The sequence below is a fragment of the Kitasatospora sp. NPDC088264 genome (genome assembly GCF_040685715.1).
Lineage (GTDB): Bacteria > Actinomycetota > Actinomycetes > Streptomycetales > Streptomycetaceae > Kitasatospora.
Genome location: NZ_JBFBIR010000059.1, coordinates 1 through 50,537 on the forward strand (window position 1 = coordinate 1; position 50,537 = coordinate 50,537).

The window sequence follows — 50,537 nt, forward strand, 5'->3', positions numbered from 1 at the left end:
GTCGAGGGCCACGACGCGGGTCTCCCCGTCCCCGTAGACCTTGTTGAGGCCGGTGGCGCGGGCGGCCGCCAGGCCGGTACGGACGGCGGTTGCGGGGGTCGTCACGGGGGTGCTCCTGAGGGCGGGAACGGACATTCGGGGTTCCGTTCCATCCTCCCAATCCGTTCGAGCGCGATGCGTATGTCCCGAGGAGGGGCGACCCCCGCCGTCTCGGCGGCTCGGCGGGGGTCTTCTCCTCCTCAGGTATGACACCGACCCCTGAGGACCATGGTCCCCGTGCTGCGGACGATGGTCCCGTGCTACTCCACCGCGACGCCGAACGCGCCCGCCAGCCCGAGCAGACCGTTCGTCACCGCGCGGCCCGACGGGCTGAACTGCCAACCGTCGCCCGCACGCTGGAACGAACCCATGAGCATCGCGCTGTCCGGCACGCCGCCGGTGCCGGCCGCCCACTCCACCGGACCGGCCGCGCCCGGGCCGTACGTCGCCGCCAGGGCGACACCGTGCACGTAGCCGAGCGGCAGGGCCCGCGGCTCCTCCTCCTCGGTGGAGACGGCGACCACCACCTCGTCCACCGTGGCCGCCAGCCGCTCCAGGTTCAGGGTCAGCCGGACCGCGCGGGCCGGCTCGCCCGGCACCGAGTGGGTGGGGTGCAGCCGCACGGCGCCGTCCGGGTCCTGCGGGTTGTTGAAGAACACGAAGTGCTCGTCGCTCAGCACCCGCCCGGCGGCGCACAGGAACGCGGTGACGTCCAGCTCCACCGCGTCGCCGCCGGCCGTCCGGCTCTGCCAGCTGACCGTCAGGCTGCTGTGACGATCCGTCGGCGCGGCCGCCGGCGCGGGCTTCTCCTGTTCCGCGGAGCCGCCGCCGAGCCGCCCCCGCAGCCCCTGCTCGGCCAGCAGCTCCACCAGTTCCGGCCCGCTGACCAGCGTCAGCGGCTTCCCCTCGATGTAGCTGTACGAGCCGCGGCCGAAGCCGGCGGTGGTCACCAGGATGCCCTTGTTCGCCCCGTGGTGCCGGACGGTCGACTCCAGGTCGCGCACGGCCGTCGGGGGCACCGTCTTGCGGTAGCGCTTGGCCTGGATCACGATCTTGCCGCCGGTCACCGGGTCCAGGTCCTCGGCGACCACGTCCACCCCGACGTCGCCGCTGCGGGCCGTGGTCATCACCCGGAAGCCGCGCAGCCGGAACAGCTCGGCGATCAGCTCCTCGAACTCGATCGGGTCCATCTCGAACAGGTCCGGGTCGCCGTCGCCGCCGTGTCCGGCCAGGCTTCCGCCGACCGTCTCCGGCAGCCGGTCCGGCCGCACCTCGTCCAGCCGCTCCGGGCGCGCCGACAGCTTGCCGCCCAGGCCCTGGAAGCAGTCCACCGGCGCCACCCGGTCCAGCGCCAGCCCGGCGAACTCGGCCCGGGAGGCGGTCAGGGTGGACAGGAAGCGCTCCGCCTCCCGGCCGGTCGCCGGGTCGATGCCCAGGACGAAGCCGTTCAGTACCACCGAGTCCAGCATCCCGTCCCGGTCCGCCCGGAACAGCTCCGCCGCCAGCCGCAGCGCCGACTGCGCCAGCACCTCCCGGTACAGCGCCTTGCGCTCCGTCGCCGGGCGGGCCACCTCCGCCTCGCGGTCGTCCGTCTTCACGTACCGCACCCGGCCGGCGGCCGGCACCACGTCCGGGCCGGGCAGCTCCCAGTTCACCACCAGCTGCCGGGTCGACGCCTCCCAGGCCGCCACCAGCCGGTGCGGGAAGCCCTCCGGCCAGGCCGCCGAGGCGTACAGACCGGCGGTGAAGTACTCCTGCACCGCCTCCGGCTCGCCCGCGCGCAGCCGCCGCAGCAACTCCTCGGTACGGGCGGCGCGGTCCTCGTCCTGGCGGCGGAACTGCGCCGCCCAGGCCAGGTACTCCTGGTGGTACACGGCCAGCCGGCGCTGCCGGTCGGCCTCCTGCGCCTGGGCGGCGTACCAGTCCTGCTCGAACCGGGCCCGGGCCTGCGCCAGGTACTGCTCGTACTGCCGCCGCACCCCCGGATTGCGCGCCTGCACCTGGTCCGGCGGCGGCACGTGGTACTTCGGGCCGCCCTGATCGGGCAGCTCCACCGGCCGGCCCAGCGGGCCCGGGTCGAACGGCGGCACCGGGCGCGGGGCCAGCAGTGCCTGCGGGCCGAACGCCGGCGCCGCCAGCCCGGCGGCCAGCAGCCCGCGCAACTCCTCGACCCGGGCGTCCAGTTCGGCCGTCAGCCGGGCCGCCTCCGCCTCCCGGGACTGCTGGTAGGCCCGCTGCGCCTCCCGCTCGTTGCGGGCGGTCGCCCGCTGCTCATCCCGCTGCTCGCGCTCCAGCCGGCGCTGCTGCGCCGCCTCGGCACGCCAGCGGGCCTCCTCCCGGCGCTGCTGCTGCCGCTGCGCCTCCGCCCAGATCGCCAGCACTCCGTCGTTCCGCCGCCCCGCCACCGTCCACCCCTTCATTGCACGCCGGACCGGTCGCGCCGCCCACCTCCCGGCCGCGCCGCCAACCGCGCCCGCAACAATAGAACGTGAACACCCCACCGGGCCAAGCCCCGGGAGCAGCGCGGCTGCACTGCACCGGTCAGTGCACCTGGGGGGCGTCCTCGGGCCGGGCGTGCCAGCGCCAGTCGGTGCGCAGCGGCCGGCCGGGCAGCGGGGTGCGGCCGGTGGCCCACAGGAGGGTCGGCCAGGGGGCGTCGGCGGAGGTGACGGGGACGTCGGGGAAGAGGCGGGCGAGGACGCGGCGGCAGAGGTCGGCCGGGGGGTCCCAGGGCAGGCCGAGGCCCTGGGCCACGTCGTGCAGGTGTACCAGCGTCTCGACCAGGCTCATCGCGACGAACCCGGCGGGGTCGGCGACACCCCACGGGTGGTAGGCGCGGACCTCGGGCGTCGCGGCGCGGGCGATCGCGACCATCAGCCCGCCGCTCGCCTCCAGCACCTCGATCAGCCCGTCGGGCCCGCTCGCGCGGTCGGCGCGGACGAAGTTGTTCGGCCCGCCGGGGAAGCGGCGCTCGGTGGCGAAGGGGACGTACCGCTCGCGCGGCGGGGCGGCCGGGCCGAGCTGGGCGGCGTAGGCGAGCAGGTCGTCGGCGAGGTGCTCGACGGTGGTCCAGCAGTCCCAGGTGACCGTTCCGGCGGGCTGGGACCAGTCGGCGTCCGCGGGTGCCGCGCGCAGGGTGGTGGCGGCGAGCCGGAGGACGAGCGCGAGGTCGTCGGCGGTGACGGGGGACTGGGCGGCGGTGTCGGCGGCGTCGGCGGGCTGGGCGGCGGTGTCGGGCGTCATGATCGCGGAGGCTAGCAGGGGGCACTGTCAGGGGGAGCACTGTCAGGGGTGGCGGGTACTCTGCACTGGTTCGAGAGGGAGGGATGCCCGTGACGATCGCACCGCAGCACCCGGACCGGCCCGCCGGCTGGGTCTCCACCGGGCTGAGCTGGCACGAGGGCCGCGCCCTGCTCGGCGCCGTGCGCGCAGGCCGGGCGCACGAGCGGGCCGTCACGCCCGGCGCGGAGGTCGGCTGGCTGCTGGGCGGGCCGCGCCGCTGCACCGGCGCCTGGCTGGCCGGGGCGGCGGAGCGCACCCCGTGCCCGCACCACGCGGTGATCGCGCCGGACGGCGCCGCGGTGCAGTGCCCGGCCTGCCAGAGCGTCGACCGCGGCCTGGCCCTCGCCCGGGACCAGATCCTCGACGACGGCCGGACGTACCTGCTCTACCTCGCCTGGTTCGGCGACGGCCTGCTGAAGGTCGGCCTGACCGCCGAGCAGCGCGGCGACAGCCGACTGCTCGAACAGGGCGCACTGGCCTACGCGTTCACCGCCCGGGGCGGGCTGCCGGCCATCCGGCGCGCCGAACTCACCGTCGCCGCCTCCGGGTTGGCGCGCGAGCGGTTCAAGGCCAGGCTGAAGACCGAGCACTGGTGGGCGCACGGCGACGAGCCGTACCGCCGGGCCGTGCTGGCCGAGGCCCGGGCGCAGGCGCACCGCCTGCTGGCCGGCCACGCGCTGGAACTGCTCGCCGAGCGCCCGGTGGTCGACCACGTGGCGCGGTTCGGGCTGTCCGACGGCGCCCCGGAGGCGTACCGGCAGGTCGGCGGCCTGGCCGACGGGGCGGTGATCGCGGGCACCCTGCGCCCGCCGGTGGGCCGCCACCTGTTCCTGGACCAGGCCGACGGCTCGGGGCCGCTGCTGCTGGACACCCGGCTGCTCACCGGCTGGACGCTCGCGCCCGTCTCCGGCCGTCCGACGTCCGGGGTGGCCCTGGAGGAGCGGGTCCGCCCGCCGGAGCCGGACACCCAGGAGGCGCTCTTCTAGAGCGGGCCAGGGACGCCGCCGGGCTGGGACGGTCCCTCGCGAGCGCGAGCGCGAGCGCGGGGGCATGGGGCTGAGGGCTCAGCCCAGCTTGCTGCGCACCCCGCCCGGGCCGGAGTGGGCCCGGCGGGACAGCGGCGGCCGGGACGGGCGGACGTCGGCGCGCGCGACGGGCTCGCCCTCGGCGGTGCGCCGGGCGAGTGCGGCCCGGGCGGCGGCCAGGGCCACGCGGGTGAGCAGCGGGTCATCCTGGACACCGGCGGACCGTTTGGCCGCCTGGCAGCGCGAGCACCAGATCGGGGAGGCGGGCCCGTCCGGGTACGCCATGCTCTCGGGCGGAAGGTAGTGTGCGCCGCACTCGACACACTCGAAGACCAGCCTCATCCGGCGATCACCGTCCCGGATCCGTGGCACCGACCGCAGGGCGACCAGAAGGTGTGGATCCTCGGCACCATGCTCCCTTCCTCGTCCCGTTCGACCGTGGCTTCGGTCTTCTGGGTCCCCCCGGACCCGCCGCAACCGGAACAGGACTGAACCTCGGGCATATGCCGTCCTTCCGTAGCGGAGCACCACGGTAGCGCGAATTCCCGGGTGCGGGCGCGGGACCTGACGATCCACCACCCCTCGGAGGAGCGTGCGAATGCCCCGTACGCCCCACTGCACGCCGTCGGCCCCGCGCCCGGGGGCACGGGGCCGGTCGGCGTGGCCCGTCAACCTCGCGCGGCCCGCAGGAATTCGCGGTTCATCGCGGCGATGCTGGGCAGCGGGATGCCCTTGGGGCAGGCGGTGGCGCACTCGCCGGTGTTGGTGCAGCCGCCGAAGCCCTCGGCGTCCATCGCCGTGACCATGTTCCGCACCCGGGAGGCGCGCTCCGGCGCGCCCTGGGGGAGCACGTTGAGGTGGACCACCTTGGCGGAGGTGAACAGCATCGCCGAGCCGTTCGGGCAGGCCGCCACGCAGGCGCCGCAGCCGATGCACTCGGCGTGTTCGAAGGCGGTGTCGGCGGCCTCCTTGGGGACGGGCGTGGCGTGCGCGTCGGGGGCGCTGCCGGTGGGGGCGGAGATGTAGCCGCCGGAGCCGATGATCCGGTCGAAGGCGGATCGGTCCACCACCAGGTCCTTGACCACCGGGAAGGCCGCCGCCCGCCACGGCTCGACGTCGATGGTGTCGCCGTCCCGGAAGTGCCGCATGTGCAGCTGGCAGGTGGTGGTCCGCTCGGGGCCGTGGGCCTGGCCGTTGATGACCATGCCGCAGGCGCCGCAGATGCCCTCGCGGCAGTCGTGGTCGAAGGCCACGGGCTGGTCCCCGCTGGTGATCAGCTCCTCGTTGAGGCTGTCGAGCATCTCCAGGAAGGACATGTCGGGGCTGATGCCGCCGACCTGGTAGGTCGTCATCGACCCGGGGGCGTCCGGGCCCGGCTGGCGCCAGATGCGCAGGGTGAGGTTCATGCGTAGCTCCGCTGGGTGGGGTGGACGTACGCGAAGTCGAGGGCCTCGCGGTGGAGGACGGGGGCGGTCCCGGTGCCGGTGAACTCCCAGGCGGCGGCGTAGCCGTACTCCTCGTCGCGCCGGGCGGCCTCGCCGTCGGGCGTCTGGCTCTCGGTGCGGAAGTGGCCGCCGCACGACTCGGCGCGGTGCAGGGCGTCCAGGCACATGAGTTCGGCGAGCTCGAAGTAGTCGACGAGCCGGTTGGCCTTCTCCAGTGACTGGTTGAGCTCCTGCCCGGTGCCGGGCACCTTGATCCGGCGCCAGAACTCCTCGCGCAGCTGCGGGATCCGCGCCAGGGCCCGACGCAGTCCGGCCTCGTCGCGGGCCATTCCGCACTCGTCCCAGAGGAGTTCGCCGAGTTCGCGGTGGAAGGAGTCAGGGGTGCGGTCGCCGTCCACCGCGAGGATGAGGTTCAGCCGGTCCTCGACCTCGGCCTCGGCCTCGGTGACCGCCGGGTGGTCGGCGGGGACGGCGGGCAGCGGGTTGCGGGCCAGGTAGTCGTTCAGGGTGGGCGGCAGGACGAAGTAGCCGTCGGCGAGGCCCTGCATGAGCGCGCTGGCGCCGAGCCGGTTGGCGCCGTGGTCGGAGAAGTTGGCCTCCCCGACGGCGAACAGGCCGGGGACGGTGGTCTGCAGGTCGTAGTCGACCCAGAGTCCGCCCATCGTGTAGTGGATCGCGGGGTAGATCCGCATCGGGACCCGGTACGGATCCTCGGCGGTGATCCGCTCGTACATGTCGAACAGGTTGCCGTACTTGGCGGCGACGGCGTCCCGGCCCAGCCGGCGGATGGCGTCGGCGAAGTCCAGGTAGACGCCCTGCCCGCCGGGGCCGACGCCGCGGCCCTCGTCGCAGACGTTCTTGGCGGCCCGGGAGGCGATGTCGCGCGGCACCAGGTTGCCGAAGGCCGGGTAGATCCGCTCCAGGTAGTAGTCCCGCTCGTCCTCGGGGATCTCGGCCGGCGGCCGGGTGTCGCCCTGGGCCCTGGGCACCCAGATCCGGCCGTCGTTGCGCAGCGACTCGCTCATCAGGGTGAGCTTGGACTGGTGGTCGCCGGAGCGCGGGATGCAGGTGGGGTGGATCTGGGTGAAGCACGGGTTGGCGAAGTGGGCGCCGCGCCGGTGGGCCCGCCAGATCGCGGTGGCGTTGGAGTTCTTGGCGTTGGTGGAGAGGTAGAAGACGTTGCCGTAGCCGCCGCTGGCGAGGACCACGGCGTCGGCGGTGTGGGTGCTGATCGCGCCGGTGACCAGGTCGCGGGCGACGACTCCGCGCGCCCGGCCGTCGACGACCAGCAGGTCGAGCATCTCGGTGCGCGGGTGGATCTCCACGTTCCCGGCGGCGATCTGCCGGGACAGCGCCTGGTAGGCGCCGAGCAGCAGTTGCTGGCCGGTCTGGCCGCGCGCGTAGAAGGTGCGGGAGACCTGCACGCCGCCGAAGGAGCGGGTGTCCAGCAGGCCGCCGTACTCGCGGGCGAACGGGACGCCCTGGGCGACGCACTGGTCGATGATCTCGACCGACACCTGGGCGAGTCGGTGCACGTTGGACTCGCGGGCGCGGAAGTCGCCGCCCTTGACGGTGTCGTAGAAGAGCCGGCGGATCGAGTCGCCGTCGTTGCGGTAGTTCTTGGCCGCGTTGATGCCGCCCTGGGCGGCGATCGAGTGAGCGCGCCTCGGGGAGTCCTGGAAGCAGAACTGGACGACGTGGTAGCCCTGTTCGGCCAGGGTGGCGCCGGCCGCGCCGCCGGCCAGGCCGGTGCCGACCACGATCACGGTGTGCTTGCGCCGGTTGGCCGGGTTGACCAGCTTGGCCTCGAACCGCCGCTGGTCCCAGCGCTGTTCGATCGGCCCGGCGGGGGCCTTGGTGTCGGCGACGGGCTCGCCGACGGTGTAGTCCAGGTAGCTCATTTGACGACTCCGAACATCACGGCCACGGGGACGGACAGGAAGCCGGCGGTCAGCACGAGCGCCAGGCCGTTGGCGGTCAGCTTGAGCGCCCGGTCCCGGCGGGCGTTGTTGGCACCGAGGGTCTGCGCGGCGCTCCAGAAGCCGTGCCGGATGTGCAGGCCGACGGCGAGCATCGCGACGATGTAGATCACGCAGCTGTACCACTGGCCGAAGGAGGCCACGATGTTCTGGTACGGGCGGCCGTGCTCGGCGGCGGGGTTCACGGTCAGCGTGGTCAGGTCGAGGATGTGCCAGACGATGAACAGCGCCAGGATCACCCCGCCCCAGCGCATGGTCCGGGTCGCGTAGCTCGCCCGGCGGCGCTTGTGGACGTACTTGCTCGGTCGGGCGGCGAGGTCGCGGCGGCTGAGCTGGTAGGCGGACACGCCGTGCAGCAGGACGGCGGCGAGCAGGCCGAAGCGGGCGATCCACAGGAACCACTCGTGGCCCAGGAACGGCTGGCCGATGGTGCGCAGCCAGGCCGCGTAGCCGTTGATGTCGTCCGGGCCGGCGAACACCTTGAGGTTGCCCAGCATGTGCGCGACCAGGTAGAGCAGCATGGCCAGTCCGGAGACGGCCATGACCGCCTTCTTGCCGACGGTCGACCGCCAGAGCGTCGCCAGGGTGGACGGATGCCGGGCCGTCCGAGTCGCGGTTGTCATGGCAGCAACGGTAGGGACGGTCGCCAGGGTGCGTCCAAGACATGCTGCGGCTCACGACGATAGTCAGGACCTATCGATGCGGCCTATCCTGGTGGGGTGCAGCTCCAGCAACTCCGCTACTTCCTGGCCGTCGCCGAGACCCGCCACTTCACCCGGGCGGCCGAGGCGGCGCACGTGGCGCAGCCGTCACTCTCGCAACAGATCCGTTCGCTGGAGCGGGAGTTGGGCGCCGAGCTGTTCCACCGCACTCGGGGCAACATCGCCCTGACCGACGCCGGGCAGGCGCTGCTGCCGCTGGCCCGGCGCATCCTCGCGGACACCGAGAGCGCCCGGCTGGCCGTCCAGGAGACGGTCCAGCTGCGCCGCGGCCGGGTCCGGCTGGGCGCGCCGCCGAGCCTGTGCACCAGCCTGGTGCCGGACGTGCTGCGGCTGTTCCGGGACCGCTACCCGGGGGTGGCGCTGGTGGTCCGCGAGGGCGGCTCGCGCGATCTGGTGCGCTGGCTGGCGGCGGGGGAGCTGGACCTCGCGCTGATCATCACCCCGCCGAGCGGCGAGGCGGCGCCGGCCCTCGCGGTCACCGAGCTGCTGCACGAGGAGCTGGTGCTGGTCTCCGCCGAGCGGCGGGCCCGGCGCAAGGTCCGGGTGGCGGAGCTCAAGGGGCGCCCGCTGGTGATGTTCCGGGAGGGCTACGACGTCCGGGAGGCGACCCTGGCAGCCTGCCGGGCGGCCGGCTTCGAGCCGGAGTTCGCGGTGGAGGGCGGCGAGATGGACGCGGTCCTCGGCTTCGTCCAGGCCGGACTCGGGCCCGCGGTCGTCCCCGGGATGGTCGCGGCCCGCTCGGGCCTCGCGGTCACCCCCTTCGCCGGGCCGGGCCTGGGCCGCACCATCGCCGTCGCGCACGGCCACGAAGTGCCGCTCACCCGCGCCGCAGGGGCCCTGCGCACGACCCTGCTGGCACATCTGCACCACGCCGCCGGATCCGGTGAACTCCCACCGGGGACCCGCCTGTTGCTGTGACGGGGAGGGCTACCACCTGCGGCCCTCCCCGTCGGCGAGTGGGGATCAGGCCGACCGGACGGCATATGAACGACTGCTTTTTTCGCCCTGGAGGAGTCCAGATGGACCAGAGCAGCCATGATGACGCGAGGAAACCACCTTGTCGTTTTAGGCAGTGACCACGTCACTCGGCCGCCTTACCGCCTACAAGTCAGAATGCCACCGAGGCACGTGATCTTGAATGAGCCTTCTGTCTTGATGGCGGCGGCAGCGATCTCTGCCGCCCGACTGACCGTCTCGCGGAAAGGGACGCCGCATTGGTCAGCCCACGCTTCATAGGAGGCGAGGTGGGAAACGATCGGCGCAGGATCGGTGATCTCGATGGCGCCAGGCAGTTCCCGCACTCGGATGTCCTTGAACGCTGTTCCGAGGTAGCCGGGGGCCTTTTCCAGGGAGAAGCGGGAGCTGAGGGAAACCCGCGCCGGCCCCTCGGGAATCCCGAGGGTGTCGCCTGCGGCCCGGGCCCAGAGCCGGTCCAACTCCTTTTTATCGATGGTGCTGTTGGTCGAGGCGATGAGCACACCGCCAGGCCGGAGGACGCGGGCCAGTTCCTCGATCGTGGCCTCGATATCGCTGACGTGGTACAGCATGTGCAGGGCCAACACGGCGTCGGCGCTGTCGTCGGCGAAGGGCAGGGCCTGGGCGTCGGCTACCAGGACCGGCTTCTCGACGTCGGCGAGGATGCCCGCCGAAATGTCCATCCCGACGACCTGAAGGTCCGGGCGATCCTTGTGCAGGCGGCTGACGAACTTGCCGTTGCCGCACCCGGCGTCCAGGACGATCCCGCTTGTGCCGGCCAGCTCTTCGAGGACGATCCCGGGCAGGTCGTACCGCGGCTGCTGCCACCGGTAGATGGACTGGCGGGCGGCCAGGTGGCGTCCGTCGGCGTAGGCGCTGTTCGCGAGGATCGCCTTGTCGGCGATAGCGGCGTCCTGCTGTGCGGTGTTGCTCGTCACTGGGGCAGCTCCGGAGGATTCGTGAGTGCGGGTCGAGAGCAGGCTTCTCTGACATTCTCGCGGAGACTCAGGACGATCGGGGAGCCTGCGTAGGCGGGCTCGGCGAGACGGGTGCTCAGGGCTCGAAGTCGGGCAGAGATGCTCGCTGTTCGCCGGTCCGGTGCGGCGTCCAGCACCACCGAGAGCTTCTCCTGCACGCCGTCGAGGTCGCCGTGGGCGAGGTGGGCGTTGGCGAGGTCGAGGCGGGCCGCCAACAGGTCACCGGAGGACTGTTCCTGCCGCGGTGCGGACTCGTACAGGGCAATGGCCCTGGAGGACGCCTCGATGGCACGGTTCACGTGAACCTGGCTGCCCAGGGCGAGGAGGGCGGTGCCGGCGTAGGTCCACTGCTTGGCCTCGGGAAACGTGAATACGCCGGGAAGATCCACTCCGGCTACGGCGCTCCGCGCCGCCGCGGCCGCTTCCACTGCCAGTAGCGCGCTCGCGCTGTCGCCGAGCGCGGCGGTGGCCCGTGCTTCAAGGCTGAGCAGGCGGGCTGCGATCGTCCCGCTGTCCGCATACGGCAGCCCGGCTCTGGCTAGTTTGGCGGCCTGGCGGTGGTCCTGCTGCCAGTAGGCGATCAGGGACTGGATGGATCGGATCCAGGCCCGGAGACCGTTGTGGCCGGCTGACTCCGCGCAACGCCAGGCGGTTCGCGAATGCGTAGCCGCAGCTGTGTACTGGCCGAGGTCGAGGGCGATGTGGGTGGCCAGGCCGCAGAGGCGTCCGGCCTGCAGGTAGAGATGGCCTGTCTGGTAGGGGCGTTGACGGCCTCGAAGTAAGTCGAACACTCCTCGCCGGAGGGTTCCGATGTCATGGAAGAGCTCGGACACCGGCTTGCTCACGTAGTCCCCTGCCAGCCTCGCAATGTCCGCGTCGATCTGTTCGAGCAGAGTGTCGTCCACGTTGGACGCGCTCGCGAAACGGAGGAACAGCGCGGACTCTGCCGAGTCGGCTGCCACGGCCACTACGAGATCGTTGTCGTGGTCCGTGCGCCGGGCATGCACAGGAGGCGACGCATCGCCGACGCTGCTGGACTGTGGCGCTGCTTCGACGGCTACGGGGGGTACTGCCAGCAGGGCGGTCAACTGGTCAGCCGAGAGTCCCAGGGCACGGGCGAGTTTCGGCCGCATCCAGGGCTGCGGGGTACCCCTACCGCTCTCCCACCGGCCCACAGTCGTACGGTCCACGTCGAGGGCCTCAGCCAGAGATTCCTGGGTGTGGCCGACCGCCTCCCTGCGCTGGATCAGCCGGGACCTCCTGGATGCCATCCCGCGTCCTCCAGAGGTACGTCAGTTCGTCTGTAGCCATAACAGGCCAGGTCATGCCCGGGTTTGCAGCACGGATGCCTCATTGCCGCTTCAATTCTGCTCTGGTTCACCGGCGTTGGAGGCGGTTCTGTAGATACCTGCCGGGTGAATCCCGGCGCGAATCGGCCCGCTGCCGACCTCGTCCCGGTGAAAGGTCCGCGCTCATGTCCGTCACCACCCGCCAGGCCACTGCCCCCGCCCCGTTCGGCTTTCGCGTGCTGCCCAGTGCCGAGGCCGTGCCGGACGCCCGGCGGCGGGTGATACGGGCCGTGCGCGGTTGGGGCTTGCCGCTGGCGGAGGACGCGCTCCGCGATGTCGAGTTGCTGTCCAGCGAGCTGATCACCAACGCCGTGTGCCACACGGACGCCCCGTGCGTCGTGTGCGTGTCCTGGAACGGTGAACGGCTGCGCGTCGAGGTGACGGACGTCGGCCACGAACTGCCGGTCGCTGGCGGGGTCGATCTCGACGCCACCGGCGGGCGAGGACTGTTCCTGGTGGCAGCGCTCGCGACGAACTGGGGCGCCGAGCCGGACCCCGCTGGCAAGCGGATCTGGTTCGAGGTCGGCACCACCGCCGCAGTCTCGGGCGACGAGCGACTCACCGAGCTGGTGAGGGCCCTGGCCCCGAAGGCACGGGACGTCGTCCCGACCAGTGCCTGACACGACTTCCTCCCGCCCCGACGCGGGCTTGGGGGGATGCAGGTGGCCGCGCTGGTCAACAGCCGCGCGGCACAAGCACCTGAGGTTCCTTGCCAGCGGCTTTGTCCTGGCAACGGATCCATCGCTGCACCAACGACGGGGCTGGGCAGCCGCCCGCCCCATGATCCCGAAGGAGTGCTTCATGCCCGAGAACCTGACGACCAGCACCGAGACGGAGGACGACGGCCTGCTGGTCGCCCGTGCGAAGGTCGCCGCGGCCCGCTCGCGTGGCGAGCAGCCATCGGACGGCGGCTCCACCGGTCGAACCGACACCAACGACTGACGGCTGCATCACGATGACCGCCGAGTACTTCTCGGTGGTTGAGCGTCTGGGCGGGGATGACTTCCTCGCCCAGACGCTCGGCCGCAGCTTCAAGGTCGCACGCGGTGAAGCCGCGTCACTCACCGGACTCATGAGCTGGGATGACCTCAACGCCATCCTGGCCCAGCATCGGTTCGAACCCCCTCGCTTCCGCCTCGCCGCCAACGGGGAGCAGGTGCCCGCGCACACGTACTCCCGACCGATCACCACCCGGCGGAACACCGTCTGGCACCAGCTCCAGCCCTCCGAGTTGCACAAGCGTCTCGCCGAGGGTGCCACGCTGGTCCTGGACGCCGTTGACGAGCTCCACCTCGGTATCGGTGCTTTGGCTGGCCAGCTGGAGCGCTGGCTGCGGACCGGCCTGCAGGTCAACCTGTATGCCTCCTGGACCGGCACCGAGGGCTTCGGCGTCCACTGGGATGATCACGACGTGGTCGTCGTCCAGCTCGACGGCGCGAAGCGCTGGCGCATCTACGGTCCCACCCGTACGGTGCCGATGCACCGCGACGTCGAGACGCCCGAGCAGCCGCCCGAAGAGCCCGTCGCCGATCTGGTTCTCACCGCCGGCGATGTGCTCTATCTGCCTCGGGGCTGGTGGCACGCCGTCGCCGCCTCCGAGGGCCGGCACTCGCTGCACGTCACGTGCGGGCTGCAGAGCACGACGGGTGCCGACTTGATCACCTGGCTGTCGGAGATGTTGCGTGCCCACGAGACCGTCCGGGCGGACATCCCGCGCTTCGGGGCCGCAGAGGAGCAGCGTGCCTTCCTCGACGCGATCGGCAAGCTCCTCGCGACCGAGCTGGAGAGCGACGACCTGATCGCCCGCTTCTCCTCCGCTCGCGACGCCACCGAGCGAGCCCGGCTCACGCCGTCGCTGCCCCACATCACGGCGGCCCCACCGGATGCCGACCTGCAGGTACGCCTGGTCACCACGCGGCCCGTTCTCACTGCCCTGCCCGACGGCACCGTCCGGCTGACCGCCGGCGGCGAGGAGTGGACGTTCGCCGCCAAGGCCGAGCCGATGCTCGCGCTCCTCGCCGATGGGGAACCTCACCGGCTGGCCGATCTCGCGCAGGCCGCGGGCGTCGCTCTCGGACAGGCGGCCGGTGTCGTGACGGAGCTGGTCGACGGCCAGGCCGCCGCGATCGGAGGCCTTCGATGACCGCCCGGCTGGGCCTCGGCACCTACCGTTGCCTCGATGTGGCCGAGGCGGCGTTGATGGCCGCCTCCCGAGGTGCCGACTGGGTGGACACGGCGCCCAACTACGCAGGCGGTCGGGCGGAGGCGTCGCTCGCAGTGGCTCTGGCTGCCTACCCGGATCTGTGCGTCTCCACGAAGGTGGGCTTCGTCCCGGCCGGCACCAGGCACATCGGGGTACGAGCCGGCGCCCTGTCCACGGCGGACGCCGAGCGCGGGCACTGCCTCACCCCGGACTACATCGCCTGGCAGCTCGCGCGTTCCAAGCTCATGCTCAGCCGGGTACCCGACCTGGTGTTCGTCCACAACCCCGAGCATGTCTGCCCGGACGGCGAGATCACCGGTCGGCTCTACAACGCCTTCCTGGCTCTGGAGGAGGCGTGTAGCCAACAGACCATCAGCGCCTCTGGAGTGGCGACCTGGCGCGGCTTCAGCAGTGGCCTCTTCGATGTACCCACGCTGATCGAACTCGCGACCAGGGCCGGCGGGCCTAATCATCACCTGTGGGCCGTCCAGCTCCCGGTCTCCCTCGTCCACCTCGCGCCCATCGCCCAGGCTCTCGACGGACACGGCCCGTTGGCCGATGCCCTGGATGCGGGACTGGAGGTGTTCGCCTCCGCCCCGCTCCACGGAGGTGAGGTCCCCGGCGTGGTGACCCCGGAACTGACCAAGCTGATCAATCCCGGTATGACCTCTGCCGAGACCGCCCTTGCCGTCGTGGCTTCAGCCCCAGGGGTGAGACGCGTGCTCCTGTCGACGGGGAACCCGGAACACTGGATGCAGGCCGCCGAAACCGTCGGCCGACCGCCGTTGTCTCCGGACGTACTCCGAAGGGTTGTTGATGTACTCGGAACCTGAGCCGGGCACCTCCAGGCGGATGCGTGGGATGCACGCCACGGCAGCAACCGCGCTCAAGGCCACGCCGATCGGCTCGCGCGAAGCGTGGGGCTGGCGCGGACGTACCCTGAGCCGCCCGGTCGCCACGGCGTCCGGCGAGGGCTGGCTCCGACTGGTGTCCGCCCCGTCCGACAAGGCCGGCGGAAAGCTCTGGGAGGGACCGCAGGAGGCAGAACAGCTCATGCCTCCTGCGGTACCCAGGCCGCGCCTGCGGGAGCGACGTACCTGGACCGAGGGCGAGCACGGCTATCTGGCGGAGCTGTACGAGAAGGTCATCGCCTCCACCATCACCACTCACGAGCCGATCCTCCGGAAAGCTCCTGATCTGGACGGCGCCTGGTGGGACGAACTCGGCACCGCCCTCGACGCCATCGCCGCCGTTCCCAGCGACCGGGTCGCGGTCCGGCAGGAGTACCTGGACCGCGCCATGCCCCAGTACCTGGGCATCCCGATGGACACCAGGGTGTCTGCCTGGACGACGGCCCACGGTGACCTGCACTGGGCCAACCTCACGGGCCCAACCCTGACGGTCCTCGACTGGGAAGGCTGGGGCGTCGCGCCTGCCGGGTACGACGCGGCAGTGTTGCACTCGTACAGCCTCCTCGTGCCGGACACCGCCGCCCAGGTCCGTCACCGACTCGCCCATATCCTCGGCACGCCAGCCGGGCAGTTCGCCGAGCTTGTCGTCATCACTGAACTGCTGCAGACCACTACTCGAGGCGACAACCTCGACCTGGAGGAGCCCCTGCGAAGGCGGCTCTCCGCGATCACCAGATGACTGGCCACCGACCCTCGGCCGGGGCGGCGCGTTGGGTAGCCCTTGGGATATCCAACGCGCCAATGTGATCGCCCCATGGGGCGAGGACCGGGGTAAGGATGACTTCCCCCACGACTTGCTCCGCCTGCGGCATCAGTTCGGTCACACCTGCTGTGCGCGCTCGGCTTCGACGTCCTCGGCCTGCACCGCATCTGGGCCGCCCGCTCTCCGCTCAACGAAGCATCCGCGCGAACACTTCTCCGTGCCGGGATGACCGAGGACGGGCGGATCCGTGATCACGTCTTCGTCCACGGCGCCTGGCGCGACTCGATCACCTACTCGATCCTGGAGCACGAGTGGACACCGATCGACGGCTGGGATCCGCAGCGCCGTCCAGTCTGAGGGTGGGAGCAGCGCGAGTTGGTGAGGCACGGGCGCTGGGCGGCCGAGCCTGCGAAGTGGCTGCTGCCGCACCGGCATCAGCAGCTCGGTCTTCTCCACGGTCCGCTCGACGAACCCCCAGACGAACGGACATGGGTAGTGCGCAGTTCTACTGGCTCAGTTCAGTCGAGGCCGACTCGGCAATCGAGAGGGGCTGCTCGACGGCTCGGGGGAACGACGGACCGGCCCCGGGCGGGTGCCCGGGGCCGGTCCGTCGGCGGGTGGGTGGGGGTCAGGCCGGGAGGACGGCCTCGATCGCCGCGATCAGCTCGGCCGACTCCGGCTCGACCCGCGGCCGCAGCCGGGCGGCCACGGTGCCGTCGGGGGAGATCAGGAACTTCTCGAAGTTCCAGCTGACGTCCCCGGTCTCGCCCTCGGCGTCGGCGACCTGGGTCAGCTGCCGGTACAGCGGGTGCCGGTCGTCGCCGTTGACGTCGATCTTCTCGAACAGCGGGAAGGTGACGCCGTAGGTGGTGGAGCAGAAGGTCTGGATCTCCTCGGCGCTGCCCGGCTCCTGCCCGGCGAACTGGTTGCAGGGGAAGCCCAGCACGGTGAACCCGCGTGCGGCGTACCGCTGCTGGAGGTTCTCCAGGCCGGTGTACTGCGGGGTCAGGCCGCACTTGGAGGCGACGTTGACGATCAGCAGCGCCTTGCCCTTGTACTCGGCCAGCGAGGTGGGCTCGCCGGTGAGGGTGCGGAGCGGGATGTCGTACAGGCTCACGGTGGTGGTCCTTTCGAAAGGAGTGCGGAACAGGTGGTCGCCTGGCCACCGTAGTGGCCGCGACCACCTGGACCGAGCCCGACCTACCGGTCTTGCGACAGGTCGGCCCCGAAGGATGAGAAGTCGGCGCTCGACCAGCGCTCGGGCCGCATCCGGAAGGTGATGTCGGCGGCCAACTGTTCCCGGGCGGAGGCCAGGTAGTCGCGCGCGGCCTCGGGTGACAGGTAGCGGTTCGCGAGGGCGGCCCACTCGTCGCGGTCGAGCCGGTCCTCGACCGCCACCACCGGGCCCTCGACGCTCACGTACGCGGCCGGGCCCTGCTCGCGCTGGGCGCAGAGGGTGAACCGCCCGGCGGCGCGGATCCGCCGGGCCTTGACGGAGTCGCGGCCGGTGACGACGGTGAGCAGGCCGCCGGGGACGTAGGTGTACCAGACCGGTACGGCCAGCGGGCCCCGGTCCGCTCCGGCGCCGGAGTCGACGGCCAGCACACCGACGTGCGGTGCGGCGAGGAACCGCTCGCGCTCGGCCTTGCTCATGCTGAAGGGCATGGTGTCCGCTCCAGGGGGCTCCGGGCCCGCGCACGGAGGTCGGGCGCGAGCGTCTTCCGGTTTGTACCCGGTGCGCGTCCGGGCCACTCGGGGCGGGGCGCAGTGGTGGATCCGGTCCGGATCCCGCCCCGAGCGGCCCGCGGCGGGCTCAGGGCGCCAGCGGCTTGACGGCGGTCGGCGCGTGCTCGGGGAGGGTGGCGATCTCCTCCCACTCGTTGACCTTGTCGATGTCGGCGGCGGCCATCGAGATGTTGGTGACCCGCTCCAGGATCGCCTCGACGACGACCGGGACGCGGAACTCGGCGGCCAGCTTCTTGGCCTCCTCGAAGGCTGGCAGCAGGCCCTCGGGCTCGGTGACCCGGATCGCCTTGCAGCCCAGGCCCTCGGCGACCCGGACGTGGTCCACGCCGTAGACGCCCAGCTCCGGCGCGTTGATGTTCTCGAACTCCAGCTTGACCTGGAAGTCGATGTCGAAGTTGCGCTGCGCCTGGCGGATCAGGCCCAGGTACGCGTTGTTCACCAGCACGTGGACGTACGGGATGCGGTGCTGGGCGCCGACGGCCAGCTCCTCGACCATGAACTGGAAGTCGTAGTCGCCGGAGAGCGCGACGACCTGGCCCTCGGGGTCGGCGGTGGCGACGCCGAGCGCGGCCGGGATGGTCCAGCCGAGCGGGCCGGCCTGGCCGCAGTTGATCCAGTGCCGCGGCCGGTAGACGTGCAGCAACTGCGCGCCGGCGATCTGGGAGAGGCCGATGGTGGTGACGTAGCGGGTGTCCGGGCCGAACGCCTTGTTCATCTCCTCGTAGACGCGCTGCGGCTTGATCGGCACGTCGTCGAAGTGGGTGCGGCGCTGGAGCCGGGCCTTGCGGTCCTGGGTGGCGGCGGCCCACTCGCTGCGGTCCTTGAGCCGCCCGGCGGCCTTGAGCTCCTGGGCGACCTGGAGGAAGAGCTCCAGCGCGGCCTTGGCGTCGGAGGCGATGCCGAGGTCGGGGGCGAAGATCCTGCCGATCTGGGTGGGCTCGACGTCGACGTGGACGAACGTGCGGCCCGCGGTGTAGACGTCCAGGCCGCCGGTGTGGCGGTTGGCCCAGCGGTTGCCGATGCCCAGGACGAAGTCGGAGGCGAGGAAGTTCTCGTTCCCGTAGCGGTGCGAGGTCTGGAGGCCGACCATGCCGGCGTTCAGCTCGTGGTCGTCGGGGACGATGCCCCAGCCCATCAGGGTCGGGACCACCGGGACGCCGGTCAGCTCGGCGAACTCCCGCAGCAGTTCGGCGGCGTCGGCGTTGATGACGCCGCCGCCGGCGACGATCAGCGGGCGCTCGGACGCCTGGAGCAGCGCGAGCGCCTTCTCGATCTGGATCCGGTTGGCGGCGGGCTTGTAGACGGGGAGCGGCTGGTAGGCCTCGGGGTCGAAGTCGATCTCGGTCAGCTGGACGTCGATCGGCAGGTCGATCAGGACCGGGCCCGGACGGCCGGAGCGCATCAGGTGGAAGGCCTGCTGGAACACACCGGGGACCTGTGCGGCCTCCAGCACGGTGGTGGCGGCCTTGGTGACGGGCTTGGCGATCGAGGCGATGTCGACGGCCTGGAAGTCCTCCTTGTGCAGGCGGGCGACGGGGGCCTGGCCGGTGATGCACAGGATCGGGACGGAGTCGGCGATCGCCGAGTACAGACCGGTGATCATGTCGGTGCCGGCCGGGCCCGAGGTGCCGATGCAGACGCCGATGTTGCCGGCCTTGGCGCGGGTGTAGCCCTCGGCCATGTGGGAGGCGCCCTCGACGTGCCGGGCCAGCGTGTGCCTGATCCCGCCGGAGGCCTTGAGCGCGGCGTAGAACGGGTTGATGGCCGCGCCCGGCACGCCGAACGCGACCTCAACGCCTTCGAGCTTGAGGATCTCCACGGCCGCGCGGGCGGCTGTCATACGAGGCATCGGGTATCTCCTGCGTCGGCCCGCAGTGGGTCGGAGGGCTCATCTCCAGAATTCCACCATACGGAAGAACGGTTTCTGTATGTGGAAATACGGTACGGCTGGCCTCGGCGGGGCGTCAAGGGGAGGTCCAACAGAATGTGGAAGCCGGCCCCGGGGGGTGAAACCGCAGGTCGCCGCGGGCGTCCGAGGGGCGGGGAGACGGGGCCGGGCTCGTACAGGTGGGCGCCGATCGCGCTGGTGTGCCCGGGGAGCCGGTCGTTCCGCGCCGGAAAGCGCGGCCGGTGTGCAGTGCGGGTGAAGGGACGGTGCCCGAGGTCGGCCCACCCCGCACCCCTGGGTACCGTCGGTGGCACGCCGGGCCCGTGATGTCCAACTGAGGCCGTGGCAGGGGGATTCGGGACGGTCCGGGAGTGGGGGAGCTCCGGCGGCCGGTCCCGTCCAGGACCAGCGTGCCCGGTCCGCCGCACCCGAGCGAGGGACGCACCCCCTGGCCGCACCGACCCGACACCCGCCGCCGCCGTCCGGTCCGCCCGGACCTGCGGCCGTACCGCTGTCGCCCCCTCCGCGCGGTCCACCTCCCTTCCCTCTCCTCACCCCCCTGCGACCCCCATCACCTCCCTGTGACGGCGTGCCCGCAGCGGCGGGCGCGCGAAAGGAACGCCGCCATGCGCTGTCTCCCTGCCCGCCCCCCGGTGGTGACCGGGTGAGCCGAACGCCCCGCCGCCGCAAGGCCCCGCCGGGCCACCCCGGCAAGGCCGCCCCGCTGGGCCGCCGCCGGCCCCCGCTCGCCGTGCTGCGCGCCGTCCCCTGGCGCTACGACCTGCCCGCCTCGCTGGTGGTGTTCCTGGTCGCCCTGCCGCTGTGCGTCGGGGTGGCGGTCGCCTCCGGCGTCCCCGCCGAACTGGGTCTGGTCACCGGCATCGTCGGCGGCCTGGTCGTCGGCCTCCTGCCCGGCAGCAGCCTCCAGGTCAGCGGCCCGGCCGCCGGGCTGACCGTCCTGGTCTACGACGCCGTCCAGCGCTTCGGCGTCACCGCCCTCGGCCTGCTCGTCCTCGGCACCGGGCTGCTCCAGATCGCGATGGGAGCGCTCCGGCTCGGCCGCTGGTTCCGGGCGATGTCCGCCTCGGTGGTGCACGGCATGCTGGCCGGCATCGGACTGACCCTGCTGTTCGGCCAGCTGTACGCGCTCGCCGACCGCCGCGCCCCGGCCACCGGGCCGGAGAAGATCGCCGGACTGCCCGACCTGCTGGCGGACGTGGTCACCGGCGTGGCCGACCCGAGCGCGGTCGCCCTGGGCCTGGCCACCCTGCTCGTGCTGGTCGGCTGGAAGTACCTGCCCGGGCGCGTCGCCCGCGGCGTCCCCGCGCCGTTGGCCGCGGTCGGGCTGGCCGCCGCCGTCACGGCCGCCGCCGACCTGCCGGTGGCGAGGGTCCGGGTGTCCGGCCTGCTCGACGTCGTCCACCTGCCCGACCGTGCCGCGCTCGGCGCGGTGGCGGGCACCGCCGGCCTCGGTACGGTCGTCGCCTTCACCCTGATCGCCTCCGCCGAGACGCTGTTCAGCGCCGCCGCCGTCGACCGGATGCACCACGGCCGGCGTACCGACTACGACCGCGAGCTGACCTCCCAGGGCATCGGCAACACCGTCTGCGGGCTGCTCGGCGCCCTTCCGATGACCGCGGTGATCGTCCGCAGCGCGGCCAACGTCCAGGCGGGGGCGCGGACCAAGGCCTCGCGCACCCTGCACGGGCTCTGGCTGCTGCTGTTCACCGCGCTGCTGCCCGGCGTGCTCGGGCTCGTCCCGCTCACCGCGCTGGCCGCCGTCCTGGTCCACGCCGGCGCCAAGCTCGTCCCGCTGCGGCGGATCGCCGCACTCTGCCGCGGCCACCGGGGCGAGGCGCTGGTGCTCGCGGTGACCGCGAGCGCCATCATCGCCACCGACCTGTTCGAGGGGGTGCTGATCGGCATCGGCCTGGCCGTGGCCAAGTCCGCCTGGCAGACCTCGCACCTCCAGATCGGCCTGGAGGAACTGGTCCTGCCGTCCGGCGAGGCCCTGCAGCGCGTCCGGCTCACCGGCAACGCGACCTTCCTGCGGCTGCCCCGGCTGCTGGACGCCCTGGAACGGCTGCCGGCCGACCGGCCGGTGGAACTCGACTGGTCCGGGCTGCGCCACCTGGACCACGCCTGCACGGTGGCCCTCACCGCGTGGGCCGCCCAGCACCGGGCCCGCGCCACTGCTCCGCTCGCGGTCGAACCGCCGCTGCCGACCGTGGTGTGAGCGCCGGCAAGGCTGGTTAGCCTGGTCGCGGCCCGGACCGGAACCTGGTCCCGGCCACGACCAGTGCCGCCGGTGAGTGCCGTCGGCGGAAGGAGCGCAGAGCCGTGATCGCAGCCTTTTCGGTGACCCCGCTGGGGATCGGCGAGGACGTGGGAGAGGCGGTGGCAGCAGCCGTCCGGGTGGTCCGGGCGAGCGGACTGCCCAACCGGACCGACGCGATGTTCACCAGCATCGAGGGGGAGTGGGACGAGGTGATGCCGGTGATCCGGGCGGCGATCGAGGCGGTGAAGGACTACAGCGGCCGGGTGAGCACGGTCATCAAGATCGACGACCGGGCCGGGGTCACCGACGGGCTCACCGCCAAGGTCGCCTCGGTGGAACGGCACTTGGCCGAGGACTGACCCCGCACAGTCAGTCCGTCGAGCCGCTCGTCGGGCCCTGGGCCGGGCCGGGTGCTCAGCCGGTCTGGCCCTGGTGTGCCCCGGCCGGGGCGGGCTGGGCGGCCGGCTCGGCCGTGGTGCGCCGGGCCAGCAGCCGGTCCAGGGCGTAGGGGCCGGAGCCGAGCACCGCGATGGCGAGGAAGGCCCAGCAGAACATGACGGAGGGTTCGCCACCGTTCTGCAGCGGCAGCAGGGAGTGCTCCTGGTGCACGGTGAAGTAGGCGTACGCCATCGAGCCGGAGCAGAGCAGGGCGGCGGTCCGGGTACCGACGCCGAGCAGCACCAGGGCGCCGCCGACCAGTTGGATCAGCGCGGCCCACCAGCCGGGCCACTGACCGAGCGGGACGGTGCCGCCGCCCTTGGTGCCACCGAGGACGCCGAAGAGCGAGGCGGCGCCGTGGCAGGCGAAGAGCAGCCCGACGACGACCCGGAAGGCCGTCAGGACGAGCGGGCGGGCGGCCTCGGCCGCCTGCTGGGGAGAGGTGGGAAGGTTCGCGGGCATGGGGAAACGCCTCCTGTGGGGGGAGGAGGAGGTACGGGGCGGTAAGGGTAGCCTTGGTCTAGTCCACTTGGCAATGCTCCGTCAGATCCCACGTGTGCGACCTTCGGGGAGGATCTTGACCGACCGTTCTGGAAAGGGTTAGCGTTCACCCATGGCGCGAACGAAGGAATTCGACCCGGACGCCGTGCTCCAGTCGGCCCTTGAGCTGTTCTGGCGGCGCGGTTACGAGGCCACCTCGATGGCCGACCTGGTCGAGGAGCTCGGGATCGCCCGGGCGAGCATCTACGCCACCTTCGGCAGTAAGCACGAACTGTTCCTGCGGGCGCTGGAGCGGTACGGCGAGCAGGCCGACCCGGTGCTCCTGGCCGAGCTCTCCCAGCCCGGCCCGGTGCTGCCGGCCGTCCGCGCGCTGGTCCGCCGGTTCGCGGCGGAGTCCGCCGAGGACGGGCTGAAGCGCGGGTGCTTCATCACCAACACCGCCGTCGAGCTCGCCGCGCGCGACCCCTCGGCGGCCCGCCGGGTGGAGGCCGGGCTCGGCCACCTGGAGACGGTGCTGACCGCCGCCCTGGTCCGGGCCGAGGCGCAGGGCGAACTGCCCGCCGGGCGGGACCCGAGGGCGCTGGCCCGGATGCTGCTGGTGCTGTTGCAGGGCGTGCGGGTTCTGGGCCGGACCGCCGACGGCGCGTCCCGGGTGCGGGACGCCGCCGAGCAGGCGCTGGTGCTGCTCGACTGACGAGTCGACTGACGGATCGGCTGACGGATCGTGGGGCGATGGCGGGGCGACGGTGGAGGCCGCCTCTTGCTGTCCCAATACTGGACCGAACGGTCATTATGGAGAGGGGGGTTTCCATGAGTGTCGCCACGGCCGACCGGCCCGGTTTCGCCCTGCTCGGCGGCGTGCAGGCCACGCTGATCTTCACGATCATGATCCTGTCCGTGCCACTGCCCCTGGTGGCCCGGGAGTTCGGGCTCGGCCCGCCCGGTGTGCTGCTGCTGAGCGCCGCCTACGGACTCTCCTTCAGCGCCCTGCTGCTCCTCGGCGGGCGGCTGACCGACCGCCACGGCGGCCGCCGGCTGCTGCGGGTGGGCCTGGCCCTGCTCGGCACCGCCTCGATCGCCTGCGCCCTCGCGCCCGGCTACCCCGTCCTGCTGGCGAGCCGCTTCGCCCAGGGCGTCGGCGCGGCCCTGGCAGCCCCGGCGGCGGTCGCCGTGGTCCGGGTGCTGCGGCCCGAACCCGCCGAATACCGGCGGGCGATGGCCGCCTGGGGCGGCCTCTCGGTGCTCGGCGCCACGGCGGGCAACCTGCTCTCCGGCGCCGTCGCCGCCTGGGTCTCCTGGCGCTGGCTGTTCGCGGTGCCCGTGCTGGTCGCCCTCGTCGGCCTGGTCCGCTCCGGCTCGCTGCCGCCCGCCGAACCCGCCGGCCGACCGTCGGCCGTCGGCCGGCCGGGGCTGGACCTGCCCGGCGCCGCCCTGGCCGCCGCCGGTGTCTGCGCGGCCAGTTACGGGCTGGTGGCGTCCACCGACCACGGCTGGCGAAGCCCGGGGACGCTGCTGCCGCTGGCCGCCGGGCTCGCCCTGCTGTGCGCCTTCGCCGCCGTCGAACGGCACACCGCCGACCCGCTGCTGCCGCCCGGCTTCCTCGCCGACCGCCGCCGGGCCACCGCCCTCGCCGCCGTCATGGCGACCGCCGCCGGCACCGCGCTGACCTTCCTGCTGCTCGCGCTCTACCTCCAACAGGTCCGCGGCTGGGGCGTGCTGGCCACCTCCGCCGCCTTCCTGCCGTACGCGGCGGCACTGCTGACGGCCGGTCGCCTGGCCGGGCCGCTGACGGCCCGCTACGGCGCCGTCGCGGTCACCGCCGGAGGACTCGCCCTCGCGGCGGCCGGGCTCGGCCTGCTGGCGGGCCTCGCGCCCGGCAGCGACTACGCCACCGGGCTGCTGCCCGGGCTGCTCCTGCTGCCCACCGGGGCCGCTACCGCCTTCGCCGGCGCGGCCGTGCTCGCCACCGCGGGCGTGCCGCCCGAACGGACCGGCCTCGCCGCGGGCGTGCTCAACACCGCGATGGAACTCGGCCCCACCGCCGGGGTGGCCGCCCTGATGGCGCTCGCCGCCACCCGCCCGAGCGTGGTCGGCGGCTACGCCGCGGCCTTCGCGGCGGCGGGCACCGCCCTGGCGCTCACCGCCCTCGCCGTCGCCATGCCGGCGCGGGTGACTCCCGAGACCACCACAGAGACCGACACCGCACCAGAACGCACCATCCAGATCAAGGAGCACCTCTCATGACCACGCGTTTCATCGGCAAGTCCGTCCTGGTCACCGGCGGCGGCAGCGGTATCGGACGGGCCGTGGCGCTCGCCTTCGCCCGGGAGGGCGCCCGGGTCGCGGTCGCGGGCCGCAGCGCGGGCCCGCTCGCCGAGACGGTCGAGCTGATCGAGCAGGCGGGCGGCAAGGCCGTCGCGCTGACCGGCGACGTGGCGGACGGTCAGGACGCCGCCCGGCTGGTCCGGGAGACCGTCGAACTCCTCGGCGGCCTGGACGTCGCCGTCAACAACGCCGGGGTGTTCGGCGCCGTCGGCCCGGTCGCCGACATCGACGAGGACGAGTGGCACCGGGTGTTCGCGGTCAACCTGACCGGCACCTGGCTCGCCATGAAGCACCAGATCGGCCACATGCGGGCCCACGGCGGCGGCGCGATCGTCAACATCTCCTCCAACCTCGGCGTCCACATGCGTGTGCCCGGCCTCGGCGCCTACGCCGCCAGCAAGGCCGCCGTCACCGCGCTGACCCGCAGCGCCGCCCTCGACCACATCGCGGACGGAGTCCGGATCACCATGGTGAGCCCCGGCCCGGTGGACACCAGCATGTCCACCCGGCCCGGCGAGAACGCCGACGACAAGGCCGCGCGGATGAAGGACAGCCTCCCCGTCGGCCGGGCGGGTGCGGTCGAGGAGGTCGCCGCCGCGGTGCTGTACCTGGCCTCGTCCGAGGCGGGCTTCACCGTCGGCGCCGACCTGGTCCTGGACGGCGGCGCCACCGCCTGATCCACCCGTGGCCCAACGGCCGCGCGGCGCCCCGTCGTTGGGCCAACGCCTGATCCACCCGTGGCCCAACGACCGGTCGGCGCACCGTCGTTGGGCCGTCAGGTCACTGCTCGGCCAGTGCGCCCCGGGCCTCCTCGGTCCGGGCCCGGGCCACCACGAGGTCCTCGTCGAGCTCGACGACCAGCACGTCCGGCCCGGTGAACCAGCGGCAGCCACGGCCGAGCCGGGGCAGCTCCGCCAGCCCCTCCGGCACCTCCACTCCGGACTCGGCGAACACGCTCAACTCGTCGTCCTGCAACAGCTTCTCCACCATCACCATCGCCGTCGCGGCCGTCGAGAAGCGCTCCTCCCAGGGCTCCCAGCGCTCTTCCGACTTGTCCGCGAGGTCGAGCCGGCCCACCGTCGGCGGATCGTCCTGGTCGAGGTCGGCCAGCAGGACGCCCCAGTGCGCGCACGCCTGGTTCTCCTCCTGGTACACCAAAGCGCCGTCCAGGACGAACAGTTCCTCCGGCGACAGCAGCCGGTTGTGGTTGCCGGTGAGGTCCTCCCGGCGGCCGAACAGCAGGTACGCCTCGCGCAGCGCGGCCGGCAGCCGCAGGCCCAGGCGCCCTTCGGCGGCGTCGAGTTCGGCGTCCGTGAAGCCGTCGTCGGGCCGCAGCGGCTCGCCCCAGTAGGCGGCGAAGCCCTCGACCAGCGCCCGGGCGCCCGCGCGGCCCCGCAGGGATTCGGCCATCGCGGCCCGGATGTCGAATTCGGTGTCGTCCATCCGGGAACCGTACGACGCCCCACCGACAGTCCGGGAACCGTACGACGCCCCACCGACAGTCCGGTGCCACCGGAGGGCGTACCGGAACGGGCGGGGGCGCGCCGCACATCCTGCCCGCCCACGACCGGCCGGGGACGCGCCCCAACGCCCGTCCGCCCACGACCGGCCGAATCTGACGCGAACGCGTAATCCCACCGACACCCGTTGCTCACCGTGGGGTTTCCGACCCGTCGTGTGGGCAGGACACGGTTTCGGCCGGAACCGACGCAACGAAAGGCGGGACGCGCAAACCCATGCCGACCGCACCACACACCAAGCCCCACCCGGGCCGCCGAAGCCGCTGGGGTGAGCACGGCCTCGCCTGGGCCTTCCTGCTGCCCTCCCTGGTGGTCTTCGTCCTCTTCATCGGCTACCCGCTGGGACGGACCATCTACCTGAGCGGACACGCCAACGACCTGTTCGGCGCGCCCTCGCGCTACGTCGGGCTGAAGCACTACACCGAGCTGCTGACCTCGGCGGACTTCCGGCGCACGCTCGTCACCACCGCCCTGTTCACGGTGCTCACCGTGGTGCCCGGCGTGCTGGGCGCGCTGGTGCTGGTGCTGCTCCTGGAGAACCGGATCCGGGGCGTGCGGCTGCTGCGCTCCGCGTTCGCGCTGCCCTTCGCCTTCTCGGTGGCCAGCGCGTCCGTGGTCTTCGCGGTGTTCTTCAACCCCGCCAGCGGGGTGCTCAACGGCCTGCTCTCGCACGTCGGGCTGGGCCCGATCGGCTGGCTGACCGACTCCCGGTACGCGCTGGTCTCGGTGGCCGTCACCACGGTGTGGATGAGCCTCGGCTACAACGTGCTGGTGCTGTCCGCGGGCATCGGCTCGATCCCCGGCGAGATCCTGGAGGCCGCGCGGATCGACGGCGCCTCGGGGCTGCGGCTGGCCCGTTCGATCACCGTGCCGATGCTCGGTCCGAACCTGTTCTTCCTGACCGTGGTCTCCACCGTCCACTCGCTGCAGAGTTTCGGCCAGATCCACATCCTCACCAAGGGCGGCCCCGACGGCGCCACCCGGACCCTCGTCTACTCCGTCTACGAGAAGGCCTTCGCCTACGGCTCCAGCGACTTCGGCACCGCGAGTGCCCAGGCCGTGGTGCTGCTCGTGGTCGTCCTCGCCTGCACGGCCGTCCAGTTCGGCGTCCTGGAGCGGAAGGTGCACTACGCATGACCGTGACCGCCACCGAGGCCGGGCCCGGGGTCCAGGACGGGGCCGCCGCGCCGCGCCCGCGCCCCCGCGTGCTGGCCGGTCGTTCGCCGCGCGACCTGCTCGGCCGTGCCGCCGCCTACCTGCTGCTCGCCGTCGCCGTCGTCACCGTGGCCTTCCCGGTGTACTACGCGATCGCCGGCGCCTTCATGAGCCCGTCCGAACTCTCCTCCTACCCGCCGGCGCTGGTGCCCCACTCGGTCACCGGGCGGAACTTCGCCGGCGCCGTCGACACCGTCCCGCTGGCGAGGCAGTACGCCAACTCGGCGACCGTGGCGACCGTCATCACGCTCGCCCAGCTGTTCACCTCGGTCCTCGCCGCGTACGCCTTCGTGTTCCTGCCGCTCAAGGCGCGGGCCGTGGTGTTCGGGGTGTTCCTGGCGACGCTGATGGTCCCGTGGGAGGCCATCATCATCCCCAACTACCTGACACTGTCCGGCTGGGGGCTCGGGAACACCTACTTCGGCCTGGTGCTGCCCTTCCTCGCCTCCGGCTTCGGCACCTTCATGCTGCGGCAGGCCTTCCGGCAGCTGCCCGGCGAACTGCGCGACGCCGCGCGGATCGACGGCGCGGGCCACTGGCGGTTCCTGTGGCGGATCGTCGTCCCGCTCAACAAGCCGGCCCTGGCGGCGCTGTCGATCTACGTCTTCCTGTCCGCCTGGAACCAGTACTTCTGGCCGCTCATCATCACCCGCACGGCGAACATGCAGACCCTGCAGATCGGCCTCACCTCGCTGCGCGACTCCGAGATGTCCGATCCGGGCCTGATCCTGGCCGGCGTCGTGCTCTCCCTGCTGCCCACGCTCGCCCTGGTGGTCTTCGGCCAGCGCTTCATCGTCCGCGGTCTCACCGCGGGCGCCGTCCGCTGACCCGCTCCGCCGCTTCCTCCCGCTCCTTCGAGCACGTCCCTCCCGACAGAGAGAGAACCCTCCCGTGAAGAAGAGTGCCCGCGCGCTCGCGGCCCTGCTGGTGGCCGGCCTGTCCCTGACCGCCTGTAGCTCCGGCGACTCCACCTCCGGCTCCGGCGGCTCCTCCGACGCCGTCCCCGGTGCCCAGGCGCTCGACCAGGCCTCGGGCGTCACCGGCGTCGAGTTCTGGCACTCGATGACGGGGAAGAACGCCGAGGTCCTCACCGGGCTGGTCAGCCAGTTCAACGCCGCCCACCAGGGCAAGATCGAGGTCAAGGCGCAGTTCCAGGGCAAGTACGACGACCTGGTCGCCAAGTACAAGGCCGCGGTGCAGCAGAAGGGCACCCCCGCCCTGGTGCAGGTCTACGACATCGGCACCCGGTTCATGATCGACTCCAAGCAGACCGTCCCGGCCCAGGCCTTCGCCGACAAGGACGGCTTCGCCCTCGACGACCTCGACCCGAACATCCGCAACTACTACTCCGTCGGCGGCAAGCTCGTCTCGATGCCGTTCAACTCCTCCATGCCGCTGCTCTACCTCAACGCCGACGCCTTCAAGGAGGCCGGTCTCGACCCGGCCCAGCCGCCCAAGGACCTCGCCGACCTCGGCGAGCTGGCGAAGAAGCTGACGAAGAAGGACGCCGACGGCAAGACCGTCCGCTACGGCTTCGGCGCCGCCATCTACGGCTGGTTCGTCGAGCAGCTGCTCGCCGAGTCCGGCACCATGTACTGCGACCAGGACAACGGCCGCACCAACAAGGCCGGCAAGGCCGTCTTCGACTCCGCCCAGGGCGCGCAGATCGTCCAGTGGTGGGCCGACCTCGTCAAGGGCGGCTACGCGGCCAACACCGGCCGCAACACCGACGACGCCCAGGCCGCGTTCAAGGCCGGCACCGTCGCCATGCACCTGGAGTCCACCGGCGTGCTGCGCGGCTACACCGAGGCCGCCAAGTTCGCCGTCGGCACCGCGGCCTTCCCCAAGGTCGCCGCCGCCGACCAGGGCGGCCCGGTCATCGGCGGCGCCTCGCTGTGGATCAGCGGCCCCGGCCACTCCGACGCCGAGAAGCGCGCCGCCTGGGAGTTCGAGAAGTTCGTCACCGCCCCCGAGCAGCAGGCCGCCTGGCACACCGGCACCGGCTACTTCCCGGTCAACCGCAAGTCCCTGGACGACCCCAAGGACAAGGAGTGGGTGGCCAAGTACCCGCAGTTCCAGACGGCCATCGAGCAGCTCAAGGCCACCAAGCCCTCCCCGGCCACCGCCGGCTGCCTGCTCGGCGTGATGCCGCAGGCCCGCAAGGGCGTCGAGACGGCCATCGAGCAGACCATCGCCGGCTCCAAGACCGCCCAGCAGGCCCTGGCCGACGCGGCCAAGGAGCTCCAGCCCGCCATCGACAGCTACAACAGCTCCGTGAGCTGACCACCTCCCTGCCCCACGGTCACCGGCCCGACTCACGGCCACCGGCCCGCCCCCACGACGGCCCGCCCGGCGCAGCACGCGCCCGGCGGGCCGCCGCCGTTCGGGACCATCGTCGGGGACGGCCGGTCGGGGCTCAGCCGTCGGCGTCCGCCCCGGGGATCTCCGAGAAGAGGAAGATCCCGGCCAGGATGAGCGCGGCCCCCACGTACTGCCAGACGTCGATGCGCTCGCCCAGGAGCGCCACGGCGAAGGCGAGTCCGAACACCGGGATGATGTTGAGCAGGACGCCCGCCGTGGTGACCGGGGTCCGCGTCACGGCGTAGTTGTACATCAGGAACGCGCCGGCCAGCCCGCCGCCGCAGACGCCGGCCGCGACGATCCAGTGCAGCGGGCGGGCGCCGCCGGTGACCAGGCTGCCGCTGATGACCCACTGGCCCACGAACAGCGGCAGGGAGAACAGCAGGCCGAAGCCGAACTGGTAGGCCGTGGTGACCAGCGGATCGGTCTCCCTGACGACGCGTCCGGTGATGATGGTGGCCGCCGCGGCGGCGAACGTCCCGGCCAGCACCAGGAGATCCCCCACGCCGAGCCCCAGCAGGGCGTGGCTCCCGCCCAGCGCGGCGACGCCGACCGCACCCAGCACGACGCCGCCGACACCGCGCGGCGTGGGTGCCCGGCGGCTGATCACCGCGGCCAGCGCGACGACGAAGCACGCCTCGGAGCCGCGGAGGATCGACGCCTGGGTGGCGTCGATCCGCGCCATCCCCAGTCCGATGGCCCCGTACCCCACCATCGGCTCGAACAGCCCGAGGAGGGCGAGGCGCTTCAACTGGTCGCGCGACGGGCGCCGGTGGCCGCCCCGGTACAGGAGGACGGCCCACGGCAGGGCGGCGGCGGTGAACAGGGAGGCGGCGAGCACCGTCATGACGGGAAGTCCCCGGATGGAGTACTTCTCCGCGGTGGTCCACAGGCCCCAGATCGCCGAGGCCCCGATCAGCGTCAGCGTCCCTCCCGGGTGGCGGACGGCGTTGCCGAGCACGCCGGTGCCGGAGCCCCGGGGCGGGGGCGGCAGGGTGGGGTTCGGCCGGCGCGGGGTGGGTTCGGAGACCATGGGCCGGTGGTTCCCTTCGGCGGGGGCGGTCAGTCCTCGGTGGTCTTGGGCGGGTAGGTGTGCGTGATGCCCCACGGGTCGGTCACGGTCCCGTTCCCGTTCAGGTAGGTCGGGCCGATGGGCACCTTGCCGTGGCCGCCGGGGATGTCGAGCACGTAGGTGGGCTGGCACAGGCCCGAGACGCGGCCGCGCAGGCTGCGGGCGAGCGCCTGCCCCTCCTTGATGGTGGTGCGGAAGTGGCTGGTGCCCACGGCGAGGTCGCCGTGGTGGAGGTAGTAGGGCTTGACCCGGTTGACGATCAGGGTGCGGAACAGGTCCTCCAGCGCCTCGGGGTTGTCGTTGACCCCCTTGAGCAGCACCGTCTGGCTGACCAGCGGGATCCCGGAGCCGGCCAGCAGCCGCAGCGCGCGCCGCGCGCCGTCGCCGATCTCCTGGCTGTGGTTGGTGTGCACGACGACCCAGACCGGAGTGTCCATGGTGAGGGCTTCGACCAGGTCCTCGGTCACCCGGTCCGGGTCCACCACGGGCACGCGGGTGTGGAAGCGGATCACCTTGACGTGTTCGATCCCGTCGAGCGCCCTGAGGATCGGCCGCAGGCGGTCGGGCGACATGATGAACGGGTCGCCACCGGTGAAGATCACCTCCCAGATCTCCGGGTGGGAGCGGATGTAGTCCAGCGCGGCGGCGAGTTGGGACTCCTTCAGCATCGAGTCGCCGGGGCCGACCACCTCCCGGCGGAAGCAGAACCGGCAGTACACCGGGCACACCAGGACGGGCTTGAGCAGCACGCGGTCCGGGTAGCGGTGGGTGACGCCCTTCACCGGGGTGAAGGGATCGTCGCCGATGGGGTCCTCCCGCTCCTCCGGGAGGGAGGTCAACTCGTCTTCGGTGGGCACGAACTGACGGGCCACCGGGTCGTCCAGCTCGACGATGCGGCTTCGCATCGCCGGTGTGATGCTCAATGCGTACCGTTTGGCGACATCGGTGATCGCCGCGACCTGATCCTCCTGGATCAGGTGCTGTGCGAGCAGTTCCTTGGGAGTGCGGATCGGGCGCGAACCAGCCATGGGTTCAACTCCTGGAGAGAAACCGAATGGGGATCGTTCAGCGACCGGGCACGGAGGTGCCCGGGGAGAATCCGGGAACGCACGTCGGCGGACAGTGGAATTCCGGGGGCGATAGCGCCGCGAGGCTGCGAGGGTGCGGATCCGGAGGGCGATCCGGCGGCGAAACCCAGTCGGGACAGGTCCGTTTGTCCCTCGACTGAAGGCCGACAATCAAGGACGCTACCCTCGGTGGTCTGAACGCGTCAAGGATCGTCTGTGGCGGTGTCCGGAGCCTCGGGTCATCGAATGGTGATGATCGATTCCGGCCCCGGCAAAAGGCCGTTAAGCCGGTAAGGCGTTAAAGCGGTAAGGCGTTAAAGCGGTAAGGCGTTAAAGCGTTAAGGCGTCACGCCGAGAGGGCTTCGCCGTCCTCCGGGAGCGCGCACACGGCCGCCAGCTCGTCCAGCGACAGATCCAGCGCGAACGCCAGCGCGGCGATGGTGAAGAACGACGGCGTCGGCGCCCGTCCGGTCTCGATCTTGCGCAACGTCTCCGCCGAGACGCCGGCCACCGCCGCCACCTCGACCATGCTGCGCGCGCCGCGCGCCTCGCGCAGCAGCGCCCCGAAGCGCTCCCCGCGCTCGCGCTCCCACGGGGTCAGTGGAGTCCTCACCATGCCGTCGATACTAGGCCCTCCCTCCGGGGTCGCGTCGTGCGCCCCGCTCCGGTGCTCCCGTCCTGCCGCGCGGCCGCCACGCCTTCGACCGTGATACAAATACCGGTATAAGAATTGGATTGAGGGGAGACGACCCACCATGGTCGAAATCAAGTCGGACGCCGCCCTGGACGCGATGCGCGAAGCCGGGCGGGTGGTGGCGGACGCGCTGGCCGCCGTGCAGGACGCGGCGGCCGTGGGCGTCAGCCTGCTGGAGCTGGACGAGGTGGCGCACGGCGTGCTGAGGGCGGCCGGCGCCACCTCGCCGTTCCTCGGCTACCGGCCGTCCTTCGCGCCCGTGCCGTTCCCGGCCGTCATCTGCGCCTCGGTGAACGACGCCGTCGTGCACGGCATCCCGGGCGGCTACCGGCTGCGCGACGGCGACCTGGTGAGCATCGACTGCGGCGCCCTCCTGGACGGCTGGGCCGGGGACTCCGCCGTCAGCTTCACCGTCGGCGCCGCCCGGCCCGAGGACGCGGTACTGATCGACACCACCCGGCGCGCCCTGGAGGCCGGGATCGCCGCCGCCGTGGTCGGCAACCGGATCGGCGACATCGCGCACGCCATCGGCAAGGTCGCCCGCGCCGGACGCTACGGCCTGCTCGAAGGCTTCGGCGGGCACGGCATCGGGCGGAGCATGCACGAGGACCCGCACGTACCCAACGAGGGCCGCCCGGGCCGGGGTTACCCGCTGCGCCCCGGCCTGGTGCTGGCGCTGGAGCCGATGCTGACGGCGGGCGGCCGGGGCGACTACCACACCGATCCGGACGGCTGGACGCTGCGCACCACGGACGGCAGCCGTGCCGCGCACATCGAGCACACCGTCGCCATCACCGAGGACGGCCCGCGCGTCCTGACCCTCCGGTAGCCGGAGCGCGGTGGGCTGATGGTCGACGACGACCGGACCTGTGACGGCGGGGCGGCCGCCCTCGGCTGCGCCTTCCACCCGGTGGACCATCTGCCGGTCGAGCAGCGCCCGGCCGCCCTGACGCCGCTGCTCGACCTGCCGTCCTGACCGCCGCCGGCGGCTTCGCTACCGGCCGCGTGAGCCGCCGTGTGCGCCGGCCTCCGAGCCGGATCCGCGGGGGGATTTGACGCATCGTCAAGTGCGGTCGGGCTTGCGGGGGTTTACCCCACCACCGGTCGGCCCGCTGCCCGGATGGGCCCAAGTCCCCGTGCCCGGAAGACTTCCGGGCATGCCGAACCTCAACCGCACCCTCGCCGTGGTCACCGCGGCCGCCGCGCTCTCCGTCACCGCCCTCGCCGCCCACCCCGCCGCCGCGGCCGGCTCGGACCGCCTCACCTGGACGGCCTGCCCGGGCCAGGCCGATCCCCGCCAGCAGTGCGCCACCGTCACCGTGCCGCTCGACTACGCGCACCCGGACGGCGAGCGCATCACCATCGCCGTCTCCCGGATCACGGCCGCCAAGCCCGGTCTGCGCCGTGGTGTGCTGCTGACCGTCCCGGGCGGGCCGGGCGGCTCCGGTGTGGACGTCCCGAGCGGCGCGGTGAAGCGCCTGCCGCAGTCCGTCCTCGACCGCTACGACCTGGTCGGCTTCGATCCGCGCGGCGTGGGCCGCTCCACCCCGGTCAGCTGCGGTCTGGAGCACGCCGATCTCGCGATGGTGAAGCTGCGCCCGTGGCCGGCCGCGGACGGCTCGATCGACGACAACCTGGCCACCGCCCGCCGGATCGCCGAGACCTGCGCCCGCAACGGCGGCCCGGTGCTGCGCAGCATCTCCACCCGGAACGAGGCCCGGGACATCGACCGGATCCGCGAGGCCCTCGGCGAGCGCCGGCTCTCCGCCTGGGGCACCTCGTACGGCACGTACGCGGGGGCGGTGTACGCCACCATGTTCCCCGGGCGCACCGACCGGATCGTGCTGGACAGCAACGACGACCCGGACCCGTCGCGGGTGGGGCGCGGCTGGCTCGCCGCCTTCGGCCGGGGCGCCGAGGACCGCTTCCCGGACTTCGCCGCGTGGGCTTCGGCGCCGGGCAACCCGGACCGGGTCGCGGACACCCCGGACGAGGTCCGCCCGCTGTTCCTGGACCTCGCCGCCCGCCTCGACGCCGCGCCGCTGCCCTGGCCCGGCGCCAACCCTGCGGAACTGAGCGGCAACGTGCTGCGCGAGACGATGCTGGAGAGCCTGTACGCGGACGCCAAGTTCCCCGACCTGGCCCGGCTGATGTTGGTCGGCCTCGGCCGTCGGCCGCTGCCCGCCCCGGTGCTGCCGCCGGACGAAGCGGTGCAGAACACCATCGCCGTGTCGGTCGGCACCCTCTGCAACGACGTCGGCTGGCCCGCCGATCCGGCCGGTTACGTCCGGGACGTGGCCGCCGAGCGCGCCGCCCGTCCGCTCACCGCGGGCATGCCGGTGAACGTGATGCCGTGCGCCTTCGGGCCGTTCGCGCCGGGCGAGCCGCCGGTGCGGGTGACCGGCCGGGGCCCGGCGAACATCCTGCTGGCGCAGAACCTGCGGGATCCGGCCACCCCGTACGCGGGTGCGCTCAAGCTCCGTGCGGCGCTGGGTGATCGGGCCCGGATGGTGACGGTGGACTCCGGCGGCCACGACGTCTACCGGGCCAACGGGAACGCCTGCGGCGACGCGGCGGTGACGGACTTCCTGGTCACTGGCCGTCGCCCGGCCGGGGACGTGTCCTGCCCGGCAGGCTGAGCAGGGGCGGGCCGGCCGACCGGCGGACGGCGGGATCAACAGGCCGTAGACGAACGGTCCTTGTCCGAACCCGGGCGTCCGTCCGACCGGCTGGAATGAGCCGAATCTGTGGCGGATTTGTGACAAAGCTTCGCCAACACCCTGCCCTGGCACGGTATTCGCGGCCGTAGTGTTCCAGTTATGTCACCGAAGAGCCGCATACCTGCCCCGGACGCGGGCGACACCTGGGTGCCGCGCCCGCGGCGTCGTGAGACCCCGATCGGATTCCTGGGTCACACGGTCACGTTCCTCGGCTGCTGCACTCTCGGCGGTGTCCTGCTGGCCGGCCTCATCCTTCCCGCGGCGGGCGCCGTCGGGCTCGGGGCCAAGAGCAGCGCCGAGGGCTTCGAGAGCATCCCCGACGACTTCAAGGCGCCGGCGCTGACGCAGGCCACCCAGGTCTTCGACGCCAAGGGAGGCCTGATCGCCAAGGTCTACGAGCGGGACCGCACGGTGATACCCGCCGAGCAGATGTCACCGCTGATGCGCCAGGCGCAGGTGGACATCGAGGACGCCCGCTTCTACGAGCACGGCGCCGTCGACCTCAAGGGCATCCTGCGGGCGATCACCAAGAACGCGGAGAGCGGCGCCGCCGTCCAGGGCGCGTCGACGCTGACCCAGCAGTACGTGAAGAACGTCAACGTGGAGAAGGCCGGCGACGACCCGGTGGCCGTCCTGGAGGCGCAGCGCAAGACGCTCGGCCGCAAGATCCAGGAACTCCGGTACGCCATCAAGCTGGAGGAGGATCTGACGAAGGATCAGATCCTCACCAACTACCTGAACATCACCTTCTACGGCCATCAGGCGTACGGCATACAGGCGGCCGCCCAGCGCTACTTCAGCAAGGACGCGAAGGACCTCGCCCTCCCCGAGGCGGCCATGCTCGCCGGGCTGGTGCAGAACCCGTCCCAGTACGACCCGAAGCTGCACCCGGTGGCCGCGCAGAAGCGCCGGGACACCGTCATCGACAAGATGGTCGAGAACAAGCACATCACCGCGGACCAGGCCAAGGAGGCCAAGGCCGCGCCGCTGGGCCTGAAGTACCGGGACCCGCAGAACGGCTGCATCACCGCCCAGGCCGGCATGGGCTTCTTCTGCGACTACGTGCGCCACGTGGTCAAGCAGGACCCGGTGTTCGGCAAGAGCGCCGCCGAGCGCAAGAAGCTGTGGGACACCGGCGGCCTCAACATCTACACCACGCTGGACCCGGACAAGCAGGCCGCCGCACAGAACGCCGTCTCCGAGCAGGTGTACGTCACCGACCCGGTCTCGGCGGCGATGACGATGGTCGAGCCCGGCACCGGCAAGATCCTGGCGATGGCGCAGACCCGCCCCTACGGTCTGGCGAAGGAGAAGAACCAGACCGTCGTCAACTACAACGTGGACGCGGCGATGGGCGGCGGCATCGGCTTCCAGCCCGGCTCCAACTTCAAGCCGATCGTGGCCGCCGCCGCCCTGGAGGCCGGCCTGCCGCCCACCCAGCGGTACGACTCGCCCAACCGGATGGACTGGCCGACGACGAGGACCTGCGACGGCACCTGGAAGAACCCGAACAAGGGCAAGAAGGAGGGCAGCATCCCGAACGAGAGCCCGCGCGAGGTCGGCCCGTACGAGCTCAAGGAGGCGATGGCCCTCTCGGTGAACACCTACTTCGTGCAGATGGAGCAGGAGATCGGCCTCTGCGCGGTCAAGCAGATGGCCAACAAGCTGGGCGTCACCGGCAAGGCCGACGGCAAGCCGCTGGAAGAGGTCCCCGCCCTCGGCCTCGGCACCCAGGAGGTGAGCCCGTTGACGATGGCGAACGTGTACGCGAGCTTCGCCGCCCGCGGCACCTACTGCGTGCCGCTGGCGATCAACAAGATCTCCACGGTGGACGGCAAGGACGTCCCGGTGAGCCCGGCCAAGTGCACCGAGGCGATGTCCACGGACACCGCCGACGTGATCAACAGCGTGCTGCTCGGGGTGACGGAGAAGGGCACCGCCAAGGAGCTCAGGCTGGACGACCGCCGGCAGATCGCGGCCAAGACCGGGACGACGGACGAGAAGAAGTCGGCCTGGTTCACCGGCTACACCGGCAACCTGGCCGGCTCGGTCTGGCTGGGCAGCCCGGGCACCAAGGTGCCGATGAAGAACATCCGGATCGGCGGCCACTACCAGCAGGAGGTCTTCGGCGCGACCGGCCCGGGCCCGATCTGGGAGCAGGCGATGAGCGACGCCGTCCGGAACATGCCGGAGAAGGACTTCCCGACGGTCTACATCCCGGACCCGCCCAAGCGCGACCCGAACTGCGCCACCCCCAGCGGCTCGCCGACCGGCACCTGCGGGAGCGGCTCGGGCAAGCAGCGCCCGAGCAGCCCCGGCAACCCGAGCACCCCGGGCAATCCGGGCGGCACGGGCGGTCCGCTCAACCCGAACAGTCCGGTCGGCCGCTCCGCGCCGTCCGGGCAGCCCGGGCAGCCCGGGCAGTCCACCCCGTTGGCCCCCTCCGCGCCGGCCGACCCCGGCGACAACCAGGACCAGTGAGCCGCCCGGCCCCGCCTGAGTACCCGTACTCAGGCGGGGCCGCGGACCGGCGGCGGACGATGGGTGCCATGCCGCACAGCATCCTCGGTGTCCCCGCCGTGTTCTGGCCCTCGATCGGCTACCTGGCCGGGTACCTGGTGATCGGGCTCGCCGCCGCCCGCGAACTGGGCGCGGGCACCGGCGCGGCCAACGCGGTCCGGCAGTGGACCGCCGCCGTCTGGACGTTGCCCGGCTTCCTGCCGGCGATGGTCGTCAACCCGTTCCCGGACGGCAGTGCGGCCCGCTTCCTGTCCGCCACCGCCGTGGGCGCGGCGGGCAACGCGGTGCTGCTCGCCCTGCTCGCCCACGCGGTGGGGCTGCCGTAGCGCGGACGCTACCGTGCCTCGACCGGCTCGCCGGTGTCCTGGTCCAGGTTGAAGACCCGCCGGTAGGAGTCGGTGACCACGGTGATCTGGTCCCGGCCGGTCCAACTCGCCTCCACCAGCCGGGCGTCGTCCGGTGCCCGGCCGATCTGGGCCAGCGACCAGCGCCGCCCGGACCAGCCCGCGCCGACCTCCAGCAGCACCTGCCAGTCGTCGTTGTCCTTCGGCGCGGTGGCGTACGAGCGGTGCACCACGACCAGGGCCAGCTCCGGGCGGGCCGGGGCGGTCTCCCGGCTGCGCGTCTCGGCCGCCGAGACCTTGTGCGCGGCCAGCACGCCGAGCAGGAACACCACCCCGGCCGTCACCGTGACCGCCCGGGTGGCCGTCCGTACGGCGGTGCGCCGGTCGCCCAGCCAGGCGGCGGCGATCAGCGCGGCCAGCGCCGCGCCGAGCAGCAGCTCGGGCCGGTTGAGCAGGTCGGCGACCAGCATCAGCCCGCCCGAGCGGCTCTCCCACTGCCCCTCGGTGTAGAGCAGCACGGCGGCCGCCCCGCCCGCCAGCAGCAGCCGGACCAGGACGCGCCTGGCCTTCGGCATCCGGTTCCTCATCGTCCCCCCGTCCGATGCGTCACAGCTCTGCGAGCAGCTTGCGGCCCTCCGGCCAGTCGCCCAGCCCGGAGTCCGAGTTGAGGTGTCCGTACGCGCCCGGCTCGACGTACCGGGCGCCCCACGCGCTGGCGAACAGCCGGGCCCGCTCGGGGCTGACCCACGGGTCGTCGGTGCTGGCGACGACCACGGCCGGGAACGGGAACGGCGCCAGGGCCACCGGCCGGAAGCCGGTCAGCTGCGGGACTTCGGCGGTGTCGATGTCCGCGGGGGCGACCAGCAGCGCGCCGCGCACCGCGGCGGTCCGCCCGGCGGGTGCGGCGGCCACCCAGCGGGCCACCGTGACGCAGCCGAGGCTGTGGGCGACCAGCACCACCGGCCCTTCGGCGGCGGCCTCGGCCACCGCCGCGTCCACCCGGGCGATCCAGTCGCTCTGGTCGGGGTGGTCCCAGTCCGCCTGCTGGACCCGGCGGAAGGCGTCCGGTTCGGCGGCCTCCCAGCGGGTCTGCCAGTGCTCCGGGCCCGAGTTCTGGTAGCCGGGCAGGACGAGGTGGGTGGTGCGGTCCGGCATGGGCTCCTCCGGTGTGCGGTCGTGGCGGGCAGCAGGAGTCTAGGACGCGGGCAGCCGCGGCCCGCAGCCGGGCGGTGACCCGGCGCGCACGACCCTCGGCAGGCGCGCACACCCGGTGACGCGCCGCAGTACGCCCGGTGCGCCCTGTTGCCAACGGCACGGCCGGTGCGGGAGGTTGGTCCGGGCCCGCGGCCGGTGGCCACCGGCCGGGGCCCACGCCGTGTCGGACGCTCGACCATGTGGAGGGATGTCGGCGATGACATCGAAGATCCTGCTCGTCACCGGGGACGCCGCCGAGTCGCTGGAGGTGTTCTACCCGTACCAGCGGCTGCGCGAGGAGGGCTACCAGGTCGACATCGCCGCCCCGACCAGGAAGCGACTCCAGTTCGTCGTCCACGACTTCGTCGACGGCTACGACACCTACACCGAGAAGCCCGGCTACACCTGGCCCGCCGACCTCGCCTTCGCCGACGTCGACCCGGCCGACTACGTCGCGCTGGTCATCCCCGGCGGCCGCGCCCCCGAGTACCTTCGCAACGACCCGGACGTGCAGCGGATCGTCCAGCACTTCTTCGCCGGCGACAAGCCGGTCGCACAGATCTGCCACGGCCCGCTGATCACCGCCGCCGCCGGGGTGCTGTCCGGCCGCCGCAGCGCCGCCTACCCGGCGCTGGCGCCGGACGTGAAGGCGGCGGGCGCCGAATTCGTCGACGGCGAGGCGGTGGTGGACGGCGTGGTCGTCTCGGCCCGCGCCTGGCCCGACCACCCGGCGTGGCTGCGCGCGTTCATCGAGATCCTGCGCACCAAGGCGCCGGCTTCCTGACCCGCCCGCCCAGGCCCGTCGCGCCCCCGACCCGTCTCGGGGGCGCGACTCCGGGAACCCGTCAGGGTCACGCCCCTCCCCAGGTAGCAGGCGCGCCGCCCCGGAGGCTGACGACCGCCCCGCAGTCGCCCTGCCATGGTGTCAAAGACCATGGCAGCGGCGGAGGTTGACAGCCCTGCCGGCCGGAACAGGGAGGACGTCATGACCACCGACCCAGCCGCCACCACCCGGCGCCGCCGACGCGGGCCGGCCCTGCGCGCCGCCGTCGCGGCCCTCGCGGGCGCGGGCCTGATCGCCGCGCTCGCCCCGGCCGCCGCCGCCCAGGACGCGGCCCGCCCGGCGAGTGCCACCGACCGCAGCGCCGACTGGACGGCCCTCGACACCGCCCTCGCCGACCTGACCGCGAAGAACGTCGCCACCTCCTCCCTCGCCGCCGTGCGCGAGAACGGCCGGCTCGTCCACCGCGCCGCCGGCGGCGTCGCCCGGCTCGGCGCGGACACCCCCGCCGACCCCGCGGGCCGCTTCCGGATCGGCAGCACCACCAAGACCTTCGTGGCCACTGTGCTGCTCCAACTCGTCGGCGAGGGACGACTGGGACTGGACGACCGCCTGGAGAGCCTGCTGCCCGGCGCGGTGCCGAACAGCGCGGACATCACCGTCCGCGAACTCCTCAACCACACCAGCGGCGTCGCCGACTACACCCAGGACCCGGCCTTCAACTCCTACGACCAGAACTGGCTCGACACCGGCCGCTACACGTCCTACAGCCCGCAGGACCAGGTGGACATCGCCGACAAGTACCCGCCCGCCTTCCGCCCCGGCCAGGACTGGCAGTACTCCAACACCAACTACGCCCTGGTCGCGCTGATCATCGAACGCCTCACCGGCCACGGCTGGAACGAGGAGGTGGAACGCCGGATCATCCGCCCGCTCGGCCTGACGGGCACCTCGATGCCGCTCTACTCCCCGGTCATCCCCGGCTCGCACGCCCACGCCTACCTCAAGCTCGACAGCGGCCCGGCCGACGTCACCTCGCTCAACCCCTCCATGGCCGGCCCCTCCGGCGCGGGCATCTCCACCACCGCGGACCTGACGACGTTCATCCGCGCCCTGCTCGGCGGCCGGCTGCTGCGCCCCGCCGAACTCGCCGAGATGCAGAAGACCACCGCCCACGGCGGGGGCCAGGCCTACGGGCTCGGCCTCCAGCGGGTGGACACCCCGTGCGGTGCGTTCTGGGGCCACGCCGGCGGGATCCCCGGCTACAGCACGATGATGCTCGGCTCGCTCGACGGGAAGCGCCAGTTCGCCAACAGCACGACCTTCTACGACGCGCCGGATCCGGCCGCGGCCCTCGCCGCCTGGCAGCGGGCGGTGAACGCCGGCGTCTGCGGCGGGCAGGGGTAGGACGGGTGCTGCGGATCCGCCCCCTACGCTGTCCGGCGACAGGAACGGCCGACCGTCACCAGGAGGACGAGACATGGCAGAGCCGCTGATCGCCGCAGTCGGGGGCAAGGTGCCCACCGTCGACCCGGGCGCCTTCCTCGCACCGAACGCCGTCGTGGTCGGGGACGTGACGATCGGCCCCGGCGCGGGCGTCTGGTACGGGGCGGTGCTGCGCGGCGACGCCGAGTCCATCACCGTGGGCCGGGACAGCAACATCCAGGACAACTGCACCCTGCACGCCGACCCCGGCTTCCCGCTGGTGGTCGGCGAGCGGATCTCGGTCGGGCACAACGCGGTGCTGCATGGCTGCGTGGTCGAGGACGACGCCCTGGTCGGGATGAACGCCACCGTGCTCAACGGCGCCCGGATCGGCGCCGGTTCGCTGGTCGCGGCAGGCGCGGTGGTGCCGCAGGGCATGCGGGTGCCGCCCGGCTCGCTGGTCGCCGGGGTCCCGGCCAAGGTCCGCCGCGAGCTGACCGAGGACGAGAAGGCCGGCATCAAGGCCAACGGCGAGGGCTACCTGCTGCTGGCCGCCGCCCACCGCGAGCTCGAACCCCTGGCGCAGCCCCGGGCCCAGATCCAGCCCCAGCCCTAACGCTGGACGCCGGCCGGAGCCGCCGCGGCCGGAGCCGTCGCGGCAGGCTCCGGTGCGGCGGGCACGGGCCGGCGCCGGTCGGCCGCCCAGGCGAGCACCGCGATCAGCGCGCCCGAAGCGGCCAGGCCTGCGCCCACCAGGGTCGGCGCCGTCCAGCCGAACCCGGCGTCCAGGGCCAGCCCGCCGAAGTAGGCGCCCTGCGCGTTGGCCAGGTTGAACGCGCCCTGCACCGTCGCCGAGGCCAGCGTCGGCGCGCTGCGCGCCTTCTGCAGGACCAGCGTCTGCACCGCCGGCACGATCGCGAAGCCGAACAGCCCGATCAGCACCACCGTGACGGCGGCCGACCAGCGGGCGTGCGCGGTCACCGCGAACAGCGCCAGGGTGGCGGCCAGCAGCACGAAGGCGGCGCAGACCGTCGGGCGCAGCGCCCGGTCGGCCGCGAACCCGCCGATCACGTTGCCGATCGTCATCCCCACCCCGAACAGCGCCAGCACCAGTGTCACCGAGCCGGTGGCGTACCCGGACACCTCGGTGAGCAGCGGCGCGATGTAGCTGTAGCAGGCGAAGAAGCCGCCGCAGCCGAACACCACGGTGGCCAGCGCCAGCCACAGCTGCCCGTCGCGGAAGGCCCGCAGCTCGTGCCGCAGCCCGGCCTGCCCGGGGGAGGGCAGCGACGGCACCAGCCGGGCGATGGCGAGCGTCCCGGCGGCGGCGATCAGGACGACCACCAGCATGGTCGCCCGCCAGCCCAGGTGCTGCCCCAGCAGTGTGGCGGCCGGCACGCCGACGATGTTGGCGATGGTCAGGCCGGAGAACATCACGGCCACCGCCCGGGCCCGGCGGTCCGGGGCCACCAGTTCGGCCGCGGCCACCGCGCCGGCCCCGAAGAACGCGCCGTGCGGCAGTCCGGTGATCAGCCGGGCGGCGGCCAGCGTCCAGAAGTCCGGTGCCAGCGCGCACAGCAGGTTGCCGGTGGCGAACAGCCCGGCGAGCGCCACCAGCACGGCCTTGCGCGGCCGGCCGGAGGCGAGCGCGGTGAGCAGCGGGGCGCCGATGACCACGCCCAGCGCGTACGCGGAGATCAGCCAGCCGGCCTGCGGGATGGAGACGTGCAGATCGTCGGCGACCTGGGGGAGCAGCCCCATGGCGGCGAATTCGGTGGTGCCGATGGCGAACGCGGTGACGGCCAGCGCGAGCAGCGCGAGAGGCAAGGGGGTGACTCCGGGGTGACGCCCGCGGACGGGTTGGCGCGGCGGGACGGGGGGATTCGTTCGTCCGGCATCCTAATCCGGCCGGATGACGCCGCCGTGAGGTGCGTGTGACGGGAGGGGGTCGCCAGTACGGCGTCCACGCGCGAGACTGGGTGCATGTGCCGCAACATCAAGACGTTGCGCCCGCCGGTGACGCTCGACGCCGACGAGGACGACTTCCGCGCCGCCGCGCTGCAGTACGTCCGCAAGGTGTCCGGGTTCCGCGCCCCGGCGGCGCACAACCGCGAGGCCTTCGACCGGGCCGTGGACGCGGTCGCCGAGGCCACCGCCCGGCTGCTCACCGAGCTGGAGGTCCGCGGCGCGCCCGCCCGGGCCGCCGAGGCCACCGCGTAGGCCGACCGCCGTCCGGCGGGTCCGCCGACCGCGGCCACGCATCGGGACCAGGAGATCGGGACAATCGGGACAGGAGATGGAGATGACCCCCGCGAACCGTTACGTGCTCACCTTCCCCGGCACCCCCGGCACCCAGGCCCCGCAGGACGTCGTCGTGGTCGTCCGCACCAGCGCGACGGGCCCGGGCGGACACCCGGTGTACGAGGACGCCAGCGGCATCGTCCGCGCCGAGATCAGCGACGCCGGCGAGGTCCGGATGCTCGCCAGCGGCGGCCACCAGTCCCCGCACCTGCCGGTCCACGCCGAGCCGCTGCCCTGACCGTTGCCCCGGCTGTTGCCCTGACCGTCCGGCATCCGCCGACGATTTCCGCGAACCCCCCCGGGTGCCGTCCGCCCCTGGGGCAGAATCGGCCGCATGACCACAGCGCGCTGGCAGGGCACCGTCGTCGCCGAGAGCGACGAGACCGTCGTCGTCGAGGGCAACCACTACTTTCCGGTCGAATCCGTCCGGACCGAATTCCTGCGTCCGTCCGACACCACCACCGTCTGCGGCTGGAAGGGCACCGCCGGTTACTACACGTTGGAAGTGGACGGGCGGACCAACCCCGACGCGGCCTGGTACTACGCCGACCCGAAGCCGGAGGCCGAGGAGATCCGCGGCCGGGTGGCGTTCTGGCGCGGGGTCGAGATCACCGGGTAGGGCGTACCCCGGGAGCGGAGGGGGTACCGGACATCTATGGCAGTCTTCCGTAAACCCGGACGTTCCAGGCCTGTCCCCGAGCCCGCTCCCACCCCCGCCGCCGTGCCCGACGCCGCCTTGGCCGGCGAACTCGCCGAACTGGTCGAGCAGGCCGAGCAGCCCGAGGGCGAGTGGCGGATCGCCGAGTACCGGGCCGGCCGTGGCCGCGGCCGGGCCCTGGTGGCGAACGCGGCCCACCTGCTCGGCCGGGGCGGCCGGGTCGCCGCCAAGGGTGCCGCGTTCGGCGGCCGCGCCCTCACCGAGCAACTGGTGCGGGCCGCGCCGCGGATCCCGGTGCGCGACCTCGCCACGCTGCGCGCCCAGCACCCCGGCGCGGCCGACCCGGAGGCGCTGGCCGACCTGCTGGTCACCGGCGCGGCCCGGGCCTCCGGCGCGCTCGGCGCCGGCGTGGGCGCGGCGGCGATGCTGCCGGTGCCGCCCGCGATGCCGGTGGAGATCGCGGCGGAGACGCTCGCCGTCGCGGCCTTGGAGATCAAGCTGATCGCCGAACTGCACGAGGTCTACGGCGCCCGGGCGCCGGGCGGTGTCACCCAGCGGGCCGGGGCCTACCTGGGCGCCTGGGCCAACCGCCGGGGGATCGACGCGAGGTTGCTGTCCCGGCCGGCCGGGTTCGCCGCCCTGGCGCTCGGGGCGGAGGTGCGCCAGCAGGTCAGCCGCCGGCTCACCCGCAGCTCGCTGCGCCGCCTGCCGTCGCTCACCCCGCTGCTGGTCGGCGCCGGCATCGGCGCCACCGTCAACCGGCGCGACACCCGCCGGCTGGCCGTCGAGGTCCGCGCGGACCTGCGTGCGCGTCCCCCGGTCGACCGCGCCTACTGGGCCGCCGCGGCGCCGGCGGTGCGGGGCGAGGTCGTCCCGGGGGACTGAACAGCTAGGGCCTGTCCGGCGGGGCCGGGGCGGCCGCGCCCCGGCCGGCCTTGACGCCGTTCACCATCGCCTGGTGTATCGCCCGCGCGGTGGTCTCGTCCGCCGCCGGGACGGGGCTGCCGGTCACCGTGTACCAGTCCAATGCGCCGGTGTACTGGACGGTGAGCCGGGCCTCGCCGTCCACCCAGGTGGTGTGCACGGTGAGGTCGCCGGAGATGGGGCCGATCTCGGTGGTGGTGACCCCGCCGGGTCCGCTGATGATCGACTGCGTGGTCCAGGTCGCCCACGACGTGCGCGGGTCGACGGGCGGTCGGGCCTGCCTGCCGTTTTGATCGTGTTCGGTCATGCGCTTATCCTCCCCCGCCGGTGAGTCGCTGCCCGGGCAGCGACACCTGCGGTCGCGAAGACCGCCCGGTCCCACCGGGCGGTCGGGTGCTCACAGCTGTTCAGCGGTCCGGACCGGACTCCTCCAGGGTGGGCTCGCCCTCCGCCTGGGAGGTGTCCTGCGCGTGCAGGTTCTGCATCGAGGTGATGCCCTCTTCGGGATCCGCGGCGCGGACGTCCTCGTCACGGTCCGTGCTCATCTCGGCCCGTTCGCTCATGTCGGTCATGGCGGGCTCCGTCTCCTCGGCCGGTCCGGGCGCGCTCCGAGCCGGGGTGCGGCAGGGCCGGGTCTGTCTCTCACCCCCCAGCCTGCCCCCGCCCCGGCCCCGGGGCCAGCCGAACGGGCTAGGGCGGGTCTGACAATTCCCGCCGCGTGCTGATCCGACGCGAATTGTCGGACACGCCCTAGTCGCCGGCCGGCCCCGCCCTCCGTCCGACGGCCGTCACCAGGTGACGGGCAGCGACCGCATTCCGTAGATGAACGCCTCCGAGCGGAACTTCCGCCCCTCCCCGGTGGCCGCCGGCCGCAGGCCGGGCAGCCGCCGGAACAGGGTGGCCAGGGCGATCTGGAGCTCGGCGCGGGCGAGCGGCTGCCCGAGGCACTGGTGCACGCCGAAGCCGAAGGCCATGTGCCGCCGGGCGTCCCGGTCGAGGTCGAGCTGGTCGGCCGGTCGCAGGTCGGCGCCGCCGAACATCTCCTCGTCCTGGTTGGCGGTGGAGATCAGCGCGATCACGCCCTCGCCGGCCCTGATCACGGTGCCGCCCAGCTCGACGTCCTCCAGCGCGACCCGGGGCAGGCCGTGGTCCACGATGGTCAGGTGGCGCAGCAGTTCCTCGACGGCGCCGGGCAGCGCGGCCGGGTCGGCCAGCCTGGCGATCTGCTCGGGCTGGTCGAGGAGCAGGGCGGTGGAGAGCGAGATCATGTTCGCGGTCGTCTCGTGCCCGGCTATCAGCAGCAGGATGCCGGTCGTGGCGACCTCGCCCGGCGTGAGGTCGTCCCGGACGGCGAGCCGGCTGAGGATGTCGTCGCCCGGCTCCTCCCGCTTGCGGGCGGCCAGGCCGCCGAGGTACTCGCGCAGTTCGTCCGAGGCGGCCTGGACCTCCTCGGCCGAGCTGTGCTTGTTGAGCAGGGTCCGGCTGAGGCCCTGGAAGCGGTCCCGGTCCTCGTACGGGACGCCGAGCAGCAGGCAGATCACCAGCGAGGGGACGGGCAGCGCGAAGTCGGCGACCAGGTCGGCCTCGGTCCGGCCGTCGGTCATCCGGTCGAGCGCCTCGTCGACGATCTGCTGGATGCCGGGGCGCATCGCCTCGACCCGCTTGACCAGGAAGTCGCCGGTGACCATCCGGCGCTGCCGGGCGTGCTCGGGGTCGTCGAGCCGCAGGAAGCTCGGGTTGGCGAGGAGGGCTTCCCGGCGGCCGGGAACCAGCAGCGGGAACCCCTGGTGGCGGGCGTCCGCGCTGAACCGGCGGTCGGACAGGATGGTGCGGACCTCGGCGTAGCCGGTGGCCAGCCAGCAGGACTCGCCGTCGGGCAGGGCGGCGCGGGTGATGGGTGCCGTCGCGGCGGCCTCGGTGTAGGCGGGCGGCGGGCTGAACGGACAGCCGGCGTCGCGCGGGGCGGGCATCGGGAAGGTCCGGGCGGTGGGTGTGCTCGTCAAGGTGGGGTCTCCTTGCGTCGCAATGTCCTCGGGTGGGTGGGGTGGCGCCGGGGCCGACGGTTCGCGCGACGACGGCCGGGAACGGCGGTCGTCACGGTGGCCGGGGTCGGCGCGGGCGGGGGACCGTCGGGAGCCGGCGGGGGCGTCAGCCGGCGTCCTCGGCGGAGTCCTCCTCGGTGACGGTGATCGCGCCGCCCGGGCAGAGCTCGGCGGCGAGCCTCAGCACGGCGAACTGCGGGGGCTTGAACTCGGTCTGACGGAGGACCACCAGACTGTCCTGCTCGTCCTGGTCGAAGATCTCCGGAGCGTTCAGGACGCACATCCCGGAGCTGCAGCAGCGGTCCCGGTCGACGCTCACCTTCATGGTCGAGCACCTCTCGCCAGTGCGGCGCCGGGCGTCCGGCGGCCGCCTCTCGTTGTCATTGCCAACCTAACCGTCACCCTTGCGTCCACGGAGGGGCGATGCGGGGATCGTCCAGAATGGCCGATTCGGGTCGGAGCCGGTCCAGCGTCGCCGCAAAGGGGGTTTGAAATTGACGTTACTCCGCCAAAGGACGGCTCACAGCCCCTCGGCGGCGGCAATCTCCCGGACGGTGGCGACGGTGTCGGCCTCGGCGGCGCTCTTGTCCGGCCGGTAGCGCACCACCCGGGCGAACCGCAGGGCCAGCCCCGCCGGGTAGCGGGGGCTGCGCTGGAGACCGTCGAAGGCGATCTCGACGACCAGTTCCGGCCGGACCCGCACCGTCCAGTCGTCCCGCCCGCTCTCGCGGGCGAGGAGTTCGGCGGTCTGCCAGGCGAGCGTCTCGTCGGTGAGGCCCTTGAAGGTCTTGCCGAGCATCACCCACGGGCCCAGCCCGGGCTCGCCCGCCGCCCGGGCGCCCAGGTGCAGATTGCTGAGGAGGCCGCGCCGCCGGCCGCTGCCCCACTCGGCGGCCAGCACCACCAGGTCCAGGGTGTGCCGGGGCTTCACCTTGATCCAGCCGGCGCCGCGCCGCCCGGCCGCGTACCCGGCCGCCGGGTCCTTGACCAGGACGCCCTCGTGTCCGCGGGCCAGGGCCTCGCGGAAGAACGCCAGTGCCCGCTCACCGTCCCCGGTCTCGGTGCGGGGCACCCGCAGGCCCTCCGGCACCGCCTCGTCCAGCGCCGCCCACCGCTCCCGGCCGGGGCGGTCCACCAGGTCCTCGCCGTCCCGGTGCAGCAGGTCGAAGAAGAAGGCGCTGAGCGGGACTTCGGCGCGCAGCCGCTCCGGATCCCGCCGGGAGGCGGTGCGCGCGGCGGTCTCCTGGAACGGGCGCGGTCGCCCGTCGGGCCCGAGCGCGATCGCCTCGCCGTCCAGCACCGCCGAGCGCAGCGGCAGCGCGAGCGCCGCCTCGGCCACCTCGGGGACGCGCGCGGTGATGTCGTCCAGGCCGCGGGTGAACACCGCGACCTCCGCGCCGTCCCGGTGCACCTGCACCCGGACGCCGTCCAGCTTCCACTCCAGGGCGGCCGGGCCGGTGCGCTCCAGCGCCGACGCCACGTCGGGCGCGGAGGCGGCCAGCATCGGCCGCACCGCCCGGCCCACCTCCAGCCGGAACGCGGCCAGCGCGGGCGCCCCGCCGGTCAGCGCCGCCTCCGCGACCGCCCGGGCGGAGCCGCGGAACATCAGCGCCCGGCGCACCGCCGCCGCGGGCACCCCGGCCGCCTGGGCGACGGCGTCGCCGACCAGCGCGTCCAGCGCGCCCTGGCGCAGCTCGCCGACCAGCACCGCCCGCAGGAACGCCTGCTCGACCTCGGTCGCCCGGGCGAACAGCCCGGCCAGCAGCCGCCGCCGCTCGGCCTGCGCGCCGGGCCCGTGCACCCCGGCGATCCGCTCCAGCTCCCGTTCGGTCTCCCGGACGCCGAGCGAGGCCTCGGCGGCGGGCGGCGGCAGGTCGCGCAGGCCCGCCGGGCCGACGCCGGTGCGCAGCCGCTGCGACTCGCCCGACAGCAGGCCCACGGCCGCCGGGGCCTCGGCCGGGCCCAGTGCGCGCAGGCAGTCCGCGAGCAGCGCCGTCTTGGCCCGCCGTCCGGGCTCGGCGGCGACGGCGCGGGACGTCTGGGCCAGGTGCCGCAGCCGCATGGCGCTCCTCGGGTGGTGCGTGGCCGGGCGTCCAGGATCGGCCACCCGACCGGCCACCGCACGGCGGGCGGTGCGCCCGTACCGCGCCGGAGTGGAGTGCGCGGGCGGCCGGTCTTGGCCGTGGTGGAGCTCGGCGCGGAGCCGACGGCCCGTCATGCTGGCGCCACACCGCGGCCCGGCGACCCCGGGGCCCGCCCGCCCGATCGAGGGAGACCGAGTTGACCACCACGACCCGCTGGAGCGTCGGCGCGCCGGAGCGCGCCGACTACCCCGTCTGGCGCGAACTCTTCCGCGGCTACTGCGCGTTCTACCGGCTGCCGATGCCGGAGGAGAAGGCCGAACTGGTCTGGTCCTGGCTCCACGACCCGGACCACGAACTGGAGGGCCTGCTGGTCCGCGACGGCGACGGCACGCCGGTCGGACTCGCCCACTACCGCCCGTTCGCCCGCCCCCTGCACGGCGCGGTCGGAGGCTTCCTCGACGACCTGTTCGTCGCGTCCGAGGTGCGTGGCGGCGGCGCGGTGGACCAGCTGCTGGCCCGGCTGCGGGCGATCGCCGCCGAGCGCGGCTGGAACACCGTCCGCTGGATCACCGCCGACGACAACCACCGCGCCCGCAGCAAGTACGACCAGGTCGCCACCCGGACCATGTTCGTCACCTACGACATGGCCCCGGACGCCCCGTGACCCGCGTCCGGGCGGCCTGAGGGCGTGCCTCGGGAGCGGGCCCCGGGTCCGGCCGCGGCCGGACCCGCGCCCCGGCCCCCGGACCTTCGTTCGGACGTTCTGTTA

Annotated in this window: 52 protein-coding genes and 1 pseudogene; 29 read left to right on the plus strand and 24 right to left on the minus strand. The window is 73.0% G+C overall.

Annotated elements, in window-relative coordinates:
* Positions 1-299: 299 nt before the first annotated feature.
* Positions 300-2,444 carry a restriction endonuclease gene (locus AB0O82_RS31290; RefSeq protein ID WP_363587278.1) on the minus strand — a complete coding sequence of 715 codons (2,145 nt, stop codon included), beginning with the start codon at positions 2,442-2,444 and terminating at the stop codon, positions 300-302.
* Positions 2,445-2,580: 136 nt separating this feature from the next.
* Positions 2,581-3,282: a maleylpyruvate isomerase N-terminal domain-containing protein gene (locus tag AB0O82_RS31295; protein ID WP_363587279.1), complete on the minus strand. Its 702-nt coding sequence runs from the start codon at positions 3,280-3,282 to the stop codon at positions 2,581-2,583.
* 89 nt (positions 3,283-3,371) lie between these two features.
* Between AB0O82_RS31295 and AB0O82_RS31300 the strand changes: the two genes are divergently transcribed.
* Entirely contained in the window at positions 3,372-4,307 is a 936-nt protein-coding gene (locus AB0O82_RS31300) for a DUF2797 domain-containing protein (RefSeq protein WP_363587280.1), read from the plus strand.
* A 78-nt stretch (positions 4,308-4,385) separates the two neighbouring features.
* On the opposite strand, the gene AB0O82_RS31305 is transcribed toward AB0O82_RS31300, so the two are convergent.
* The 4 genes from AB0O82_RS31305 to AB0O82_RS31320 form a co-directional block, all read right to left on the minus strand.
* Positions 4,386-4,631 (minus strand): hypothetical protein, encoded by a 246-nt coding sequence (locus tag AB0O82_RS31305; protein ID WP_363587281.1) that lies wholly within the window; start codon positions 4,629-4,631, stop codon positions 4,386-4,388.
* A 383-nt stretch (positions 4,632-5,014) separates the two neighbouring features.
* Entirely contained in the window at positions 5,015-5,752 is a 738-nt protein-coding gene (locus AB0O82_RS31310; protein WP_363587282.1) for a succinate dehydrogenase/fumarate reductase iron-sulfur subunit, read from the minus strand.
* Positions 5,749-7,692, minus strand: coding sequence for a fumarate reductase/succinate dehydrogenase flavoprotein subunit (locus AB0O82_RS31315; protein WP_363587283.1), 1,944 nt, complete (start codon positions 7,690-7,692; stop codon positions 5,749-5,751). The genes AB0O82_RS31310 and AB0O82_RS31315 overlap by 4 nt, the downstream gene beginning before the upstream one ends.
* Positions 7,689-8,393, minus strand: a complete 705-nt coding sequence (locus AB0O82_RS31320) for a succinate dehydrogenase cytochrome b subunit (RefSeq protein WP_363587284.1) — start codon at positions 8,391-8,393, stop codon at positions 7,689-7,691. The genes AB0O82_RS31315 and AB0O82_RS31320 overlap by 4 nt, the downstream gene beginning before the upstream one ends.
* A gap of 96 nt (positions 8,394-8,489) precedes the next feature.
* On the opposite strand from AB0O82_RS31320, the gene AB0O82_RS31325 reads away from it, so the two are divergent.
* Positions 8,490-9,410 (plus strand): LysR substrate-binding domain-containing protein, encoded by a 921-nt coding sequence (locus AB0O82_RS31325; protein WP_363587285.1) that lies wholly within the window; start codon positions 8,490-8,492, stop codon positions 9,408-9,410.
* Between the two features lie 176 nt (positions 9,411-9,586).
* Here AB0O82_RS31325 and AB0O82_RS31330 read toward each other — a convergent pair whose 3' ends face one another.
* Together AB0O82_RS31330 and AB0O82_RS31335 are read right to left on the minus strand one after the other, a co-directional pair.
* Positions 9,587-10,405, minus strand: a complete 819-nt coding sequence (locus tag AB0O82_RS31330; RefSeq protein WP_363587286.1) for a class I SAM-dependent methyltransferase — start codon at positions 10,403-10,405, stop codon at positions 9,587-9,589.
* Positions 10,402-11,715: a helix-turn-helix transcriptional regulator gene (locus tag AB0O82_RS31335; RefSeq protein ID WP_363587287.1), complete on the minus strand. Its 1,314-nt coding sequence runs from the start codon at positions 11,713-11,715 to the stop codon at positions 10,402-10,404. The genes AB0O82_RS31330 and AB0O82_RS31335 overlap by 4 nt, the downstream gene beginning before the upstream one ends.
* A 203-nt stretch (positions 11,716-11,918) precedes the next feature.
* Here AB0O82_RS31335 and AB0O82_RS31340 point away from each other — a divergent pair, with 203 nt between their 5' ends.
* The 6 genes from AB0O82_RS31340 (at position 11,919) to AB0O82_RS31365 (ending at position 16,027) form a co-directional block, all read left to right on the plus strand.
* Positions 11,919-12,413: an ATP-binding protein gene (locus AB0O82_RS31340; RefSeq protein ID WP_363587288.1), complete on the plus strand. Its 495-nt coding sequence runs from the start codon at positions 11,919-11,921 to the stop codon at positions 12,411-12,413.
* Between the two features lie 181 nt (positions 12,414-12,594).
* Positions 12,595-12,735, plus strand: a complete 141-nt coding sequence (locus AB0O82_RS31345; RefSeq protein ID WP_363587289.1) for a hypothetical protein — start codon at positions 12,595-12,597, stop codon at positions 12,733-12,735.
* A gap of 13 nt (positions 12,736-12,748) precedes the next feature.
* On the plus strand, positions 12,749-13,936 hold the full coding sequence (locus tag AB0O82_RS31350; protein ID WP_363587290.1) for a cupin domain-containing protein: 1,188 nt from the start codon (positions 12,749-12,751) through the stop codon (positions 13,934-13,936).
* Complete coding sequence (locus tag AB0O82_RS31355; RefSeq protein ID WP_363587291.1) at positions 13,933-14,829, plus strand: aldo/keto reductase; 897 nt, start codon at positions 13,933-13,935, stop codon at positions 14,827-14,829. Before AB0O82_RS31350 ends, AB0O82_RS31355 begins: the two co-directional genes overlap by 4 nt.
* A gap of 28 nt (positions 14,830-14,857) precedes the next feature.
* Positions 14,858-15,646, plus strand: a complete 789-nt coding sequence (locus tag AB0O82_RS31360; RefSeq protein ID WP_363587292.1) for a hypothetical protein — start codon at positions 14,858-14,860, stop codon at positions 15,644-15,646.
* A gap of 249 nt (positions 15,647-15,895) precedes the next feature.
* Positions 15,896-16,027 carry a hypothetical protein gene (locus tag AB0O82_RS31365; RefSeq protein ID WP_363587293.1) on the plus strand — a complete coding sequence of 44 codons (132 nt, stop codon included), beginning with the start codon at positions 15,896-15,898 and terminating at the stop codon, positions 16,025-16,027.
* Between the two features lie 271 nt (positions 16,028-16,298).
* Here the strand turns inward: AB0O82_RS31365 and AB0O82_RS31370 are convergent, their stop codons facing one another.
* From AB0O82_RS31370 to gcl, 3 genes are all read right to left on the minus strand, one after another.
* Positions 16,299-16,787 carry a glutathione peroxidase gene (locus AB0O82_RS31370; RefSeq protein WP_363587294.1) on the minus strand — a complete coding sequence of 163 codons (489 nt, stop codon included), beginning with the start codon at positions 16,785-16,787 and terminating at the stop codon, positions 16,299-16,301.
* Between the two features lie 83 nt (positions 16,788-16,870).
* Positions 16,871-17,335 (minus strand): pyridoxamine 5'-phosphate oxidase family protein, encoded by a 465-nt coding sequence (locus tag AB0O82_RS31375; protein ID WP_363587295.1) that lies wholly within the window; start codon positions 17,333-17,335, stop codon positions 16,871-16,873.
* Positions 17,336-17,483: 148 nt separating this feature from the next.
* Entirely contained in the window at positions 17,484-19,265 is a 1,782-nt protein-coding gene (gene gcl, locus AB0O82_RS31380) for a glyoxylate carboligase (protein ID WP_363587296.1), read from the minus strand.
* Between the two features lie 790 nt (positions 19,266-20,055).
* On the opposite strand from gcl, the gene AB0O82_RS31385 reads away from it, so the two are divergent.
* Together AB0O82_RS31385 and AB0O82_RS31390 are read left to right on the plus strand one after the other, a co-directional pair.
* Entirely contained in the window at positions 20,056-21,540 is a 1,485-nt protein-coding gene (locus AB0O82_RS31385) for a SulP family inorganic anion transporter (RefSeq protein ID WP_363587322.1), read from the plus strand.
* A 104-nt stretch (positions 21,541-21,644) separates the two neighbouring features.
* Entirely contained in the window at positions 21,645-21,941 is a 297-nt protein-coding gene (locus AB0O82_RS31390) for an MTH1187 family thiamine-binding protein (RefSeq protein WP_363587297.1), read from the plus strand.
* 55 nt (positions 21,942-21,996) lie between these two features.
* On the opposite strand, the gene AB0O82_RS31395 is transcribed toward AB0O82_RS31390, so the two are convergent.
* Positions 21,997-22,482, minus strand: a complete 486-nt coding sequence (locus AB0O82_RS31395; RefSeq protein ID WP_363587298.1) for a DoxX family protein — start codon at positions 22,480-22,482, stop codon at positions 21,997-21,999.
* 151 nt (positions 22,483-22,633) lie between these two features.
* Between AB0O82_RS31395 and AB0O82_RS31400 the strand changes: the two genes are divergently transcribed.
* From AB0O82_RS31400 to AB0O82_RS31410, 3 genes are all read left to right on the plus strand, one after another.
* Positions 22,634-23,215, plus strand: coding sequence for a TetR family transcriptional regulator (locus AB0O82_RS31400; RefSeq protein ID WP_363587299.1), 582 nt, complete (start codon positions 22,634-22,636; stop codon positions 23,213-23,215).
* Between the two features lie 116 nt (positions 23,216-23,331).
* On the plus strand, positions 23,332-24,765 hold the full coding sequence (locus AB0O82_RS31405) for an MFS transporter (RefSeq protein WP_363587300.1): 1,434 nt from the start codon (positions 23,332-23,334) through the stop codon (positions 24,763-24,765).
* Positions 24,762-25,523, plus strand: coding sequence for a glucose 1-dehydrogenase (locus AB0O82_RS31410; RefSeq protein ID WP_363587301.1), 762 nt, complete (start codon positions 24,762-24,764; stop codon positions 25,521-25,523). Before AB0O82_RS31405 ends, AB0O82_RS31410 begins: the two co-directional genes overlap by 4 nt.
* Positions 25,524-25,626: 103 nt before the next feature.
* Here the strand turns inward: AB0O82_RS31410 and AB0O82_RS31415 are convergent, their stop codons facing one another.
* Complete coding sequence (locus tag AB0O82_RS31415) at positions 25,627-26,289, minus strand: SMI1/KNR4 family protein (RefSeq protein WP_363587302.1); 663 nt, start codon at positions 26,287-26,289, stop codon at positions 25,627-25,629.
* Positions 26,290-26,582: 293 nt separating this feature from the next.
* Between AB0O82_RS31415 and AB0O82_RS31420 the strand changes: the two genes are divergently transcribed.
* From AB0O82_RS31420 to AB0O82_RS31430, 3 genes are all read left to right on the plus strand, one after another.
* On the plus strand, positions 26,583-27,503 hold the full coding sequence (locus tag AB0O82_RS31420) for a sugar ABC transporter permease (RefSeq protein ID WP_363587303.1): 921 nt from the start codon (positions 26,583-26,585) through the stop codon (positions 27,501-27,503).
* Positions 27,500-28,408, plus strand: a complete 909-nt coding sequence (locus AB0O82_RS31425; protein ID WP_363587304.1) for a carbohydrate ABC transporter permease — start codon at positions 27,500-27,502, stop codon at positions 28,406-28,408. The genes AB0O82_RS31420 and AB0O82_RS31425 overlap by 4 nt, the downstream gene beginning before the upstream one ends.
* 64 nt (positions 28,409-28,472) lie before the next feature.
* The gene (locus AB0O82_RS31430) at positions 28,473-29,864 is read left to right on the plus strand and encodes an ABC transporter substrate-binding protein (protein ID WP_363587305.1); all 1,392 of its coding nucleotides are present in this window, start codon (positions 28,473-28,475) and stop codon (positions 29,862-29,864) included.
* 133 nt (positions 29,865-29,997) lie between these two features.
* Here AB0O82_RS31430 and AB0O82_RS31435 read toward each other — a convergent pair whose 3' ends face one another.
* The 3 genes from AB0O82_RS31435 to AB0O82_RS31445 form a co-directional block, all read right to left on the minus strand.
* The gene (locus AB0O82_RS31435) at positions 29,998-30,975 is read right to left on the minus strand and encodes a DMT family transporter (protein WP_363587306.1); all 978 of its coding nucleotides are present in this window, start codon (positions 30,973-30,975) and stop codon (positions 29,998-30,000) included.
* A 29-nt stretch (positions 30,976-31,004) separates the two neighbouring features.
* Complete coding sequence (locus AB0O82_RS31440) at positions 31,005-32,042, minus strand: lysine-2,3-aminomutase-like protein (RefSeq protein WP_363587307.1); 1,038 nt, start codon at positions 32,040-32,042, stop codon at positions 31,005-31,007.
* A 385-nt stretch (positions 32,043-32,427) separates the two neighbouring features.
* Positions 32,428-32,697: a helix-turn-helix transcriptional regulator gene (locus AB0O82_RS31445; protein WP_063346085.1), complete on the minus strand. Its 270-nt coding sequence runs from the start codon at positions 32,695-32,697 to the stop codon at positions 32,428-32,430.
* 139 nt (positions 32,698-32,836) lie between these two features.
* Here AB0O82_RS31445 and map point away from each other — a divergent pair, with 139 nt between their 5' ends.
* The 5 genes and pseudogenes from map to AB0O82_RS31470 all read left to right on the plus strand — a co-directional run bounded on the left by map (position 32,837) and on the right by AB0O82_RS31470 (position 38,341).
* Positions 32,837-33,604, plus strand: a complete 768-nt coding sequence (gene map, locus AB0O82_RS31450) for a type I methionyl aminopeptidase (RefSeq protein ID WP_363587308.1) — start codon at positions 32,837-32,839, stop codon at positions 33,602-33,604.
* 15 nt (positions 33,605-33,619) lie between these two features.
* Positions 33,620-33,751 (plus strand): annotated as a pseudogene (locus AB0O82_RS31455) (hydrolase); the annotation flags it as partial.
* A 181-nt stretch (positions 33,752-33,932) separates the two neighbouring features.
* Complete coding sequence (locus AB0O82_RS31460) at positions 33,933-35,414, plus strand: alpha/beta hydrolase (protein WP_363587309.1); 1,482 nt, start codon at positions 33,933-33,935, stop codon at positions 35,412-35,414.
* Between the two features lie 180 nt (positions 35,415-35,594).
* Positions 35,595-37,976, plus strand: coding sequence for a transglycosylase domain-containing protein (locus AB0O82_RS31465; protein ID WP_363587310.1), 2,382 nt, complete (start codon positions 35,595-35,597; stop codon positions 37,974-37,976).
* 68 nt (positions 37,977-38,044) lie between these two features.
* On the plus strand, positions 38,045-38,341 hold the full coding sequence (locus AB0O82_RS31470) for a hypothetical protein (RefSeq protein ID WP_363587311.1): 297 nt from the start codon (positions 38,045-38,047) through the stop codon (positions 38,339-38,341).
* 8 nt (positions 38,342-38,349) lie between these two features.
* Here AB0O82_RS31470 and AB0O82_RS31475 read toward each other — a convergent pair whose 3' ends face one another.
* Positions 38,350-38,934: a hypothetical protein gene (locus AB0O82_RS31475; protein WP_350886005.1), complete on the minus strand. Its 585-nt coding sequence runs from the start codon at positions 38,932-38,934 to the stop codon at positions 38,350-38,352.
* 31 nt (positions 38,935-38,965) lie between these two features.
* Positions 38,966-39,514, minus strand: a complete 549-nt coding sequence (locus AB0O82_RS31480; protein WP_363587312.1) for an alpha/beta fold hydrolase — start codon at positions 39,512-39,514, stop codon at positions 38,966-38,968.
* 256 nt (positions 39,515-39,770) lie between these two features.
* Between AB0O82_RS31480 and AB0O82_RS31485 the strand changes: the two genes are divergently transcribed.
* From AB0O82_RS31485 to AB0O82_RS31495, 3 genes are all read left to right on the plus strand, one after another.
* Positions 39,771-40,337 carry a DJ-1/PfpI family protein gene (locus tag AB0O82_RS31485; protein ID WP_363587313.1) on the plus strand — a complete coding sequence of 189 codons (567 nt, stop codon included), beginning with the start codon at positions 39,771-39,773 and terminating at the stop codon, positions 40,335-40,337.
* A 201-nt stretch (positions 40,338-40,538) separates the two neighbouring features.
* Complete coding sequence (locus AB0O82_RS31490) at positions 40,539-41,741, plus strand: serine hydrolase domain-containing protein (RefSeq protein WP_363587314.1); 1,203 nt, start codon at positions 40,539-40,541, stop codon at positions 41,739-41,741.
* Positions 41,742-41,814: 73 nt separating this feature from the next.
* Complete coding sequence (locus tag AB0O82_RS31495) at positions 41,815-42,375, plus strand: gamma carbonic anhydrase family protein (protein WP_363587315.1); 561 nt, start codon at positions 41,815-41,817, stop codon at positions 42,373-42,375.
* Here the strand turns inward: AB0O82_RS31495 and AB0O82_RS31500 are convergent.
* Positions 42,372-43,586 carry an MFS transporter gene (locus AB0O82_RS31500; RefSeq protein ID WP_363587316.1) on the minus strand — a complete coding sequence of 405 codons (1,215 nt, stop codon included), beginning with the start codon at positions 43,584-43,586 and terminating at the stop codon, positions 42,372-42,374. The genes AB0O82_RS31495 and AB0O82_RS31500 overlap by 4 nt on opposite strands.
* Positions 43,587-43,742: 156 nt before the next feature.
* Between AB0O82_RS31500 and AB0O82_RS31505 the strand changes: the two genes are divergently transcribed.
* The 4 genes from AB0O82_RS31505 to AB0O82_RS31520 all read left to right on the plus strand — a co-directional run bounded on the left by AB0O82_RS31505 (position 43,743) and on the right by AB0O82_RS31520 (position 45,603).
* Positions 43,743-43,979 carry a DUF2277 domain-containing protein gene (locus AB0O82_RS31505; RefSeq protein WP_350886016.1) on the plus strand — a complete coding sequence of 79 codons (237 nt, stop codon included), beginning with the start codon at positions 43,743-43,745 and terminating at the stop codon, positions 43,977-43,979.
* 82 nt (positions 43,980-44,061) lie between these two features.
* A complete protein-coding gene (locus AB0O82_RS31510) occupies positions 44,062-44,298 on the plus strand; it encodes a DUF6296 family protein (protein WP_350886018.1) in 237 nt (78 codons plus the stop codon).
* Between the two features lie 96 nt (positions 44,299-44,394).
* Positions 44,395-44,679 (plus strand): DUF427 domain-containing protein, encoded by a 285-nt coding sequence (locus AB0O82_RS31515; RefSeq protein ID WP_063346074.1) that lies wholly within the window; start codon positions 44,395-44,397, stop codon positions 44,677-44,679.
* Between the two features lie 102 nt (positions 44,680-44,781).
* Positions 44,782-45,603, plus strand: coding sequence for a hypothetical protein (locus tag AB0O82_RS31520; protein WP_363587317.1), 822 nt, complete (start codon positions 44,782-44,784; stop codon positions 45,601-45,603).
* A gap of 4 nt (positions 45,604-45,607) precedes the next feature.
* Here AB0O82_RS31520 and AB0O82_RS31525 read toward each other — a convergent pair whose 3' ends face one another.
* The 5 genes from AB0O82_RS31525 to AB0O82_RS31545 form a co-directional block, all read right to left on the minus strand.
* Positions 45,608-45,949 (minus strand): hypothetical protein, encoded by a 342-nt coding sequence (locus AB0O82_RS31525; RefSeq protein WP_363587318.1) that lies wholly within the window; start codon positions 45,947-45,949, stop codon positions 45,608-45,610.
* 100 nt (positions 45,950-46,049) lie between these two features.
* The gene (locus AB0O82_RS31530; protein WP_159398310.1) at positions 46,050-46,214 is read right to left on the minus strand and encodes a hypothetical protein; all 165 of its coding nucleotides are present in this window, start codon (positions 46,212-46,214) and stop codon (positions 46,050-46,052) included.
* Between the two features lie 216 nt (positions 46,215-46,430).
* Positions 46,431-47,612 (minus strand): cytochrome P450, encoded by a 1,182-nt coding sequence (locus tag AB0O82_RS31535; protein ID WP_363587323.1) that lies wholly within the window; start codon positions 47,610-47,612, stop codon positions 46,431-46,433.
* A 178-nt stretch (positions 47,613-47,790) separates the two neighbouring features.
* A complete protein-coding gene (locus tag AB0O82_RS31540; protein WP_363587319.1) occupies positions 47,791-48,009 on the minus strand; it encodes a ferredoxin in 219 nt (72 codons plus the stop codon).
* Between the two features lie 195 nt (positions 48,010-48,204).
* The gene (locus tag AB0O82_RS31545) at positions 48,205-49,746 is read right to left on the minus strand and encodes an ATP-dependent DNA ligase (RefSeq protein ID WP_363587320.1); all 1,542 of its coding nucleotides are present in this window, start codon (positions 49,744-49,746) and stop codon (positions 48,205-48,207) included.
* A gap of 218 nt (positions 49,747-49,964) precedes the next feature.
* Here AB0O82_RS31545 and AB0O82_RS31550 point away from each other — a divergent pair, with 218 nt between their 5' ends.
* Positions 49,965-50,432, plus strand: coding sequence for a GNAT family N-acetyltransferase (locus tag AB0O82_RS31550; protein ID WP_363587321.1), 468 nt, complete (start codon positions 49,965-49,967; stop codon positions 50,430-50,432).
* Positions 50,433-50,537: the final 105 nt, after the last annotated feature.

What these genes read in the sequence shown, in the direction of transcription:
- AB0O82_RS31295 (WP_363587279.1), bottom strand. Translation starts at nt 3,282, where the DNA reads ATGACGCCCGACACCGCCGCCCAGCCCGCCGACGCCGCCGACACCGCC.
- AB0O82_RS31305 (WP_363587281.1), bottom strand. Translation starts at nt 4,631, where the DNA reads ATGGCGTACCCGGACGGGCCCGCCTCCCCGATCTGGTGCTCGCGCTGC.
- AB0O82_RS31310 (WP_363587282.1), bottom strand. Translation starts at nt 5,752, where the DNA reads ATGAACCTCACCCTGCGCATCTGGCGCCAGCCGGGCCCGGACGCCCCC.
- AB0O82_RS31315 (WP_363587283.1), bottom strand. Translation starts at nt 7,692, where the DNA reads ATGAGCTACCTGGACTACACCGTCGGCGAGCCCGTCGCCGACACCAAG.
- AB0O82_RS31320 (WP_363587284.1), bottom strand. Translation starts at nt 8,393, where the DNA reads ATGACAACCGCGACTCGGACGGCCCGGCATCCGTCCACCCTGGCGACG.
- AB0O82_RS31335 (WP_363587287.1), bottom strand. Translation starts at nt 11,715, where the DNA reads ATGGCATCCAGGAGGTCCCGGCTGATCCAGCGCAGGGAGGCGGTCGGC.
- AB0O82_RS31340 (WP_363587288.1), top strand. Translation starts at nt 11,919, where the DNA reads ATGTCCGTCACCACCCGCCAGGCCACTGCCCCCGCCCCGTTCGGCTTT.
- AB0O82_RS31345 (WP_363587289.1), top strand. Translation starts at nt 12,595, where the DNA reads ATGCCCGAGAACCTGACGACCAGCACCGAGACGGAGGACGACGGCCTG.
- AB0O82_RS31350 (WP_363587290.1), top strand. Translation starts at nt 12,749, where the DNA reads ATGACCGCCGAGTACTTCTCGGTGGTTGAGCGTCTGGGCGGGGATGAC.
- AB0O82_RS31355 (WP_363587291.1), top strand. Translation starts at nt 13,933, where the DNA reads ATGACCGCCCGGCTGGGCCTCGGCACCTACCGTTGCCTCGATGTGGCC.
- AB0O82_RS31360 (WP_363587292.1), top strand. Translation starts at nt 14,858, where the DNA reads ATGCACGCCACGGCAGCAACCGCGCTCAAGGCCACGCCGATCGGCTCG.
- AB0O82_RS31365 (WP_363587293.1), top strand. Translation starts at nt 15,896, where the DNA reads ATGACCGAGGACGGGCGGATCCGTGATCACGTCTTCGTCCACGGCGCC.
- AB0O82_RS31375 (WP_363587295.1), bottom strand. Translation starts at nt 17,335, where the DNA reads ATGCCCTTCAGCATGAGCAAGGCCGAGCGCGAGCGGTTCCTCGCCGCA.
- gcl (WP_363587296.1), bottom strand. Translation starts at nt 19,265, where the DNA reads ATGCCTCGTATGACAGCCGCCCGCGCGGCCGTGGAGATCCTCAAGCTC.
- AB0O82_RS31395 (WP_363587298.1), bottom strand. Translation starts at nt 22,482, where the DNA reads ATGCCCGCGAACCTTCCCACCTCTCCCCAGCAGGCGGCCGAGGCCGCC.
- AB0O82_RS31400 (WP_363587299.1), top strand. Translation starts at nt 22,634, where the DNA reads ATGGCGCGAACGAAGGAATTCGACCCGGACGCCGTGCTCCAGTCGGCC.
- AB0O82_RS31405 (WP_363587300.1), top strand. Translation starts at nt 23,332, where the DNA reads ATGAGTGTCGCCACGGCCGACCGGCCCGGTTTCGCCCTGCTCGGCGGC.
- AB0O82_RS31410 (WP_363587301.1), top strand. Translation starts at nt 24,762, where the DNA reads ATGACCACGCGTTTCATCGGCAAGTCCGTCCTGGTCACCGGCGGCGGC.
- AB0O82_RS31415 (WP_363587302.1), bottom strand. Translation starts at nt 26,289, where the DNA reads ATGGACGACACCGAATTCGACATCCGGGCCGCGATGGCCGAATCCCTG.
- AB0O82_RS31420 (WP_363587303.1), top strand. Translation starts at nt 26,583, where the DNA reads ATGCCGACCGCACCACACACCAAGCCCCACCCGGGCCGCCGAAGCCGC.
- AB0O82_RS31425 (WP_363587304.1), top strand. Translation starts at nt 27,500, where the DNA reads ATGACCGTGACCGCCACCGAGGCCGGGCCCGGGGTCCAGGACGGGGCC.
- AB0O82_RS31435 (WP_363587306.1), bottom strand. Translation starts at nt 30,975, where the DNA reads ATGGTCTCCGAACCCACCCCGCGCCGGCCGAACCCCACCCTGCCGCCC.
- AB0O82_RS31440 (WP_363587307.1), bottom strand. Translation starts at nt 32,042, where the DNA reads ATGGCTGGTTCGCGCCCGATCCGCACTCCCAAGGAACTGCTCGCACAG.
- AB0O82_RS31445 (WP_063346085.1), bottom strand. Translation starts at nt 32,697, where the DNA reads ATGGTGAGGACTCCACTGACCCCGTGGGAGCGCGAGCGCGGGGAGCGC.
- map (WP_363587308.1), top strand. Translation starts at nt 32,837, where the DNA reads ATGGTCGAAATCAAGTCGGACGCCGCCCTGGACGCGATGCGCGAAGCC.
- AB0O82_RS31460 (WP_363587309.1), top strand. Translation starts at nt 33,933, where the DNA reads ATGCCGAACCTCAACCGCACCCTCGCCGTGGTCACCGCGGCCGCCGCG.
- AB0O82_RS31465 (WP_363587310.1), top strand. Translation starts at nt 35,595, where the DNA reads ATGTCACCGAAGAGCCGCATACCTGCCCCGGACGCGGGCGACACCTGG.
- AB0O82_RS31470 (WP_363587311.1), top strand. Translation starts at nt 38,045, where the DNA reads ATGCCGCACAGCATCCTCGGTGTCCCCGCCGTGTTCTGGCCCTCGATC.
- AB0O82_RS31475 (WP_350886005.1), bottom strand. Translation starts at nt 38,934, where the DNA reads ATGCCGAAGGCCAGGCGCGTCCTGGTCCGGCTGCTGCTGGCGGGCGGG.
- AB0O82_RS31480 (WP_363587312.1), bottom strand. Translation starts at nt 39,514, where the DNA reads ATGCCGGACCGCACCACCCACCTCGTCCTGCCCGGCTACCAGAACTCG.
- AB0O82_RS31485 (WP_363587313.1), top strand. Translation starts at nt 39,771, where the DNA reads ATGACATCGAAGATCCTGCTCGTCACCGGGGACGCCGCCGAGTCGCTG.
- AB0O82_RS31490 (WP_363587314.1), top strand. Translation starts at nt 40,539, where the DNA reads ATGACCACCGACCCAGCCGCCACCACCCGGCGCCGCCGACGCGGGCCG.
- AB0O82_RS31495 (WP_363587315.1), top strand. Translation starts at nt 41,815, where the DNA reads ATGGCAGAGCCGCTGATCGCCGCAGTCGGGGGCAAGGTGCCCACCGTC.
- AB0O82_RS31505 (WP_350886016.1), top strand. Translation starts at nt 43,743, where the DNA reads ATGTGCCGCAACATCAAGACGTTGCGCCCGCCGGTGACGCTCGACGCC.
- AB0O82_RS31510 (WP_350886018.1), top strand. Translation starts at nt 44,062, where the DNA reads ATGACCCCCGCGAACCGTTACGTGCTCACCTTCCCCGGCACCCCCGGC.
- AB0O82_RS31515 (WP_063346074.1), top strand. Translation starts at nt 44,395, where the DNA reads ATGACCACAGCGCGCTGGCAGGGCACCGTCGTCGCCGAGAGCGACGAG.
- AB0O82_RS31525 (WP_363587318.1), bottom strand. Translation starts at nt 45,949, where the DNA reads ATGACCGAACACGATCAAAACGGCAGGCAGGCCCGACCGCCCGTCGAC.
- AB0O82_RS31530 (WP_159398310.1), bottom strand. Translation starts at nt 46,214, where the DNA reads ATGACCGACATGAGCGAACGGGCCGAGATGAGCACGGACCGTGACGAG.
- AB0O82_RS31535 (WP_363587323.1), bottom strand. Translation starts at nt 47,612, where the DNA reads ATGCCCGCCCCGCGCGACGCCGGCTGTCCGTTCAGCCCGCCGCCCGCC.
- AB0O82_RS31540 (WP_363587319.1), bottom strand. Translation starts at nt 48,009, where the DNA reads ATGAAGGTGAGCGTCGACCGGGACCGCTGCTGCAGCTCCGGGATGTGC.
- AB0O82_RS31545 (WP_363587320.1), bottom strand. Translation starts at nt 49,746, where the DNA reads ATGCGGCTGCGGCACCTGGCCCAGACGTCCCGCGCCGTCGCCGCCGAG.